Origin of the sequence: Stenotrophomonas sp. WZN-1 (assembly GCF_002192255.1) — a bacterium.
GTDB lineage: Bacteria > Pseudomonadota > Gammaproteobacteria > Xanthomonadales > Xanthomonadaceae > Stenotrophomonas.
Map to the genome: position 1 here is coordinate 170,597 of NZ_CP021768.1, position 57,100 is coordinate 227,696.

The 57,100-nt window shown below is 67.2% G+C and carries 49 protein-coding genes and 1 riboswitch (2 of these 50 cut by a window edge); of the genes, 25 read left to right on the plus strand and 24 right to left on the minus strand.

All coding sequences use genetic code 11. The features are described from left to right. Both CCR98_RS00760 and CCR98_RS00765 read left to right on the plus strand, forming a co-directional pair. Positions 1–5,143, plus strand: the 3' portion of a protein-coding gene (locus CCR98_RS00760) for a putative Ig domain-containing protein (RefSeq protein WP_232463070.1). It extends 431 nt beyond the left edge of the window; only the last 5,143 of its 5,574 coding nucleotides appear in the window; its start codon lies beyond the left edge, outside the window; its stop codon occupies positions 5,141–5,143. A gap of 133 nt (positions 5,144–5,276) precedes the next feature. Next, the gene (locus tag CCR98_RS00765; RefSeq protein ID WP_087921139.1) at positions 5,277–5,942 is read left to right on the plus strand and encodes an Ivy family c-type lysozyme inhibitor; all 666 of its coding nucleotides are present in this window, start codon (positions 5,277–5,279) and stop codon (positions 5,940–5,942) included. Between the two features lie 13 nt (positions 5,943–5,955). Here CCR98_RS00765 and CCR98_RS00770 read toward each other — a convergent pair whose 3' ends face one another. From CCR98_RS00770 to CCR98_RS00795, 6 genes are all read right to left on the minus strand, one after another. Further along, on the minus strand, positions 5,956–6,330 hold the full coding sequence (locus CCR98_RS00770) for a hypothetical protein (RefSeq protein WP_087921140.1): 375 nt from the start codon (positions 6,328–6,330) through the stop codon (positions 5,956–5,958). Between the two features lie 505 nt (positions 6,331–6,835). Then, positions 6,836–8,218 carry a HipA domain-containing protein gene (locus CCR98_RS00775; RefSeq protein ID WP_087921141.1) on the minus strand — a complete coding sequence of 461 codons (1,383 nt, stop codon included), beginning with the start codon at positions 8,216–8,218 and terminating at the stop codon, positions 6,836–6,838. Next, positions 8,215–8,478: a helix-turn-helix domain-containing protein gene (locus CCR98_RS00780; protein WP_087921142.1), complete on the minus strand. Its 264-nt coding sequence runs from the start codon at positions 8,476–8,478 to the stop codon at positions 8,215–8,217. The genes CCR98_RS00775 and CCR98_RS00780 overlap by 4 nt, the downstream gene beginning before the upstream one ends. A 407-nt stretch (positions 8,479–8,885) precedes the next feature. Further along, on the minus strand, positions 8,886–9,572 hold the full coding sequence (locus tag CCR98_RS00785; protein ID WP_087921143.1) for a hypothetical protein: 687 nt from the start codon (positions 9,570–9,572) through the stop codon (positions 8,886–8,888). A gap of 166 nt (positions 9,573–9,738) precedes the next feature. Next, complete coding sequence (locus CCR98_RS00790) at positions 9,739–10,011, minus strand: hypothetical protein (RefSeq protein WP_010487149.1); 273 nt, start codon at positions 10,009–10,011, stop codon at positions 9,739–9,741. A gap of 211 nt (positions 10,012–10,222) precedes the next feature. Further along, the gene (locus CCR98_RS00795; RefSeq protein WP_232463072.1) at positions 10,223–11,227 is read right to left on the minus strand and encodes a DUF2268 domain-containing putative Zn-dependent protease; all 1,005 of its coding nucleotides are present in this window, start codon (positions 11,225–11,227) and stop codon (positions 10,223–10,225) included. Between the two features lie 161 nt (positions 11,228–11,388). Between CCR98_RS00795 and CCR98_RS00800 the strand changes: the two genes are divergently transcribed. The 5 genes from CCR98_RS00800 to CCR98_RS00820 all read left to right on the plus strand — a co-directional run bounded on the left by CCR98_RS00800 (position 11,389) and on the right by CCR98_RS00820 (position 14,889). Next, positions 11,389–11,964: an Ax21 family protein gene (locus CCR98_RS00800; protein ID WP_087921144.1), complete on the plus strand. Its 576-nt coding sequence runs from the start codon at positions 11,389–11,391 to the stop codon at positions 11,962–11,964. A 123-nt stretch (positions 11,965–12,087) separates the two neighbouring features. Then, complete coding sequence (locus CCR98_RS00805; protein ID WP_087921145.1) at positions 12,088–12,855, plus strand: DUF6597 domain-containing transcriptional factor; 768 nt, start codon at positions 12,088–12,090, stop codon at positions 12,853–12,855. Positions 12,856–12,923: 68 nt separating this feature from the next. Next, on the plus strand, positions 12,924–13,292 hold the full coding sequence (locus CCR98_RS00810) for a VOC family protein (protein ID WP_087921146.1): 369 nt from the start codon (positions 12,924–12,926) through the stop codon (positions 13,290–13,292). 123 nt (positions 13,293–13,415) lie between these two features. After that, positions 13,416–14,390, plus strand: a complete 975-nt coding sequence (locus CCR98_RS00815; RefSeq protein WP_087921147.1) for a Dyp-type peroxidase — start codon at positions 13,416–13,418, stop codon at positions 14,388–14,390. Positions 14,391–14,469: 79 nt separating this feature from the next. Continuing rightward, positions 14,470–14,889, plus strand: a complete 420-nt coding sequence (locus tag CCR98_RS00820) for a hypothetical protein (protein ID WP_087921148.1) — start codon at positions 14,470–14,472, stop codon at positions 14,887–14,889. Between the two features lie 106 nt (positions 14,890–14,995). Here the strand turns inward: CCR98_RS00820 and pnuC are convergent, their stop codons facing one another. The 7 genes from pnuC to CCR98_RS00855 all read right to left on the minus strand — a co-directional run bounded on the left by pnuC (position 14,996) and on the right by CCR98_RS00855 (position 23,772). Further along, on the minus strand, positions 14,996–15,565 hold the full coding sequence (pnuC, locus tag CCR98_RS00825) for a nicotinamide riboside transporter PnuC (RefSeq protein WP_087924115.1): 570 nt from the start codon (positions 15,563–15,565) through the stop codon (positions 14,996–14,998). Between the two features lie 8 nt (positions 15,566–15,573). After that, positions 15,574–17,763: a TonB-dependent siderophore receptor gene (locus CCR98_RS00830; protein WP_087921149.1), complete on the minus strand. Its 2,190-nt coding sequence runs from the start codon at positions 17,761–17,763 to the stop codon at positions 15,574–15,576. 70 nt (positions 17,764–17,833) lie between these two features. Then, positions 17,834–17,929: riboswitch (TPP riboswitch) on the minus strand. Between the two features lie 43 nt (positions 17,930–17,972). Further along, positions 17,973–19,097 (minus strand): phosphotransferase, encoded by a 1,125-nt coding sequence (locus CCR98_RS00835; protein ID WP_087921150.1) that lies wholly within the window; start codon positions 19,095–19,097, stop codon positions 17,973–17,975. A 128-nt stretch (positions 19,098–19,225) separates the two neighbouring features. Further along, positions 19,226–19,633 (minus strand): glycine zipper 2TM domain-containing protein, encoded by a 408-nt coding sequence (locus CCR98_RS00840; RefSeq protein ID WP_087921151.1) that lies wholly within the window; start codon positions 19,631–19,633, stop codon positions 19,226–19,228. A 247-nt stretch (positions 19,634–19,880) separates the two neighbouring features. Further along, on the minus strand, positions 19,881–21,875 hold the full coding sequence (locus tag CCR98_RS00845; RefSeq protein ID WP_087924116.1) for an XVIPCD domain-containing protein: 1,995 nt from the start codon (positions 21,873–21,875) through the stop codon (positions 19,881–19,883). A 112-nt stretch (positions 21,876–21,987) separates the two neighbouring features. Further along, the gene (locus CCR98_RS00850) at positions 21,988–22,758 is read right to left on the minus strand and encodes a hypothetical protein (protein ID WP_087921152.1); all 771 of its coding nucleotides are present in this window, start codon (positions 22,756–22,758) and stop codon (positions 21,988–21,990) included. Between the two features lie 375 nt (positions 22,759–23,133). Next, positions 23,134–23,772, minus strand: a complete 639-nt coding sequence (locus CCR98_RS00855; RefSeq protein WP_014035550.1) for a response regulator transcription factor — start codon at positions 23,770–23,772, stop codon at positions 23,134–23,136. Positions 23,773–23,847: 75 nt separating this feature from the next. Here CCR98_RS00855 and CCR98_RS00860 point away from each other — a divergent pair, with 75 nt between their 5' ends. Next, complete coding sequence (locus CCR98_RS00860; protein ID WP_087921153.1) at positions 23,848–27,447, plus strand: transporter substrate-binding domain-containing protein; 3,600 nt, start codon at positions 23,848–23,850, stop codon at positions 27,445–27,447. On the opposite strand, the gene CCR98_RS00865 is transcribed toward CCR98_RS00860, so the two are convergent. Together CCR98_RS00865 and CCR98_RS00870 are read right to left on the minus strand one after the other, a co-directional pair. Then, complete coding sequence (locus CCR98_RS00865; RefSeq protein WP_087921154.1) at positions 27,441–27,842, minus strand: c-type cytochrome; 402 nt, start codon at positions 27,840–27,842, stop codon at positions 27,441–27,443. The two genes, CCR98_RS00860 and CCR98_RS00865, sit on opposite strands and share 7 nt — an antisense overlap. A gap of 65 nt (positions 27,843–27,907) precedes the next feature. Beyond that, a complete protein-coding gene (locus tag CCR98_RS00870) occupies positions 27,908–29,584 on the minus strand; it encodes an electron transfer flavoprotein-ubiquinone oxidoreductase (RefSeq protein ID WP_087921155.1) in 1,677 nt (558 codons plus the stop codon). Positions 29,585–29,841: 257 nt separating this feature from the next. On the opposite strand from CCR98_RS00870, the gene CCR98_RS00875 reads away from it, so the two are divergent. Next, positions 29,842–31,005, plus strand: a complete 1,164-nt coding sequence (locus CCR98_RS00875; protein ID WP_087921156.1) for an acyl-CoA dehydrogenase family protein — start codon at positions 29,842–29,844, stop codon at positions 31,003–31,005. Between the two features lie 916 nt (positions 31,006–31,921). Here CCR98_RS00875 and CCR98_RS00880 read toward each other — a convergent pair. Continuing rightward, entirely contained in the window at positions 31,922–32,401 is a 480-nt protein-coding gene (locus tag CCR98_RS00880; RefSeq protein ID WP_005407625.1) for a tRNA (cytidine(34)-2'-O)-methyltransferase, read from the minus strand. A 69-nt stretch (positions 32,402–32,470) separates the two neighbouring features. Further along, positions 32,471–32,947: a hypothetical protein gene (locus CCR98_RS00885; protein WP_087921157.1), complete on the minus strand. Its 477-nt coding sequence runs from the start codon at positions 32,945–32,947 to the stop codon at positions 32,471–32,473. Positions 32,948–33,362: 415 nt separating this feature from the next. Here CCR98_RS00885 and CCR98_RS00890 point away from each other — a divergent pair, with 415 nt between their 5' ends. The 4 genes from CCR98_RS00890 to CCR98_RS00905 all read left to right on the plus strand — a co-directional run bounded on the left by CCR98_RS00890 (position 33,363) and on the right by CCR98_RS00905 (position 38,854). Further along, entirely contained in the window at positions 33,363–36,212 is a 2,850-nt protein-coding gene (locus CCR98_RS00890) for a pitrilysin family protein (protein ID WP_087921158.1), read from the plus strand. 196 nt (positions 36,213–36,408) lie between these two features. Further along, positions 36,409–36,726: a DUF4156 domain-containing protein gene (locus CCR98_RS00895; RefSeq protein ID WP_087921159.1), complete on the plus strand. Its 318-nt coding sequence runs from the start codon at positions 36,409–36,411 to the stop codon at positions 36,724–36,726. Positions 36,727–36,829: 103 nt separating this feature from the next. Next, complete coding sequence (locus tag CCR98_RS00900; RefSeq protein ID WP_014035559.1) at positions 36,830–37,846, plus strand: 3-oxoacyl-ACP synthase III; 1,017 nt, start codon at positions 36,830–36,832, stop codon at positions 37,844–37,846. A gap of 117 nt (positions 37,847–37,963) precedes the next feature. After that, entirely contained in the window at positions 37,964–38,854 is an 891-nt protein-coding gene (locus CCR98_RS00905; protein WP_033835519.1) for an alpha/beta fold hydrolase, read from the plus strand. Between the two features lie 114 nt (positions 38,855–38,968). Here the strand turns inward: CCR98_RS00905 and CCR98_RS00910 are convergent, their stop codons facing one another. Beyond that, positions 38,969–39,394, minus strand: a complete 426-nt coding sequence (locus CCR98_RS00910; RefSeq protein WP_087921160.1) for a YkgJ family cysteine cluster protein — start codon at positions 39,392–39,394, stop codon at positions 38,969–38,971. A 104-nt stretch (positions 39,395–39,498) separates the two neighbouring features. Here CCR98_RS00910 and oleC point away from each other — a divergent pair, with 104 nt between their 5' ends. The 3 genes from oleC to CCR98_RS00925 all read left to right on the plus strand — a co-directional run bounded on the left by oleC (position 39,499) and on the right by CCR98_RS00925 (position 42,383). Further along, entirely contained in the window at positions 39,499–41,157 is a 1,659-nt protein-coding gene (gene oleC, locus CCR98_RS00915) for an olefin beta-lactone synthetase (RefSeq protein WP_087921161.1), read from the plus strand. Further along, positions 41,154–42,146 carry a 2-alkyl-3-oxoalkanoate reductase gene (gene oleD / locus CCR98_RS00920; RefSeq protein WP_087921162.1) on the plus strand — a complete coding sequence of 331 codons (993 nt, stop codon included), beginning with the start codon at positions 41,154–41,156 and terminating at the stop codon, positions 42,144–42,146. Before oleC ends, oleD begins: the two co-directional genes overlap by 4 nt. Positions 42,147–42,227: 81 nt before the next feature. Next, on the plus strand, positions 42,228–42,383 hold the full coding sequence (locus CCR98_RS00925; RefSeq protein WP_005407633.1) for a DUF1328 domain-containing protein: 156 nt from the start codon (positions 42,228–42,230) through the stop codon (positions 42,381–42,383). Positions 42,384–42,507: 124 nt separating this feature from the next. On the opposite strand, the gene ddlA is transcribed toward CCR98_RS00925, so the two are convergent. Further along, positions 42,508–43,602, minus strand: a complete 1,095-nt coding sequence (gene ddlA / locus CCR98_RS00930; RefSeq protein ID WP_087921163.1) for a D-alanine--D-alanine ligase — start codon at positions 43,600–43,602, stop codon at positions 42,508–42,510. Positions 43,603–43,979: 377 nt separating this feature from the next. Between ddlA and CCR98_RS00935 the strand changes: the two genes are divergently transcribed. From CCR98_RS00935 to CCR98_RS00950, 4 genes are all read left to right on the plus strand, one after another. Then, entirely contained in the window at positions 43,980–44,615 is a 636-nt protein-coding gene (locus CCR98_RS00935; protein WP_087921164.1) for an SCP2 sterol-binding domain-containing protein, read from the plus strand. Further along, the gene (ubiB, locus tag CCR98_RS00940; RefSeq protein WP_087921165.1) at positions 44,612–46,267 is read left to right on the plus strand and encodes a ubiquinone biosynthesis regulatory protein kinase UbiB; all 1,656 of its coding nucleotides are present in this window, start codon (positions 44,612–44,614) and stop codon (positions 46,265–46,267) included. The genes CCR98_RS00935 and ubiB overlap by 4 nt, the downstream gene beginning before the upstream one ends. Positions 46,268–46,272: 5 nt before the next feature. Continuing rightward, entirely contained in the window at positions 46,273–46,851 is a 579-nt protein-coding gene (locus CCR98_RS00945; RefSeq protein ID WP_087921166.1) for an O-methyltransferase, read from the plus strand. Positions 46,852–46,958: 107 nt separating this feature from the next. Further along, positions 46,959–47,696, plus strand: a complete 738-nt coding sequence (locus CCR98_RS00950) for a pseudouridine synthase (protein WP_087921167.1) — start codon at positions 46,959–46,961, stop codon at positions 47,694–47,696. A 98-nt stretch (positions 47,697–47,794) separates the two neighbouring features. On the opposite strand, the gene CCR98_RS00955 is transcribed toward CCR98_RS00950, so the two are convergent. Beyond that, entirely contained in the window at positions 47,795–48,343 is a 549-nt protein-coding gene (locus tag CCR98_RS00955; RefSeq protein WP_170871738.1) for a DUF2059 domain-containing protein, read from the minus strand. A 113-nt stretch (positions 48,344–48,456) separates the two neighbouring features. Here CCR98_RS00955 and arfB point away from each other — a divergent pair, with 113 nt between their 5' ends. The 3 genes from arfB to dcp all read left to right on the plus strand — a co-directional run bounded on the left by arfB (position 48,457) and on the right by dcp (position 51,763). Next, complete coding sequence (gene arfB, locus CCR98_RS00960) at positions 48,457–48,888, plus strand: alternative ribosome rescue aminoacyl-tRNA hydrolase ArfB (RefSeq protein ID WP_005420755.1); 432 nt, start codon at positions 48,457–48,459, stop codon at positions 48,886–48,888. A gap of 4 nt (positions 48,889–48,892) precedes the next feature. Further along, entirely contained in the window at positions 48,893–49,495 is a 603-nt protein-coding gene (locus CCR98_RS00965; protein WP_032130468.1) for a lysophospholipid acyltransferase family protein, read from the plus strand. Positions 49,496–49,606: 111 nt separating this feature from the next. Continuing rightward, positions 49,607–51,763: a peptidyl-dipeptidase Dcp gene (gene dcp / locus CCR98_RS00970; RefSeq protein WP_087921168.1), complete on the plus strand. Its 2,157-nt coding sequence runs from the start codon at positions 49,607–49,609 to the stop codon at positions 51,761–51,763. Between the two features lie 78 nt (positions 51,764–51,841). Here dcp and CCR98_RS00975 read toward each other — a convergent pair whose 3' ends face one another. Both CCR98_RS00975 and CCR98_RS00980 read right to left on the minus strand, forming a co-directional pair. Beyond that, positions 51,842–52,288, minus strand: coding sequence for a 3-dehydroquinate dehydratase (locus tag CCR98_RS00975; protein ID WP_004153636.1), 447 nt, complete (start codon positions 52,286–52,288; stop codon positions 51,842–51,844). A gap of 3 nt (positions 52,289–52,291) precedes the next feature. Next, the gene (locus tag CCR98_RS00980) at positions 52,292–52,693 is read right to left on the minus strand and encodes a hypothetical protein (RefSeq protein WP_019661885.1); all 402 of its coding nucleotides are present in this window, start codon (positions 52,691–52,693) and stop codon (positions 52,292–52,294) included. A 250-nt stretch (positions 52,694–52,943) separates the two neighbouring features. On the opposite strand from CCR98_RS00980, the gene lepB reads away from it, so the two are divergent. Continuing rightward, positions 52,944–53,570, plus strand: coding sequence for a signal peptidase I (gene lepB, locus CCR98_RS00985; RefSeq protein WP_087921169.1), 627 nt, complete (start codon positions 52,944–52,946; stop codon positions 53,568–53,570). Between the two features lie 124 nt (positions 53,571–53,694). Next, positions 53,695–54,951, plus strand: a complete 1,257-nt coding sequence (locus tag CCR98_RS00990; RefSeq protein WP_087921170.1) for an MFS transporter — start codon at positions 53,695–53,697, stop codon at positions 54,949–54,951. An 83-nt stretch (positions 54,952–55,034) separates the two neighbouring features. Here CCR98_RS00990 and CCR98_RS00995 read toward each other — a convergent pair whose 3' ends face one another. Both CCR98_RS00995 and CCR98_RS01000 read right to left on the minus strand, forming a co-directional pair. Further along, positions 55,035–55,943, minus strand: coding sequence for a LysR family transcriptional regulator (locus CCR98_RS00995; protein ID WP_087921171.1), 909 nt, complete (start codon positions 55,941–55,943; stop codon positions 55,035–55,037). A 441-nt stretch (positions 55,944–56,384) separates the two neighbouring features. Continuing rightward, on the minus strand, positions 56,385–57,100 hold the 3' portion of the coding sequence (locus CCR98_RS01000) for a LysR family transcriptional regulator (protein WP_012509737.1). It continues 253 nt past the right edge of the window; 716 of the gene's 969 nt are visible here — the last part of the coding sequence; its start codon lies beyond the right edge, outside the window; it ends in the stop codon at positions 56,385–56,387.

The following is a 57,100-nucleotide window of genomic DNA, read 5'->3' on the forward strand; positions in this document are numbered from 1 at the left end:
GGTGGGCGTGCCATACGCCAGCACCAGCTTCAGTGCCAGCGGCGGTACCGCGCCCTACACATTCACGGTCCCGCCCGGCACGTTGCCCAGCGGCTTGACGCTGGTGGGCGGTGTCCTGTCGGGCACGCCGACCATGGAGGGTACGTTCTCGTTCTCGATCACCGCGACTGACAGTGCTGTTACGCCGCTCACCCGCGTCGCCAGCTATTCGATCACCATTGCGGCACCGACCATCAGCGTGACCAACACGCCGCCTGCTGCGGTCATCAATACGCCGTATTCCTTTACCCTTGCCGCCAGCGGTGGCAACGGGCCATACACCTACACGCTGGATGGAGGCACGACGCTGCCCACCGGCCTGGCGCTGGCCAGCAATGGCACGATCAGTGGTACGCCCACCGTGCTGGGCAACAAGAACTTCACCGTGCGCGTCACCGACAGCAGCACGCCCTCGCCCTTCTTCTCGGCCGCCAACCTGTCGATCAACGTGCAGAACGTGGTGCCGCCGGTCGCCAATCCGGTCAGTGCGACGGTTGCCTACGGCAGTGCCAGCAACCCGATCACCTTGAGCATCACCGGTGGCATCCCGGCATCGGTTGCGGTCGGTACGCAGGCCGCGCATGGCACTGCAATCGCCTCGGGAACGTCGATCACCTATACCCCCACGGCCGGCTACGCGGGGCCAGACAGCTTCACCTACACCGCCACCAATGCCGGTGGTACGTCGGCGCCGGCGACCGTGACGCTCACCGTCTCGCCGCCAACCGTCACCTACACCCCCACCAGCCCTCTTGCAGGCACCGTCGGCGCGGCGTACAGCCAGTCGCTGGCCGGCGCCAGCGGCGGCGCCACGCCATACAGCTATGTGCTCGCTTCCGGCAGCCTGCCGCCCGGCCTCAGCCTTGCCAGCAACGGCAGCCTGGCAGGTACGCCGACCGCCAATGGCAGCTTCAGCTTCAGCGTACGCGCCACCGACAGCAGCACCGGCACCGGACCGTTCAGCGCCACCAGCGGCACGCTGACACTGAACATCGCCGCCCCGGCGCTCACCTATGCGCCAGGCAACCCGACTGCTGCAACAGTCGGTGCCGCGTACAGCGGCTCGTTGGCCAGCGCAGGCGGAGGCACCGGGCCCTACACCTATTCGATTGCCTCGGGCAGTCTGCCGGTCGGCATCACCCTGGCCAGCAACGGCACCCTGGCAGGCACGCCGACCGCAGGCGGTACCTTCAACTTCACGGTGACCGCCACCGACAGCAGCGGAGGCACCGGACCCTTCAGTGCGACCAGCCCTGCGCTGGCGCTGACGGTGAACGCGCCGACGATCTCGATCGCGCCGATCACGCTGACCAACCCGACCGTGGGCTCGGCCTATTCGCAGACCGTAACCGCATCCGGCGGCACCAGCGGCTACAGTTACGCGGTGACCGCCGGTGCGCTGCCGCCTGGTCTGAGCCTGTCGAGCGGTGGTGCGATCACCGGCACGCCCACCAGCGGTGGCAGCTTCAACTTCACCCTGACCGCCACGGATAGCAGTGCGGGCACCGGGCCGTACACCGGCAGTCGTGCCTATACGCTCATCGTCAATGCGCCAACGTTGACGCTGTCACCGGCGTCGGGTGCCACGTTCAATGCAACGGCGGGTACTGCGCTGAGCGGCATGGGCTTCACCGCCGCCAACGGCACGGCGCCCTACAGCTATGCGATCACCTCGGGTGCCTTGCCGCCCGGCGTCAGCCTGGCGTCGAGCGGTGGCCTGTCAGGTACGCCGACCGCAGCCGGCAGCTTCAACTTCAGCGTGACGGCCACCGATGCGTCCAGCGGTACCGGTGCTCCGTTCTCCGTCACCGGCGGCTACACAATGGTGGTGGTTGCCCCGACCATCACGCTGGCACCGGCAACCCTGCCGGCAATGTCAGTGGGAACGGCCTTCAACCAGACCCTGGTTGCCAGCGGAGGCCAGCCGGCCTTCAGCTACGCCATCGTCGCAGGCGCGTTGCCCGCAGGCCTGTTGTTGAACACGGCCAGCGGGGTGATCAGTGGTACACCCACCCAGGCTGGCGCCTACAACGTCACCGTCAGGGCGACCGACAACGGTGGGTTCAGCGGCAACCAGCCTTACTCGGGTACCGTCGGTGGCGCGGTGGTGGTACTGCCGGCGGCGAGCCTGAGCAATGCCACTGCCGGCACTGCCTACAGCTACACGTTCTCCGCCAGTGGTGGCACGCCCGGCTACAACTACGTGCTGCAGACCGGTCTACTGCCCACGGGTGTCTCGCTGAGCAGCGCCGGCGTGCTGTCCGGCACGCCAACCCAGGCTGGCAACTTCACCTTCACCGTGCGGGCGACTGACAGTAGTACCGGTACCGGCGCACCGTTCAGCGCAAGCCAGTCCTATGCGCTGACCGTGAACGCGCCGACGATCTCGCTGACGCCGTCGACGCTGCCGGCCGCGACCGGCGGCACGGCTTACTCGCAGACGATCACTGCCAGCGGGGGCACCGGCAGCCATACCTTCAGCCTGTCTGCGGGCGCGTTGCCACCCGGTGTCGGCCTGACCAGCGGCGGCATCCTGTCGGGCACACCGACCACCGCAGGCAGCTACGCCTTCACGATCACGGCCACCGACAGCCTTGGCTTCACCGGCAGCCAGGCCTACAGCTTCACGGTCAATGCGCCGGCGATCACGCTCACGCCGGCCACGCTGCCTGCCGCAACCGGCAGCACCGCCTACAACCAGACACTGACGGCCAGCGGCGGCAACGGCGGCTACACCTTCAGCCTGAGCACCGGGGCGCTGCCACCGGGCATCGGGTTGAGCAGCGCCGGTGTGATCAGTGGCACGCCGACCACCACCGGCAGCTATACCTTCACCGTGCAGGCGACCGATGGCTTCGGCTTCAGCGGCAGTCAGGCCTACACGATGGCGGTGAATGCGCCGGCGATCGTCTTCGTCCAGACCACGCTGCCTGGCGGGCAGGTGGCGACCGCCTACAGCCAGACGCTGAGCGCCGGCGGCGGAAGTGGCAGCTTCACCTACAGCCTGAGCGCAGGCGCGTTGCCACCCGGCATCGCGTTGAGCAGTGCCGGTGCGCTCAGTGGCACGCCCACGACGGCGGGCAGCTACAGCTTCACCGTCACCGCGACCGATACCTTCGGCTTCACCGGAAGCCAGGCATTCACAGTGGGCATCAACCAGCCGGTGCCGGTGGTGGTCAATGATGCGGCCAGTACGCCGGCCAATGCGGCGGTGACCGTCAACGTCACCGCCAACGACACCGGGCCGATCACCAGCATCGCGATCGCACAGGCACCCACGCATGGCACGGCGGTGGCCAGCGGGTTGGACGTGGTGTACACCCCGGCCACCAGCTTCTTCGGCAGCGACAGCTTCACCTACACCGCCACCGGCCCGGGCGGTACTTCAACGGCAGCCACGGTGAGCATTACGGTCACCCCGCTGGCAGTACCGGTGGCCGCCGCGCACAGCGCCACGGTCCTGGCCGGACAGTCGGTCACCGTGCAGGCTGAAGCCGGGGCGCTCAATGGTCCATTCACCGCGGTCAGCATCACCCGCGCGCCCTCCTCGGGTACGGCCGTGGTGCAGGGCAACGGTATTGTCTATAGCGCCGATGCCGATGCCTCTGGCGTGGTCGATTTCGACTACACGCTCAGCAACCCGTTCGGTGCATCGGCACCGGCACGGATCAGCGTGAACGTCAATCCGCGCCCGGTGGCACCGGCACTGACCGCCTCGGCGATTGCCGGCACCGTGGTCAACGTGGACCTGACCACGACCGCACGCGGCGGACCGTTCACCGCCGCCAACGTGGTTTCGGTCTCGCCTGCCGAAGCGGGTACCGCCATCGTCTCCGCAAGCGGCACCGGCTACACGCTGGCCTTCACCGCAGCGGCGACGTTCGGGGGGGCGGTGCGCATCACCTATACGCTGAGCAATGCCTTCGCCACCTCGGCACCCGGCACGGTGGATGTGATGGTCAAGCCGCGTAGCGATCCTTCGCGCGATGCCGAAGTGCTGGGCGTGCTCGACGCACAGGTGGAAGGTGCGCGGCGCATGGCAATCGGCCAGATCGGCAACTTCCAGCGGCGCCTGGAAAGCCTGCGGGCCGGCGGCGGTCGCAGTGGCTTCAGCAACGGCATTACCTTCAGTTCGGCCAGCAGCCAGCGCCGTGCGCAGCCGACCGAACTGCTGCAGAAGGGCATCGGCGCCAGCGGCGAGGCGCTGTCGATGATTGAGGAACCGGCGCTGCAGGGTGATGCCGCGCCTGCGGCCACCTCGGCCGACGGCGTCGCGTTCTGGACCGGCGGTGCGGTGAACTTCGGCACGCTGAAGCCCGGTGCAGGCAGCAACGGCATCGACTTCACCACCTCCGGCGTCAGCCTGGGTGCGGACCGTCAGCTGGGTCCGTCGTTGAGCCTGGGTGCGGGCATCGGCTATGGCCATGACGCGTCGGATATCGGCCGCAATGGCAGCCGCAGCACGGTGGATGGCTACAGCATCGCCGGCTATGCCAGCTTCCATCCGGAAGGTGGGTTCTATGTGGATGGCCTGCTTGGCTATCAGTGGCTGAGTTTTGATGCGCGCCGCTTCATCACCGACAACGGCAATACCGCCTACGGCAGTCGCGACGGCACGCAGTGGTTCGCCTCGTTCTCCACCGGCTTCCAGCACCGCCTGGACAACCTGCTGCTGATACCTTACGGGCGCCTGGACCTGGCCCGCGCAACGCTGGATGGCTATCGCGAACGCGGTGATGCGGTGTACGCGCTCGACTATGAGAAGCAGACGGTGAACACCAGCACCGCCACCGCAGGTGTGCTGGCGCAATGGGCGGTGAAGCGCGACTACGGCATGTGGACGCCGCAGCTGCGCGCCGAGTTCGGCCATGACATGCAGGGCTCCAGCGAGGCCTTCATGCGCTATGCCGACCTGATGTCCGGCCCGGTCTATCGGGCCACCTTGGGCCGGCAGTCGCGCAACCACACGCTGCTGGGCGCGGGTATCGGCCTGCAGACGCTGAAGGGCTGGTCGCTGCGCGCCGAATACCAGAGCCAGTTCGACAGCAGCAGCCGCGACAACCAGGGCATCCAGATCAGCGTGCAGAAAACCCTGCCGCCGTGACGGTGCCCGCGGTGGCGACCGTCGTGCCGCCACCGCGCGCTGCAGCGCAACCCGGTACCCGTACAATCGCAGTCCCGCCAGGTGTGCTGACCGCACCTGGCGTGGACCTCGATTGGATGGAACAGGACAGGGAATGAAGATTCGCATCACAGGGATGGCACTGACGGTCGCATTGCTGGCCGCCTGCGGGCAGGCACCGACACCGGCCGCAGCACCGGCGGCACCGGCACCGACCACGGAAGCACCGGCCGCCACGGCCACGGAGGCCGGGAAGGAACCGTCCATCGAAGACGGCGTGGACCCCTCGGTGTGGGACAACGAAGGCGAACCGGAAGACCCGAGCGCCGGCGGCGAACTCACCTGCGCGGACAATCCGCTGGCGACCCACTTCTTCACCCTGGTCGGCGGCAACACCGTGGATGACTGCGGGCGCAAGGACCCGAAGGTGCTGGCCGCGTTCAACGCCCTGATGAAGAACACGGCGGCGGCCGAATCCGCCGACAAAGAGATTCCGTCGTTGCGCGAACGCCTGTTGAGCGGGCCCAGCGGGCCTGGCGAACTGGTGGTGCTGCAGGGCGGGCCGTGGTGGTTCTACACCGCCTGCCAGGCCCACGACTGCCCCGGCACCGCGTTGGCGATGCTGTATTCGCCCGATCAGTCGAAGATGGTCGGCCGCCTTACCGCGCGCTGCCGTGTGTGGTGGCTGGGCGAACCGACGGCGGAACAACGTGCGCAGATCGAACAGCGCCAGCCACTGCAGGATGCCGCGTTGAAGGAAGACAGCGCGCTCTGCGAGTGATGTGGCGCCCGCGTCACCCGTCCGGCCGCATGCGCGCGCTGGCCTGTGCGTTCATGGCCAGGCACGCCATGATCAGCCCTTCCATCACCCGGTCGCCCACGTACTCGGCCTCCGTGCCGTTCTGGCGCACGCGTTCGGCCGCCAGCAGCAGTTCCAGCGTCACGCGCTGGCTTGCCAGCGCGCAGTCCGCATCGGCCAGCGCCATGCAGCGGCCCGGCATCTGGTGACGCTCCGGCCAGGGCTGGCCGTCGGCGGCCGCGCCTTTGCCGATGCGGTGAAGCGTGGCGACGAAAGCATTCGGATCGTTCGCAGGCGCGTGTTCTGGCGGCTCACCGGCATTGGCGGGTGAGTGATGCGGGTGCAGGCGAGGGACGTCCGGAGTGGTCATGGCAGTGCTCCGTGCAGGACAGACGGAAGCCGCCACACAAAGGTGGCGGGCGGAGACGTGGCTCGAAAACCGGGCGCTTGTTGAAACCGGCAGGCACAAGGCCTCCACGCTCCGCCCGCCATAGCCGGCAGACGGATTGCCCGCCGGCGCCACGAGGGGTGACGCCGGCGGGCAAGCGTTGTCAAACAAGCGCACGGGTTTTCGAAGCCCGGCCATCTTTTTTCGATGGCATGTCATCTGTGCGCGTGCTGTTGCGCAGTGCCAATCAGAAGAGTTGCATTCAACGCTTGATCAAAGACGCTTTTGGCATTTTTGCATGCTGTTAAGCCGTCGCAGACGCAGGCGGCGCCAAGCCCTTACGCCGTCGAGGAATATGCGACAGCAGTCGTGGTTGGCGCCGTTGGACGCCGCACCGGCAATGGGCAAAACCGACACGATCGCATCGGCCGGTAGGCAGCGGGGGCGGAAGGCCAGGATCAGCAGCAGCAATGGCCGCAGTTCCGCATCATGCAGGTGAAAGCTGCCTCACCATGTCGGCGATGATCACGTGGATCAGTGTTCTCATGAAATGCACCTCGCCTTCCAGCGTTGGGCCGATGTCGGAACGGATCAACCATTGCTGGTTTTCCTGCAGCACTTCCGCGTAAAGCGACTGGGCTTCGCTCGCGATGCGGTCGATCTGATGGCGTAGCTGCCGGGTGGCAGCCGGCCTTCCCAGGCCCAGGGCTTCACCGGCGGAAACCAGATGCTCGAAACGAAGGTCGTGGAAGCGCGCGACACCGAGAATGGGCCACGACAGTTCCGAGCGTTCTGGCCAACGTGCGCCCTCGTCGGCATACGCGCGGGTCTCGTAACATGCGGTGGACAGCAGGTCGTAGTGGGGGGCCAATTCGATGCCTTTGTTGTCGACCAGGAAGCTCAGGTTCTTCAGGTGCGCATCGTTGTTGCCGGTGAGTACATTGAAGATCAACCAGTCGAACAGGCGGACGCGCGTCTTGAGCTTGCTTCTGCATTGCTCGACGATCACCTTCAGGGTGTCGATGCTGCCGAGCGTGTACTTGAACTGACGGTCGAGATTGAGCAGCTGGCAGGCGTCGATCGCGTGCCGGCGATGAATGGCGTCGGCGGTGATTTCGCGATCAAAGCGCTCGATGATGAAGACCGGCTCCGGTACGTAGCGGCGCTCGATCTTCGGCACCTGCAGCCCCATGCGCTGTGCAAGGCACATCACGAACCATTCGTTGGCCACGCTGTGCGGGTAACTGCTGCTGGTGCTGTCAGGCTTGAGGATGTGGGTCGAGGGCTCGGCGCCCAGAGGCTGGTAGAGTTCCTCCCCCACCTCGATGATGGCCAGCTTGTGCTGGGCACCTGCCAGTGACATGCGCTTGGCGGCACCGGCAGCAAGCGATGTACGTGGCAGCCCCTGGATACGCCTGGAGAGTTCCGTGTCGGTCAGCGGTTCACTGCCGCCGGGGAGCAGGTGCGTCCCGGGCGGCAGCAGCGTCAACGAGCCTGCCGATTCCGCGCCGTAGGCGGTCAGCAAGGCGAACGCATCGGCGCCATCCACCCTGGCATCGGTTGCCATCAGCGTGCGTTGTTGCTCTTCCGGCAGCAGATTGTCGAAATACCACTGCACCGGGCGCTGGCTGGAGCCGTCGGCGATGGCGGCCTCCTGCAGTGGCAATGCGGGTGCCAGCGGAAACCGATGTGGGTTGCCGAGCCACTCCGGCGCATAGGTGAAGCGCCACAGGTTTGCTGCCTCGGTCAGGCGGCCCACTGGCGCTTCATCGATGCTGACCTGCAGTTCGCGTGGTGGAAGCGGATAGTGCAGTCCAGGCAGGACGGTCGTTGTAATGACGTCCTTGAGGTCGATACGGGGGGCGCTCATGGCGCCTTCCCGTTGGCACGTTTGGCCAGCAGGGCCATCGCTTCGTCCGGCACGTCGATTTCGACATGCAGCCCCAGCTCGTCAAGCACGGTGAACAGCTTGCCCCATTGCACCGTGGTACCGCCGCGTTCGACCTTGGCCAGGAAATTCTCGCTGACCCCGATGCCTTCGGCGGTTGCATCCTGGCGCAGCCGCTGATGCTTGCGGGCGGCTCTCACCAATGGTCCCAAGGCCTCAGCCTTCTCAAGCCTGATCTTCAATGGGAGCTCCCCAGCAGAGCCTGACGCTCCGGATTCGACACATCGTCTATATCATACAATCCTCACTGCAGTGAGGATTTCTCGCGCTGGACTCGATATCCACGAGAATCCTTGAGTTCTTGAGGATTTTTATAGAAAAGAGCCGCATGCCATGAAATCCTCATCATCATAAGGATTTCTCTTTAATGATAGCCGGCTCGCTAGAAATCCTCATGAATACAAGGATTTTCGGCATGGAGTGCGATGCCCTTTCCGTCCATGGGCAGCGCCATGACGACGGGATTTCCGCGATGCGTGGGTCCAGGTGGGCCCGCCAGGAGCGTGCCCGGGAACCTCCGCCTGGAGCGCATGTTCAGGCTTGGTCGCATGCCGGCCACTACCAACCAGGGCCGCACGCAAAGCGCCCGCTACTTGCTCGCGCGCCGCGCGCCTTTCTCGTCTTCGTCCTTTGCATCGCCCCGGCTCTGCGCGAACTCCGGGAACGTCTTCGCGATCGAATCCTTGTCCGGAAGGATGTAGAACACACCGCCCTTCTCGAACGTGGGCTGCACGATCTGCTCGTAGAACGCGGGCGTGACGTTGATGCAGCCGTGCGTAACGCGGTTGTCGTCCGGCGAAGGTGATGCCAGCCGTTCGGCGCGCTTCTCTTTCGGGGTGCCTGGCGGAAGTGGGTGCATCGAGACGGCGGAATCGTAGTCCACCCACAACACGCGCCCGGCATCGTCGGAGGGGCCGTAGCCACCAATGAAGCGGCCGGCAGGCGTGGTGCGGTCGTGGCCAGGAATCGCACTCAGTGCGAGCTTGGCGACGCCCGGTGCGGAGTGATCGCCGATGGCCGAACCAAACAGCGCCGGTGCCGCGCCGCGCAGCTTGCCGTCGCCGCCGAAGACCAGAACCTGCGCCGCTGCCTTGTCCATGACCGCAAACGGATAGCCCTGGTTGTCCTTGCTGGCAACGACCCAGCCGGCCAGCGCGATCACTGTTTCGGACACGCTCTGGTCGGGCGGAAGTTCATCAACGGCGGCCGCCGGTGGTGCAGGTGCGTCCTTGTCCCTGGCGTTGGCTACGCCGCTGCAAGCAACGGCCAGTGCCATGGCCAGTGCGGCATGGAGGGCGCGGCGTGCAGGGGAGGAGGAGGTACGAATGGGACGGCTCCTTGCAATGCAATTTTGGGTGGAAGGATGCCAGTGGCCGGCGAAGGCCACTGGGTCCCGATACACCCGATACAGAGGTGGATCAATTCAAACGGTGAGGGAGCGATTACCCGCGCGGCTTGCGGCCGGCAGGTGCCCTTTCAAGCTGCTGCACGCGACCTTCGATCTGGTCCAGACGCTGGTTGGCCTGCTGTGCCGACTGGTTGGCCGACTCCGCGCTCTGCGCAGCACCCTGCACCTTTACATCGAGCTGATCGAGACGCGAGTTGATCGTTGCAAACTCGTTCTTGTAAGAGGCGCAGGCGCCAAGGCTGACGGTGGCGATAAGTGCTACCGCAAGTGCGCGGGCCGTCTTCATGTGTTGCGGGTTCAGGTTCATTGCATTCCCTCCTTCGTCTGGGGAAGCTGGAATATAGCGGCGTTTGTTCCCGCAGCTACCAAGCGCTTTCAGCTGGAATTTGAATACGTGGATGCACTGTGAAGCCCGCTTCTGACCCAGGCTTAACAAGCGGGATCAGGCGAGCTGAACTGCGTCGGCGGAACGCCTTGCGCCTGTTCAACATCGCCAATTCATCAGTATGAAGCCGCTGTCACGGCACTTGCGTATCCGCGCCATTTCCAGCGGTGCAGGCGGGCTTCCATCCACTCGCCTCAAACACGGTCGCGGCGGTGTCGGGGCGTACATCCAGCAGCGTGGCGATGGCCCTGGTCCGGTCTGGCGCGCGGGAAACATAGTCGCGGGCGATGCGGTAGCCGATCCAGTAACCGAGGTCGCCGCGCCGTGCCTCATCGCCGGGACCGTTGTACAGCCACTTCGAAAGATCAGTGCCTGTGCTGTCCTGTACGAACGCGCGCTCCAGCGCACATTCGCGGCCTTGCGTCCAACGACGCAGATGCGCGTTGGCCGGTTGCCCCGAGATCAGTTCGCCCACGTACTCGGCGCCGCCTTCAAGCAGCGTCTGATAGAGCAGGGTGGGCTGCGCAACATCGACGCTCGCACCGGGCTGTTGCACATGCACGTACTCATGGGCGATCAGGTGCACGAAACGATCGCCGACGTCGTGCTGCATCCAGTCGGCGTTGCACAGTGCTTCCAGTCCGATCACCACACCGTCGAGCGTGGTGACACCGCCACTGTTGCCCCGCCCGACCAGTACGGTGACCGGAGGAAAACGTGCAGAAGGGAGCAGCGTGCCCAACCGATCAAGTGCATTGGCAACCCGCGTGCGGACCGCCGGCAATGCCGCTGCACAGGTGCGCGCCTTGGCGAACAACGCCGGCTTGTCCTGGATGGTCCTGGCCAAACGCTCCATCGAACCGATGCGGCTATCGGCGAAGCTGCGCAATGCTTCCGTGCCGGTGTCCAGGTAGCCGCGCTGCAGATCTTCGGCACTCGGTTTTCCTCCACTGGCATCCAGCACGTTGAAGAAACGCGCGACATCGTCTGTCTGTACCACGATGCGTGCAGAAGGTTGGGCGCGCTCGGCCGCGTTGGCGGGCAGCAGCATCATCGGCAGGACGACGAGCAGCAGCACCCGCACTGCGCGGCGCGCTTGGGGCGGAAACAGCAGTGATGCGACGGGCACGTGCGGCATATGGAGTTCCCTGAACGCCAGCCTTATTTATACACCAGTCAGTTCAATATTCAGGGTTGATTAGACCCCCTAACGGATAATTCACACCTGTCGACCGCCTCTTCTCTCCCCCCCTTCCGGGAGGCGGCCGACGAAACCAAAATAATTAAAGGTGTGTCCCGATGAACAAGAATTCGCTGCTCGCCCTGAGTCTTCTGGCTGCTCTGCCGTTCGCTGCATCGGCAACCGACGGCCTGTCGTACAACTACGTTGAAGGCGGCTACGTGAACACCGATGCCAAGGGCGGCGACGCCGATGGCTGGAAGGTGAAGGGTTCCGTGGCGGTGCACCCGAACTTCCACATCTTCGGCGACTACAGCGCGCAGGAGACCGACAAGTTCAAGAATGACGTCGACCAGTGGCGCATCGGTGCCGGCTACAACTACGGCATCGCACCGAACACCGACCTGGTGGCCCGCGTCGCGTACCAGAAGTTCGACATGAAGCATGGCCTGGACTTCAACGGCTACTCGACCGAAGTCGGCGTGCGCACCGCGTTCAACCCGTACGTGGAAGGCTACGTGATGGCCGGCTACGAGGACTACACCAAGAAGCACGGCATCAACCCGGACGGCGAGTTCTACGGCCGCGTCGGCGCCACCGCCAAGTTCAACCAGAACTGGGGCCTGAGTGGCGAAGTGAAGCTGGCCAAGGCCGGCGACCGCGAGTGGTTCGTGGGCCCGCGCTTCACCTGGTAACAAACGCCTGTCGTTAGTGCGTGTTGTGCTGGCGTGTGACTCTCTCTCTCTCCCACACGCCAACCGAAGCCCGGCCTCGCGCCGGGCTTCACTTTTATGGGCCGCGTGGCGCGACAATGCGGCATGGGCGACCCTTGCTCTCTCGCAGGTACCGGCACGACCTACCAGGAGCATCTGGCACCCGCCCCGCTGCGTGGCCGCTTCGGCCAGCTGTGGCAGAGCCAGCTCCCTGACGATGCTGACGGGCACATCACCGTGCTGCCCGATGGCTGCGTGGACATCCTTTGGCGCGATGGTGCGCTGTTTGTCGTCGGCCCTGACCGGGTAGCCGCACATCCGGTGCTGGCAGCGGGCGCGCAGGTGCTGGGGGCGCGCTTCCGGCCCGGGCAGGCGGTGGCCGCGCTGGGCCTGCCATTGGCTGAGATCATCGGCCAGGCGGTGCCGTTGGCTGATCTGAAGGGACGATGGGCGGCAGAGGCTGCGGCCTCCATCGGCGACACCGCGCCTGCGCAGCGCCTGCAGCGGATGGCGCACTGCCTGCAGCCGCACCTCGGGGACGCGGCGCTCGACAGCCGGTCACAGCGGGCGCACGTCCTGTTCCAGGCGCTTGCCAGGGGGCATGCCACGCTGGATGAGCTCGCGGCACGCCTGAGCCTGAGTCCACGCAGCCTGCGGCGCTTCAGCCAGGTGCAGTTCGGCTACGGGGCCAAGACGCTGGAGCGGATCCTGCGCCTGCAACGCTTCCTGCGCCGCAGCCGCGCGCTGCCGCAGCACTCGTTGGCGATGCTGGCCGCCGAGGCTGGCTATGCCGACCAGGCCCATCTCAGCCGCGAAGCACGTGAACTGGGTGGCATGACCGCACGCGAACTGCGCCGGGAGTGGGGCCAATGATGGCCGTTTCGTTCAAGACCGCGGTGCCGCGCTGACCGAAGCTGGGGTTCCATCCACGGAGCCACCCCATGAGCCATGCCGCCACCCACGATGCCGAACGCTGCATCGACAACATCGAATTCAACGTCGCCGACATCGCCCGCAGCAAACGCTTCTACGGCGAGGTGTTTGGCTGGAACTTCACCGACTATGGCCCGGCCTACACCGAGTTCGACGATGGCCGCCTGAAGGGTGGCTTCGTGGCCGACGCACCGGTGCGCGCGCACGGCGGTCCGCTGGTGATCCTGTACTGCGCGGACCTGGCCGGTGCACAGCAGCGCGTGGTTGCCGCCGGTGGCGAGGTGGTGCGGGCGGTGTTCGCCTTCCCCGGCGGCCGCCGCTTCCACTTCCGTGATCTGGATGGCTATGAGCTGGCGGTCTGGAGTGACGTGGATTGAGGTCTTCCGGCCTTTGTCGGTGGACGGAACGAGAACCGCTCCGTCCCCGGTCAGGCGGTTCCGCTATGATCGCCGGCACATCGCCGTCGGCGATGCACCCGTCTGAAGCCAGCAGGAACTGCCGTGAATTCCCAGCCCGCACCGATCACCGCCCTCAACCACACGCTCGACAACGAGCCGCAGCAGATCACTGCGCCGCTCACCCATTCGGCGGCGTTCCTGGTGCTGAAGGTGAAGGATGACGAGGCGTCGATCGCCAAGGCGCGCGAGGTGCTGGCCAGCACTGATGATCTGATCAAGAACACCGCCATCCGCGAGATCGAGCGCACTTTCACCTGCAACGTGGCCATCGGCCACCGCGTGTGGCAGCCGCTGGTGGGCACGACGCCGCCGCGCGAGCTGACGCCGTTCCGCGAGATCAAGGGCGCCACCCATACCGCCGTGTCCACGCCGGGCGACGTGCTTTACCACATCCGCGCGCGCACCATGGACCTGATCGTGGCGTTCGAGCGCAACCTGCTGATGGCGTTCGGCGATGCGGTGGAAACGGTCGATGACGTGGCCGGCTTCCGCTACTTCGATGGCCGCGATCTGCTCGACTTCGTTGATGGCACTGCCAACCCGGAAGGGCTGTCGCTGCCGGAAGCCACCATCGTGGGCGATGAAGATCCCGAACATGCCGGTGGCAGCTATGTGGTGGTGCAGAAGTACCTGCACAACCTCGATGCCTGGCGCGCGCAGAAGACCGAGGCGCAGGAAGCAATCATCGGCCGCACCAAGCACGACAACATCGAGCTGGACGATGCACCGGCCGAGGCGCAGAAATCGCACAAGACGCTGTGCACCATCGAGGATGCCGACGGCGAGCACGAGATCCTGCGTGACAACATGCCGTTTGCCAACCCGGGCCGTGGCGAATACGGCACCTACTTCATCGGCTACACCCGCCGCCTGTGGGTGATCGAGAAGATGCTCGAGCGCATGTTCATCGGCAATCCTGCGCCGCTGCACGACCGCATCCTCGACTTCTCCACCGCTACCACCGGCGTGACCTTCTTCGCGCCCTCGCGCAAGGTGCTGGCTGACTTGGGCGAGTGATCGCGCCGTGCCGACCGCCATTTGCCTGTCATCTACTGCGCCGACCATCAGCCGTTGGATGAGAGCGCAGGGGCGGGCGATGGCGATGGCAAGGAACATAACCGGCGCACGCCGCTGGTGGCGGCCTCTGGCCGCAGTGTTCGGCGCATTGGCACTGGGGAGTGCCGCAGTGTCCGCACAGGAAGCCCCTGCGCATTGGATGGCCTATGCCGCCGCCGTGGGCGGCCAGCTGCAGCAGCGCCTGCAACAGGAGCAGGACCCGCACGCGCAGCGTGTACTGGAATGGCTGCAGGCACACCCCGACGCACCGACGCCGCTGCCGGTGAGCGTATGGATCGCGGCGGATGGCCGCATTTCGAAACTGGAATTCGACAGCCTGGGCGATGCCCAGGTCGACGCCGACCTGCGCGCGACGCTGCAGGCCGCGCCGTTGCAGGCGGCACCGCCGCCCGACATGCGCCAACCGCTGCGGCTGGGCCTGGTACTGGAGCCGAAGTAGATCCACGCCATGCGTGGATGTGTTGGGTAGATGCCGACCTTGGTCGGCAGGCGCGCCAACCAAGGTTGGCGACTACCGGTGGCCCCCAGCCACGCATGGCGTGGCTCTACTGCGTTGCCACCTGCGGCTCGCGTGCGGCTGCGCTCCATGCGCGCAGGCCGAACACGGCCAGGCCGAGGAAGAATACGTACAGCGCGGCGGTCACGTGCAGCGACTTGAACAGGTACGCACCCACGTACACCACGTCCACCGCGATCCACACCCACCAGCAGGCCACGTGGCGGCGTGCCTGCCACCACTGGCCGACCAGGCTCAGCGCGGTCAGCATGGCGTCCAGCCAGGGCAGTGCGGCATCGGTGAAGGTGTGCATGGCCGCGCCCAGCGCCACGCCACCGCACAGGCCGATGGCCAGGTCGCGCAGCAGCTTGCCGCGTGCCAGTGGCACGATGCGGACGCTGCCTTCGTCGGCGGCGTGCTGCCGCCAGTTGAGCCAGCCATAGACCAGGAAGCCACCGAAGGCGACCTGCAGCAGGGTGTCCGAGTACAGCTTGGCCTCGGCGAAGACCAGCCCGTACAGCGTCACCGACAGCAGGCCCACCGGCCACGCCACCAGCCGGCGCCGGGCCATCAGCCAGACGCCAAGGATGCTGCACAGCGCGGCGGCCCACTCGAGCATCACGTCGCTCACAGCGCGAACGTCACCGACAGGCGAGCCTGTCGCGGTGCGCCGGGGAACAGGTAGTAGTCACCGCCGCTGCTGCCGGTATCGCGCCAGTAGAAGCGGTTGAACAGGTTGTCCACCGACAGGTTCCAGGTCACCGCACGTTCGTGCAGGCGATGCTGGAAGCGCAGGCCGGCATCGAACACCGAGTAGTCAGGTGCGCGCACACCACCATCGGCGCGGGCCACGTTGGCGCCGGCATAACGCCAGCCACCGGTCACATCCAGGCCCTGCACGAATGGCAGCGCGTAGGCCACGTGCACGCTTGCGCGCACCTTCGGCACGTTCACCAGCTGATGGCCCTCATAGGCCGGCGTACCGGTGTCGCGCGCGTGTGCCTGCAGCACGCTGGCGCTGGCTACGATCTGCAGCGCGTCGGTCAGCTGGCCGTTGGCGGTCAGCTCCAGGCCGGTGTGGGTCTGCGTGCCTTCCTCGACGAAGCTGTAGCCGACGTCGCTGCTGTCTGGCTTGGCGTACTGGTACGGCTGCGAGATGCGGAACACGGCCGCGCCCAGTGTCAGCGCCTCGACCGGTACGTACTTCACGCCCACTTCCAGCTGCCGCGACTGCACCGACGGCAGGAAGGTGTCGGCGTTGCTGGTCCAGAACGGCGCTTCCTGGCCCAGCGAGATGCCGCGCACATAGCTGGCATAGGCGTTGAGCTGGTCGGTAGCCTTCCACACCACGGCGGTCTGCGGCAGGAAGCGCGACAGGCGGCTGTGCCGCTGCGGGGTGCCACGCTTGTCGTAGGCACGCTCGTCCAGGCGCACGAAGCGGCCGCCGGCCAGCCACTGCCAGTCATCACCGAAGCTCATCCGGTCCAGCGCGAAGAACGCGGTCTGGCGGCTGTCCAGGCGTCGTGCGGAGGGGCCTGGCATCTTCGGCGACGGCTCGAACACCGGCACCTGGGGGTCGTGGATGTTGCTGGTGCCGACGTACTCGTTGACGCTCGGGCGCTTGTCCACCGTGCGGCGGAAGTAGTCGGCGCCGAGCGTCAGCTGATGGCCGACGCCGCCGGTCTCGAAGCGGCCGCGCAGCTCGGCTCGGGCCTGCTGGTTGCGGCGGGTATCGTCCGGGCTGCGGTAGTCGTAGACATCGTAGTCGCCGTTGGGCGCGAAGTAGTTGCCCGGCACGCTGCCATCGGCGCACTGCACGGCGTAGTAGCAGCCGTAGGCGAAGGCGACGTTGTCATCGATCACCGAGCGGCTATGGCCGACCGAGACACGCGACTGCCAGGCGTCATTGAAATCGTAGGTGTGCAGGGCAGTGATGTTGGTGCTGGCAATGTCGACCGGACGCTGCCAGGGCTGGTAGCCGAGCAGGAATTCGCGATCCACGCCGTGCGGCAGGTCACGCGCGCCCAGCAGCTGGTAGCCGGACACCGAGCGCTGCGAACTGGTCTGGTAGTTGGCGTCCACTTCCAGCTTGCCGCGCTCGCCGATCAGCCAGTCGGCGGCCAGCGAGTAGAAGTTGCGGCGGCCATCGGCGTGCTCGACATAGGAATTGCTGGAGTCCCATGCGGCATTCAGGCGCAGGCCGAAACGCGGGGTGATCCAGTGGCCGACATCGACGGCGACGTAGCGCGAGCCTTCCGAATCGGTGCCGAGCGTGGCGGTGCGCACTTCCGCCGGGCGCTTGCCGATGTAGTTGATGATGCCGCCGGGCGCCATCACACCTGCGGCGAGGCCGGCTTCACCCTTGAGGATCTCCACCGACTGCACGTTCTCCAGCGCCAGGCGTTGCTCGCCGGCGATGGACAGGCCGTTGAAGCGGTAGCCGGTGGCGGCGTCCAGCGCGAAGCCACGGATGGCGATGTTCTGGTAGTAGCCCACCGGCGCATACGCATCACCCAGCGAGGCATCGTTGCTGGCCAGCTCGGATAGCGAACGTACCTGGCGGCGGTCGAGATAGTCGCGCTCGAGCACGTTCACCGAAGCCGGCGTGTCCTTCCACGAACCGCCGCCGAAGGCGTTCACGCGTGAAGTATCGGCCTTCGGTTTGCCGGCCTGCACGCGCACTGCCGCCAGTTCGGTGGGCGAGCGCTCGGCGCCGGTGGCAGCCGCATCGGGGGACGCCTCGGCCTCGCTGGCGTGGAGCGGCAGCGCGGCGCAGAGGGCGAGGGAGAGCAGAGTGGGGCGCAGGCAGCGGTTCATTCGGTTCGTCTTCGGACAACAAGGGAGACGAAGCGACGGCGCGCAGGTGTACCGGCCCATGACGGGGGTGTGGCTGCGGCTCAAAGCTCCCTACGCCGGTGCAAACCGGATCAGGTTCCAAGGGACTCTCTCAGCCTGGCAGATCCAGGCACCCCCGCTTCAGGTGACCATTTCACTACAAATGGTACGGATTTGCGAGCCGGTGCCCTTCAGGCTGCCGCGTGCAGAGCCTGCAGCAGAGCCTTTCCGGGCGTGCTGTGGAACCACGCCGGATGGCCCAGCATGAAGGGCTGCCAGGCCACGTCGGCATTCGCGGTCGAGCCGGTGACACCTTCGAAGTACTCCACTTCGGACAGTGCGAAGTCGAAATGGACCATGGGCAGCAGGTCGGCCAGCAGGTGCACGCGTGCCGCTGACAGCGGCAGCACCTGGCGGTAGCCATCGAGCAACGCCAGCGCGATATCGATGCGCACCGCCTCCATGCCGCGCTCCAGTTCCAGCCACGCCACCGCGTTGCGCTCGATCGCGGTGGCGAGGTCGAACAGTGCGCTGGTGGGCGAGGCCAGGCCGAAATCCAGCACGGTGCTGACCTGTCCGTTGCGCCACAGCAGGTTGGAGACATGCCAGTCGTTGTGCGCCCATAGGCGCGGTTCGTCGCGCAGGCGCGCGGCCAGGCCGGCATGCCATGGCAGCACGTCGCGCTGCAGCTGCGTTTCCCAGGGAATGTGCGCGAGATAGCGGGCCAGCCCGGGGCGCTCGCGCAGCTCCGCCTTGATCGCCGCGATCGGATCATCGGCGCGGATCAGATCGTCGCGCGCGACCAGCAGGTGGGTGCTGCGCTGTGGCGCGTGGTAACTGGCGGCGGCACGATGCAACTGGGCCAGCATGCGGCCGGCTTCGCGGGCCTGGGCGACATCGGTCAGCAACGACCACGACACCGCGTCGCGGTATAGGTCCTCGCCGACGCCGACCGCATGCAGCTCGAAGGTCCATTCGCCCTGTTCGAGCGCCGTACGGCCATCGGCGGCTGCCAGCACCTGCACCACCGGCACGCCGGCGGCGGCGAGATGGGCGATGAAGTGGTGTTCTTCTTCCAGGCAGGCCGCGCTGCGCACACTATGGTGGTGGCGCTTGATGAACACCGCGTCGCGCGTGCCGTCGACAATGGCGGCGGCCGACAGCGGCCGCGGGCTGTGCCAGCGCGGTTGGCTGCCGCTGTCCAGCTGCGGGTAGCGCTGGCGCAGCCACGCGATGTCCGCCGCGCTGATCGGTGGCCAGTCGGCAGCAACCTCGTCGTTGTTGAGGCCCTGCACGCGGTGGGAAGAAGATGTCATGCCGCAGCCCGAGAGGGGAAAGTCACATCCAAGGCTGCGCATTCAACGCCATGCGCACGGCCAACGCAAACGGGCGGGTCATCGACCCGCCCGTCTGCGCATCGGCATGGGCAACGCCGCCGTGCCGCTTACCAGCCGCGATGGCGGCCGCGGTCGTTGTAGTAGCGGTTGTCGTAGTAGCGCTCACGCTGCCAGCGGCGGTCGTCGCCACGATCGTAGTAGCCACTGCGGTAGTAGCCACGATCATGGCGGCGGTCATAGCGGTTGTCGTAATAGCGATTGTCGTAATAGCGACGGTCGCGGCGGTCGGACGTGGTCAGGTTGCCGATCGCGCCGCCAGCCACGGCACCGCCGACGGTGGCCGCAGGATCACCGTTGGAGAGCAGGTTGCCGGCCACGCCACCGACCACGGCGCCGACCAGGGTGCGCTTGTCCTTCCTCGACATCGCGCTGGCATCGCTGACCACGGCGACACCGGCCACCAGTGCCAGGGCCATCGCCAGACCACGGAAGCTGAGTGCGGAAGTACTGAGCATGTTCGGTTCTCCTGTGAGGTGCATGCCACGCTGGGCAGGGAGGGCGCGGAGCGCCCCGGCTGCCGTGGAGACCACGCTGGCGTTCCAACATTGCCGGAACATTGCCTGGCCTACCGGGCGGCTTGCGCATTCATCTAGCGGCAGGCGGCATGAAGCAAGGCTGAAAGCGGCCTCGGCCGCTCAGCTGGCAGAAAGGGAAAAGGCCACGCGGACGTGGCCCTCCCTTCTCTCCCAAGGCGCCTCGGGCTTAGACGCCCATCGCCTTCTGGGCCTGCCGCGCCTGCTCCTGCTGGGCGTCCTGCGGCTGATGCAGCACGTTCGGCGCGCCCTGCACGGCACCGCTGCTGAGCGCCAGGCTCTGTTCGCTGGCTGCACGGGTCTCCACTGCCACGCGGCTGGCGGCGGGGTCGCCGATGGTGCCCTGCACGGCGAACAGGCGCTCACCGTTCGGGCTGGGCACCACCGAGTCGATGCGCTGCAGGCCGGCGGCATGCGCCTCCCTGGTCAGCGCCGCTGCGGCGCTTTCCAGCGCGTGGCGGTCCTTGAAGGTGCCCGCCGGCATCCGCTCCAGGCCTTCGGTGGCCTGCACGTACATCGGATTGCGCGGGTGTCGCTCGTCGTTCAGCAGCGGGCGCTCGCGGGCCTCCTTGATCGCATCCAGCGTCTTCGCACCGACGATGCCGTCGGCGACCAGCCCGTTGTCCTTCTGCAGCTGGCGCACCGCCGCTTCGGTATTGCGGCCGAAGCGGCCGTCCTCGGCCAGCGGCTTGCCGTCGGCCCCGGCATAGCCGAGGTGGCCCAGCTGCTCCTGCACCTTGCGCACGCCCTCGCTGTGCGCGCCCGGCTTGTACAGCTCGGCGTGCGGGGTGGCGGCGGCCTTGGGCTCGGCGGCAGGTTTGCCCTGGGTCTGCTCGTGCGATTGGGTGCGGTTTTCCAGCAGGTCGCGCGCCTTGGACAACGGGTCCGACGCGAACAGCTTCCAGTTCGGGTGGTCCTTCACCTGCTTGAGGTAGTCCTCGACCGGCATGGTGTGCACGCCCTTGCTGCCGGTGGACTGGCTGATCAGCAGCTTGTCGGTGTTCGGGTCGCGCACCACCATCACGATGTGGTCGATGCCATTCCAGTGCTCGTGGCGGGTCCTGGCCGTATCCAGGCCGATGACCATGCCTTCCTTCAGCGCACCGGGCTTGAGGATGGCGTCGCGCTCGAGCAGTACGCCGGACTGTTCGACGGCCTTGTGCACGATGCCACCGGAACCGAGGTTGCCCAGATCGATGCGGTCGGCCTTGCTGAAGACAGCGTGCCCGGCCTTCTGGTTGATCTCGTCCATGGTCCGGTTCTGCAGGGTGCCGACCCAGCCGGAGCAATCGATGTAGCCCTGGTCCACGTTCTTGCCGGTCTTGCCCGGCACGTACAGCGCGTGGCCCGGGATGTTGATGGCGTACTTCACATCGTCGTACTTCACGCCGGCGTCGTAGGCGGCGTGCAGTTCGATGCCCGGCTTCGGCGTGGCGGCAGCCGTTGCCGTTGCGGTTGCGGCCAGCGTAGCTGCGGCGGCGCCCACTGCAGCGGTCTGTGCCGGGGTGGCCGAAGCCTGGCCCGGTGCCGGTGCCACCGCCTGCGGTTCGATGTGCTTTTCCGGGATGCTGATCGCTGCGTACTTGTGGATGTAGTAGCTGGAGAAGGTCCGCGCCAGGTCGCCGTCGTTCATGCCACGCATTTCGGCCAGGGTGTGGCCGGTCAGGGCCTTGGCATCGGAGCCGATCTGGTTGAGCACGTTGCGGCGCATGTTGATCTCTTCGCCATGGCCGTTGCGGACCACGCCGAAGGTGCCGGTGGCGATCGCGGTCTGCACCGAGCCATAGCCGGCGCTGCCCTGCTGGTGGGCCAGGTACAGGTCCAGGCCGGTCGGCGTGTCGCCGCCGGACAGGTACGGGTGGCCGGTGCGCTCATTGCGGCGCGCCATCGAGCCCAGGTTGTCCTGGTACATCTGCGCGGCGGCTTCGGTGTTGCGGGTCGGGTCGAACTCGTGGCCGGTCAGGTGGTACTGGCGGGCCGAGCCGGGCACGAACTGGAACAGGCCCTTGGCCCCGGTCGAGGTGTTGTGGGCGCGCTCGTTGAAGGTGCCGCCGGTCTCGATGTGCGCGAAGCGCATGAAGTCATCGACCGGAATGCCCTTCTGCCGGGCGACCTGCTCGACGATGTCCAGGACTTCCTTTTTGCTGTAGTCATGCTGTGCCATGACGTTTTCCTCGGGGTTGATGGAGCGGCCGATGCCGCGAATCGCCAACCGGACTCATCCGTGAGTCAAGAACATGTCGGTCAACAGGTAACCCGCCTGCGGCGGATGGAAATCAGGGCGCGATGTACTGCTGGGCCTTGCTGTCGAAGCGGTAGTGCACCGTGTCACCGGCGCCCAGCGCGCGGGTCCTGCCCGGGGCTTCGATGGTGGTGCCCTTGAAGGACACGGTCAGCTGCGGCAGGCCGTTGCCGTCGGCCACGAAGGCCAGTTCGCCATCGCTGTCGGTGCACGGCATCACGTCGCCGTCGTCGCAGGCCGCGCTGTTGTCTTCACCGGTGCGCACCGAGCCGACGTAGCGCCATACCTTGCTGTCCAGGTCGTCCTCGCTGCGCTTGGGGTTGAACAGCAGCAGCGCGTAGCCGCTGCTGCTGATGCCGCGGTCGAAGCTGCTGGTCGGCACTGCCAGCAGCAGGCGGCCGTCAGCGGTGCGGTGCTCGATCGGCTTGCGCCGGGTATCGACGTCGTCGGCCTTGTCGTAGGCACCGAGCGCACCGATGGTCCATTCCTGGCCACGGAACTTCCACGGCTTCTTCGCGTCGCTGCCGGCCAGCACAAAGGTGGCTTCGGCCAGGTTGGCGCGGTCGTCGGGGCCGGCCGGCTGCTGCTCGCCAGGCTTGCCGTAGTGCTCGCGGGTGTCCCAGGAAAAACCGGTGTAGTAGGTGGTGCCGTCCAGGGTGAAGCTGTGGCCGAACCAGAAGGTCGCCACGCTGCCGTTCTGGACCTCATAGGAGGTCGCACCGTCGCCATCCACCTGGTAGATGAAATACATCACGGTCGGCGCGTCGGGCGGGGTGACGGCGGCATCGGGAGAGGGGTTCTGCATCGGGGCAACATCCTGTCGGGGCGCTTTGGCAGCCTGCATAGGCGCAGGCTGGGAGGACGAGGGGGCCGGATCGGCGGCGCTGCAGGCGGCAGCGGAAAGAGAGACGAGCAGGCACGCCGCGAATGCGCGCAGGGGCCGCAACGGCAGGGTCCAACGTAGCTCGGGGGGGGACTGCATGCGCCTCTCCATGGTCAGCGTTGCCGGGCCAGACGGCCGGCAGGAAGCCGCACCCCATCCACCAGGGACGGGAGCGAGGACATGAGCCGGTCGATTCCTTCGACCTCGCATTGAGAACTCATGCCCGTCCATCTTGGCACAGATCCGCAAGCCGTCAAAGAGGGCCGCGGCGGTCGGGGTGGTTATGTGAGGTGCGTCTCAGATCTTGCCGTCACGCAGGTAGTCGAACAATTCGGCGTCGCCCTTCAGCCCCAGCTTGAGCATGGCGTCGCCCTTCTGCCGGCTGATGGTGCTGACGCTCTTGTGCAGCTGCAGCGAGATCTCCTTAACCGTCATGCCGGTGCCGAGCAGTCGCAGCACCTCCACTTCGCGTGGTGACAACGGCTTGCCGTCGCCCTCGCGCATGCGCCAGCTGCCGGCCGCGTCCACCCGCTCGCGCAGGCTGCGGCTGATGTAGGGCTGGCCGCGGTAGACCGACTGGATGGCCTGCGGCAGCTCGTCCATCGACGAACTCTTGTCGACCAGACCGAGCACGCCACTGTCGAGCACCATGCGCAGGATCGCCAGGTTGCTGGAGACGCTGAGCATCAGTACCGGCAGGTCGGGATGGCGGCGGCGGATCATGCCGATCATGGCGAAGCCATCGGCCTGTGGACTGCCCGGCATGGAGTAGTCGGTGACCAGCAGGTCACAGGGCTGGTTGGCGAGCAGGGTCATCAGTGCCTGCGCGCTGTCGGCCTCGCCGACCACGCGGCCCACGCCGCTCGACTCGATGACGGCGCGGGTACCGATACGGACCACGGGGTGATCGTCTGCGATGATGATGCGCAAGCTCATGCTCTAGTATGGCCATCGGGCACGCCGGACCGCGACCATCGCGGTCCCTGGCAGGATTCTAGGAGATTGACGCAGATGCGTAGGTGGGCTGTTCGCGGGCTGCTCCTGCTTCTGGCGGTGCTGGTCCTGCCCGTGGCCCAGGCACAGCCGGCCCCTGGCCTGCTGCCGCTCAGCCCGTTGCAGCGCGAATACCTGGTGGCGCATCCGACCATCGTTGTCGGGCAGTATGACAGCGGCTGGCCCCCCTTCGAGTCCCTTCGTGACGGCCAGCAGGTCGGGCTGGGACCGGACTACCTGTCGCAACTTGCTCGCCAGCTCGGCGTGAAGATTGAGGCGCGCCGCTATCCGGACTGGACTTCCGTGCTGGATGCGGCATGCCGTGGCGAGATCGACGTGGTGATGAATGTCGGTCTCAGTGCCGACCGCACCCGTTGCATGGTCTATACCGCTGCCTACAGCGAGGCGCCGCTGGCCCTGGTTGGCCGGCCGGACGACCTGCGTGCCTCCGACATGCCCGACCTGGAGGGGCTGCGGGTGGTGATCGAGCAGGATTTCCTGACCGGTCCACAGGTGCGTGCCCGTTTCCCGCGTGCTCGCCAGCTTGTCGCAAACGACACGTTGACGGCATTGCAGATGGTCAGAGACGACAAGGCTGACGTCTACATCGGCAATGCCTTCGTCGCCACCGAGCTGATCGCCAGCCGGCGCCTGCAAGGCGTGGCGCTGCTGCGGCCGAGCGACCTCCCACCCGAACGGCTGCATTTCGGTATTCCCAACGGCAAGCAACCCCTGGCCGAAGCCCTGGACCTGGCGCTGGCCGCGACCAGCCAGGCCCAGCGCGATGCGCTGGCACAACGCTGGTTGCCACCTCCGCATTGGTCGGCATCGGCGCAGCTGGCGTTGAGCCAGGCCGAGAAGCGCGTGCTGGAGCAGCCGTTGAAGATCGGTTTTGCTCCGAATGCCGCGCCACTGTCGTTCACCGGCGAGGATGGCCGGCCCAGTGGCCTGGCCAGCGAGTACCTGCAGCGCCTGATGCAGGCCGGCGCCAACCTGCAGGTCGAGAACAGCCACGACTGGTACGAGGTGCGTGAAAAGGCACGCCGCGGTGAACTGCAGGCGGTGATGGGCATGCCTGTCGATTCGCGCTACCTGGGCCCGGACTGGGTGTTCAGCCAGCCCTTCATCAGCGTGCCGAACGTGATTGTGGTCAGGAGCGATGGCGAGTCGCTCCTGGGCCTGGCGGATCTGCAGGACCGGCGGGTGCTGCTGTCCGACCCGGAGCGCGTGCGCACCTATGTGCTGCAGCAGGCACCGCAGGCCCGGATCATCGCTGCGCGCAGCGCCGAGCAGGCCCTGCAGCGCCTGCTTGACGGCGAGGCCGACGCCTATGTCGGCAACCTTGCCGTGGTCGATCATCTGCTGCGCAGCCGTTTCCCGGGGCGGCTGCAGGTGGCAGCCCCGGCCGGTTTCAACGACCAGCTGGTGCTGGCGGTGGAGCGCCGGCATGCGGCGCTGGCCACCACCTTCGATCGCCTGCTGCTGCAGATGACCCCGCGCAAGCGCGAAGCGCTGCGCAGCGCCTGGCTGGCGGTGGAGTACCGCAACGGCGCCGACTGGAACAAGGTGCTGCGGTGGGGCATACCGGTACTGCTGGTGCTGCTGACCGCATTGCTGGTGCATGGCGTCGGCCATTGGCGGCTGCGCCGCGAGGTGGCAGGACGTCGCCAGCTGGAGCAGCGCCTGGCAGAGGTGACTGACAACCTGCCCGCAGTGGTCTATCAGGCGCGTCGCGACGCCGATGGCACGCTCAGCTTCCCGTTCATCGCCGGCGACCTGCCTGCGTTGTTCGGTATCACCCGACAGCAGGCCGAGCAGGACGCCAGGGTGTTGCTGGAACGCATCGAGGAAGAGGACCGCGCGCACATCCTGCACTCCATCGAGCAGGCTGCGCGCCAGTTCGCCCCATTGATCCTGGAGTTCCGCCTGCGCAGCGATAGGGAGGGCGCGCGCTGGGTGCGCAGCCAGGCCCACCCCTATGCCGCCGAAGAGGGCGCGGTGATCTGGAGCGGATACTGGGTGGACGTGAGCGAAGCGCGGATGCAGGCCGATGCCCTGGCGGCGGCGAAGGCGGACGCCGAGCAGGCCGCCGAGGCCAAATCGCGCTTCCTGGCCACGATGAGCCATGAGATCCGCACGCCGATGAGTGGCGTGCTGGGCATGCTGGAGGTGCTGGCGCACTCCCCGCTGGACAGCGAACAGCAGCGCATCCTCGGCGTGATCGAGGATTCGGCGCAGATGCTGCGGCAGATCCTCGATGACATCCTCGATTACTCGCGGCTGGAAGCAGGGGCGTTGCGCCTGGAACCGGTGCCGCAACCGCTGCGGCCCCTGCTGGAAAGCGTGTGCCGCCTGCTGTCGGCCCAGGCCAGCGCGCGTGGCCTGGCGCTGCACGTGCAGATCGACCCACAGCTGGCGCCTGCCCACGAAGTGGATGGCGTGCGGCTGCGCCAGATCGTGTTCAACCTGCTCAGCAATGCCATCAAGTTCACTGCTCAGGGCGAGGTGCGCCTGCAGCTGGAGGTGCTGGGACCGACCAGCGAAGACGGCGTGCAACCGCTGTGCCTGAGCGTCACCGACACCGGCATCGGCATCGCGCCGGAACAACTGCAGCACCTGTTCGCGCCCTTTACGCAGGCCGGTGCCTACATCCAGCGTGACCACGGCGGGACCGGCCTGGGCCTGAGCATCTGCCAGCGACTGGTGCAGATGATGCAGGGCGAACTCACCCTGGACAGCACGCTGGGCGAAGGAACCCGTGCCGAAGTGCGGGTATCGCTGGTGGAGGCCGGCAGCGAGGACGCGGCGGCGCTGCTGGCTGAGCAGGACCGGACCGCGCTGCTGCCCGCCGCGCTGCGCCAGGCACGGGTGCTGGTGATCGAGGATCACCCGACCAACCAGGCGATGATGGCGTGGCGGCTGCAGCAGCTGGGCGTGCCCCATGTGCTGCTGGGCGATGGCCAGCAGGCGCTGGACCGCTTGTCGACGGAGTCCTTTGATCTGGTCATTACCGATTGCCGCATGCCGGTACTCGACGGGTTCGGCTTCACCCGCCTGCTGCGCGAGCGCGAGGGCCGCACCGGCCAGCCGCGGCTGACGGTGCTGGCGCTGACCGCCAGCGTGCTGGACGACGATGCGCGCCGCTGCCGCGAGGCCGGCATGGACGAGGTACTGGCCAAGCCGCTGTCGCTGGCCACGCTGCGTACCGCGCTGCTGCGCTGGCTGCCGCAGGCCCAGGGCCAGTCGTTCGAAGTGCCGGTGACGGAGGTTGCCGCCGACAACGGTGAAGCATTGCCTGATCTGGCCACCCTGCAGCAGCGCTTCGGCTCGCGCGCGGTGGCCGAGCAGCTGCGCGACAGCCTGTTGCAGGCCAGCGAGGGCGACCTGGCGGCCGTGCAGCGCGCCGTGCAGGCCGGCGACCGCGAGGCGGCGGCGCTGCACCTGCACCGGCAGGCGGGCGGCCTGGGTGCGGTCGGGGCGACGGCACTGGCCGGGCAGGCCAATGCCCTGGTCGAGCGCCTGCAGGATGCGGCGGAGGCCGATCCGGCGCCGTTGTTCTCCGCCGTAACGGCGTTCGTGGCGCGGCTGCAGCAACAGCTGCAGCGCCTGGCTCACTGAGCCGACTGCTGCTGCAGGTAGGCGATCACCAGGGCGCGGCGTTCTGCGCTGGGGAAGGCGTTGTACATGCGCGTGCCGGGCACCAGGTGGGTGGGTGACTGCAGGAAGGTGTCCAACGTCTGCGCGCTCCAGGTGATGTTGGCGCGGTGCATGCCGTCGGAGTAGCCATAGTCGGGCAGGCTGCCGGCGCGGCGACCGATCACGCCGTGCAGGTTGGGCCCGAAGCGGTGGATGCCACCGGGCTGCACGGTGTGGCAGCCGGCACACAGCTCGAACGCGCGCTGCATGGCCTGTTGCTGCGCCTGTTCGGGCGAGGCAGGCACCGCGGGCGGGCGCTGGCAGGCCGTGGCAAGCAGGGCCACGGCAACGGCGATGAGCAGGCAGGAGGCACGCATGGGCGGGCAGGATAGCGGTGCGGTGCAGCGGCCGGGCTGCGACACGCGGTCGCAGCCCGGGGCGGTCACATGCCGGAGTAGTTCGGGCCGCCGCCGCCCTGCGGGGTCACCCAGACGATGTTCTGGGTCGGGTCCTTGATGTCGCAGGTCTTGCAGTGCACGCAGTTCTGCGCGTTGATCTGCAGGCGCGCGTTGTCGGCTTCACCGACGAACTCGTACACACCGGCCGGGCAATAGCGGGCTTCCGGGCCTGCGTACTCGGCCAGGTTCACCTTCACCGGAATGCTGGGGTCCTTCAGCGTCAGGTGGCTGGGCTGGTTCTCGTCGTGGTTGGTGCTGCTCAGGAACACCGAGCTGAGGCGGTCGAAGGTCAGCACGCCATCCGGCTTCGGGTAGGCGATGCGGGTGTGCTTGGCCGCCGGTTCCAGGCAGGCATGGTCCGGCTGCGTGCGGTGCAGGGTCCACGGTGGGTTGCGCACGCCCAGCTTCGGCAGCAGCCACTGCTCCACGCCAGTCATCAGCGTGGCCACGGTCTGGCCCTTCTTGAACCACTGCTTGAAGTTCTTGGCCTGCTGCAGTTCGGTGAACAGCCAGCTGGCTTCGAACGCCTTCGGGTAGGCGCTCAGTTCGTCGTGCTGGCGGTCGGCAGCCAGTGCATCGAACGCAGCGTCGGCACACAACATGCCGGTCTTGATCGCGGCGTGGCTGCCCTTGATGCGGCTGGCGTTGAGATAGCCGGCCTCGCAGCCGACCAGCGCGCCACCGGGGAACACCGTCTTCGGCAGCGACAGCAGGCCACCGGCGGTGATCGCGCGCGCGCCGTAGCCGATGCGGGTGCCGCCTTCCAGGTGCTTGCGGATGGACGGGTGGGTCTTGAAGCGCTGGAACTCTTCGAACGGGCTCAGCCACGGGTTCCTGTAGTCCAGGCCGACCACGTAGCCGATGGCGACCTTGCCGCCGTCGGCGTGGTACAGGAACGCGCCGCCGTAGGTGTCGCTGTCCAGCGGCCAGCCGGCGGCGTGCACCACCAGGCCCGGCTCATGCCTGGCCGGGTCGATCTGCCACAGTTCCTTGATGCCGATACCGTAGGCCTGCGGGTCCTTGCCTTCATCGAGCTTGTAGCGGGCGATCAGCTGGCGGCCCAGATGGCCGCGCGCGCCTTCGGCGAAGATCGTGTATTTCGCTTGCAGCGCCATGCCGCGCTCGAATGCCGGGCCGATGCTGCCGTCCTTCTCGATGCCCATGTCGCCGGTGGCCACGCCGATCACTTCGCCGTTGTCGCCGTACAGCACCTCGGCGGCCGCAAAGCCGGGGAAGATCGCCACTTCCACCGCCTCGGCCTGCTGCGCCAGCCAGCGGGTCACTTCACCCAGGCTGATGATGTAGTTGCCTTCGTTGTGGAAGCACTCCGGCAGCAGCGCGTTGGGCGTGCTGCGCGCGCCGGTTTCGCTGAGGAACAGGAATTCGTCGCGGGTGACCTTCTGCTTCAGCGGTGCGCCGCGCTCGGCCCAGTCCGGGAACAGCTCGGTCAGCGCACGCGGATCCATCACCGCACCGGACAGCACGTGCGCGCCAGGCTCGGAGCCTTTTTCCAGCACGCACACCGACAGTTCGCGGCCGGCTTCGATCGCGCGCTGGCGCAGGCGGATCGCGGTGGCCAGGCCGGCGGGGCCGGCGCCGACGATCACCACGTCGAACTCCATTACTTCACGCGGGGGCAGGGCGTTGGCTTCAGCGCTCATCGATTGCATGACTCGTGGGTAGGGCCGGCATCGGGGCCACCGGCGGTGCCTGGGAATCGCGCGTGCAGCCACGAGCGAAACGGTTGTTTGAATGTGTCAGGGTACCGGGCCGCGCGTGATCGAGCTAGATCGCCGATGTTCACACCCGGATTGCTGCATTGCAGCGTAGGGCCATCGCGCTGGTGGGTGCCGACCTTGGTCGGCACGCTCTGCCCGGATGACCGACAATGGCCGGGTCCTGACTGCGCGTGAGTGCCATGGCTTTGCATCCGTACGATCTGTTCGATGTCCGTTCCCTGCTCAACGAGGAAGAGCGCGCGGTGCAGGAGAGCGTCGCCCGCTTCACCAACGAGCGCGTGCTGCCGATCATCGGCGATGCCTTCGACCAGGCCCGCTTCCCTTCAGAGCTGGTGCCGGAGATCGCCGCGCTGGGCCTGCTCGGTGCGACCCTGCCGGCCGAGTACGGCGGCGGCGACCTCGGTGCGGTCAGCTATGGCCTGATCTGCCAGGAGCTGGAGCGCGGCGACTCCGGCCTGCGCAGCTTCGTTTCGGTGCAGAGCTCGCTGTGCATGTACCCGATCTATGCCTACGGCAGCGAGGAACAGCGCCGGCAGTGGCTGCCGGCGATGGCGCGCGGCGAACTGATCGGCTGCTTCGGGCTGACCGAGGCGCACGGCGGTTCCGATCCGGCCAGCATGAAGACCCGCGCGGTGCGCGACGGCAGCGACTGGCGCATCAGCGGCAGCAAGATGTGGATCACCAGCGGCCCGGTGGCCGACCTGGCCATCGTCTGGGCGCAGACCGAGGACGGCATCCAGGGCTTCGTGCTGGAAAAGGGCATGGCCGGCTTCACCACGCAGGAGATCAAGCACAAGATGAGCCTGCGTGCGTCGCTGACCGGCGCGCTGTTCTTCGATGACGTGCGCGTGCCCGACAGCCACCGCCTGCCGAACGTGAAGGGCCTGAAGGGGCCGCTGGGTTGCCTGACCCAGGCCCGCTACGGCATCAGTTGGGGCCCGATCGGTGCCGCGATTGCCTGCCTGGATGAAGCGCTGGGCTATGCCAAGGAGCGCGTGCTGTTCGGCCGCCCGCTGGCTGCCACGCAGAGCGCGCAGATCAAGCTGGCCGAGATGGCCCGCCGCATCACCACCGCGCAGCTGTTGGCGCTGCAGCTGGGCCGCCTGAAGGAAGCCGGCCAGTTGCAGCCGCAGCAGGTCAGCCTGGCCAAGTGGAACAACTGCCGCATGGCCATCGACATCGCCCGCGAGTGTCGCGATCTGCTGGGCGGCGCTGGCATCACTACCGAGCACGTGGCGATCCGGCATGCGCTGAATCTGGAATCGGTGATCACCTATGAAGGCACCGAGACCGTGCACCAGCTGGTGATCGGCCGCGAACTGACCGGCATCAACGCGTTCTGAAGCCTGGTTCTGGTGGGTGCCAACCTTGGTTGGCACTCTCCTTCAGCGACCGACCCGGCATCGGTGCGGACCAAGGTCCGCACCCACCAGGAGTGGTTCACAGCCATCAGAGGTTCTCGGTGGCCGCCTGGACCTGCCCTTGGTGGGTGCCAACCTTGGTTGGCACATTCCTTCAGCGCGCGACCGGGCATCGGTGCGGACCAAGGTCCGCACCTACCAGGAGTGGTTCACAGCCATCAGAGGTTCTCGGTGGCCGCCTGGACCTGCCCTTGGTGGGTGCCAACCTTGGTTGGCACATTCCTTCAGCGACCGACCCGGCATCGGTGCGGACCAAGGTCCGCACCCACCAGGAGTGGTTCACAGCCATCAGAGGTTCTCGGTGGCCGCCTGGACCTGCCCTTGGTGGGTGCCAACCTTGGTTGGCACATTCCTTCAGCGCGCGACCGGGCATCGGTGCGGACCAAGGTCCGCACCCCCAGGAGTGGTTCACAGCCGTCAGAGGTTCTCGGTGGCCGCCTGGACCTGCCCTTGGTGGGTGCCAACCTTGGTTGGCACATTCCTTCAGCGCGCGACCGGGCATCGGTGCGGACCAAGGTCCGCACCTACCAGGAGTGGTTCACAGCCATCAGAGGTTCTCGGTGGCCGCCTGGACCTGCCCTTGGTGGGCGCCCACCTTGGTTGGCACTCTCCTTCAGCGACCGACCGGGCATCGGTGCGGACCAAGGTCCGCACCCACCAGGAGTGGTTCACAGCCATCAGAGGTTCTCGGTGGCCGCCTGGACCTGCCCTTGGTGGGTGCCAACCTTGGTTGGCACTCTCCTTCAGCGACCGACCGGGCATCGGTGCGGACCAAGGTCCGCACCCACCAGAAGCAGGTCATACCCACCAGCAGCGGTTCACACCCACCTGAGGTGGTTTACGCGCCGCCGGCAAACCCGTGCTGCCGCCACGCTTCGTACATCACCACGGCCACGGTGTTGGACAGATTGAGGCTGCGGTTGTCCGGGCGCATCGGCAGGCGCAGGCGGCGCCCATCCGGCAATGCATCGAGCACGTCCTGCGGCAGGCCGCGGCTTTCCGGGCCGAACAGGAAGGCATCGCCATCTTCAAAGGCCACGCTGTCGTAGCGCACGCTGGCCCGGGTACTGAGTGCGAACAAGCGCTTTGGTGCGATCCGCGCCAGCGCGGTGTCCAGGTCTGGGTGGACCTGCAGGCGCGAGTACTCGTGGTAGTCCAGCCCGGCGCGCTTGAGCTGCTTGTCTTCCAGTGCGAAGCCGAGCGGCTCGACAAGGTGCAGCTGCGCGCCGGTGTTGGCGCAGAGCCGGATCACATTGCCCGTGTTGGGCGGGATTTCCGGTTGGAACAGGATCACGTGGAACTGGGGCGCGGCATTCATCGGCGCAGTGTACCTGCGACGACCGCCGCCTTTACGGCGCACGCCCTGCGCTGGGCAGGGCGGCACCGGTTACGGGCGCAGCAGGACCTGGGCGGTTTCGGTGGCCAGGGCCTGCAGGTCCGCAGCGCTCGGGCGCACCTGCAGGGCCGGCAGGTTGGTGATCACTTGGTTGGCGACGCTGGTGGCAGCGGCAGCCAGGGTGGCGGCGTAGCGCTGGGCTTCCAGCTCGGCGGCCAGGGCGACGCGCTGTTCCAGGCTCGGGCGCACTTCCACCGAGGCCAGGGTGGTGATCGGCATCGCGGCGGCGACCGGGGCGGCGACGTAGCCGTTGCGCTCGGCCAGCTGGTCGGCGCTCGGACGCACTTCCACGGTGGCCAGGGTCGGGATGCCGCTGGCCTGTTCCCAGGCCTGCTGGGCCAGCTGGTCGGCGGCCGGGCGGACCTGCACGGTGGACAGGGTCGGGATGGATTCGGAGGCCTGCACCGACGAAACAACCGCGGTGCCGGCGATCAGGGCGATGGCGATGGCAATGGTCTTGGCGTTCATGACGGGGCCTGTTTAGTGTTGGTGATCAGTGGTGTGGTAGTAAGGTAGTACACCAATTCTGGGCTTGCAAGGAAAATTTTCGGTTTCCTGCATTTGTTCAGTCTTCAGTCAGCTTTTGTCTGAAGCCCTTCCTGGCGCAGGAAGTACCAAGCAATCCCCGTGCCAACTTTTAATTGTTGATTTATAAGGGTTTTATGTTCACCGAAAAGTGTCCGGTGGGCGGACACCTGTCCATTCGATGTGCCGCGGACACTGTCCGGACGTCTTCAGCCGGCGCATGTGACGGATCAGGACCGCCCACGGAGCTGGGCTGGATGGTCATCCAGGCAAACACCCCCAGTGACTGGCGACCGATTCCTGCCGTTGCCTGCGCAGGCTAGGATCGGGGTTCACCTATGTGACCAAGGATCCGGATATGTCTCTCGCCCTTCGCCCGCGCGCTGCACTGCTGGCCGTCGCACTCAGCACCGCCCTGGGCACGCTTGCGCCTACCTCCGCGCTTGCCGCCAAGCCGGCGGCACCGGCCAAGGTCGATATCCCGTATGAGCAGTTCACCCTGCCCAACGGCCTGCGCGTGATCGTGCATACCGATCGCAAGGCGCCGATCGTCGCGGTCAACGTCTGGTACCACGTGGGCAGCAAGGACGAACCGGCCGGCCGTACCGGCTTTGCCCATCTGTTCGAGCACCTGATGTTCCAGGGCAGCGAAAACCACGACGGCGAATTCTTCGAACCGTTCAAGCAGGTCGGTGCCACCAACCAGAACGGCACCACCAATACCGACCGCACCAACTACTTCGAGAACGTGCCCACCACCGCGCTGGACATGGCGCTGTGGATGGAGTCGGACCGCATGGGCCATCTGGTCGGCGCGATCGACCAGGCGGCGCTGGACGAGCAGCGTGGCGTGGTGCAGAACGAGAAGCGCCAGGGCGAGAACCAGCCCTATGGCCAGGCCTGGGACCAGCTCAACAAGGCGCTGTATCCAGTTGGCCACCCGTACCACCACGGCGTGATCGGCTCGATGAACGATCTCAACGCGGCGTCGCTGGATGACGTGAAGACCTGGTTCCGCACCTGGTACGGCCCGAACAATGCGGTGCTGGTGCTGGCCGGTGACATCGACGTCGCCACCGCCAAGGAAAAGGTCGGCAAGTACTTCGGCAGCATTCCGGCCGGCCCGACCATGGCGCAGCCGGCCGTGAACGTGGCCAAGCGCAGCGCCGACACCCGCGAGACGATGACCGACAAGGTGCCGCAGGCGCGCATCTACCGCGCCTGGAACGTGCCGCAGGTCGGCACCACCGAGGTCGACCAGCTGCAGCTGTTCGCGCAGGTGCTGGGCGGCGCCAAGTCATCGCGCCTGAGCCAGCGCCTGCAGCACCAGGACAAGCTGGTGGACAGCATCGCGTCGGGCCTGTCGACCTCGCAGCTGGGTTCGAACTTCGTGATCATGGCGACGGTGAAGCAGGGTCAGGACCCGGCCAAGGTCGAGAAGATCATCGACGAGGAACTGGACCGGCTGATCAAGCAGGGCCCGACCGCGGCCGAGCTGGAGCGCGCCAAGACCGGCGCCCGCGCCGGCTTCATCCGTGGCATCGAGCGCATCGGTGGCTTCGGCGGCAAGGCCGATGCGCTGGCCGAGTGCGCGGTGTTCACCGGCGACCCGGGCTGCTTCCGCACCTCGCTGGCCAACATCGAGAAGGCCAGTGCCGCCGATCTGAGCCGCCTGGGCGCACAGTGGCTGGACAAGGGTAGCCACACCCTGGTGATCGCACCGGGTGAACGCGTGGCGCTGAAGGAAGACCCGAGCCAGGCGCCGAAGCCGTTCACCGTGCCGGCGGTGGACCCCAAGTACAGCACCCTGCCGGAGCAGGTCGACCGCAAGGCCGGCGTGCCGCAGACCCGCGAGTTCCCGCAGCTGAAGTTCCCGGCGCTGCAGCGCGCCACGCTGAAGAACGGCACCCAGGTGATCCTGGCCGAGCGCCACGAGATTCCGGTGGTGCAGTTCAGCTACCAGTTCCCGGGCGGCTTCAGCGCCGACCAGGGCCGCAAGCCGGGCACCGCCAACTTCACCATGAGCCTGATGACCGAAGGCGCAGGCAAGCTCGGCTCGCTGGCCTTCGCCGATGCCGCTGATGCACTGGGCGCCAGCCTGGATGCCTCGGCCGGCCTGGATTCGATGAGCGTGGACCTGTCGGCACTGAAGGAAAACCTGGCACCGTCGCTGGCGCTGTACCGCGACCTGCTGCGCGAGCCGCGCTTCGAGCAGGGCGAGATCGACCGGGTCAAGGCGAGCTGGATCGCCGGCATCCAGCAGGAGAAGGTCAACCCGGGTGCGGTGGCAATGCGCGTGCTGCCGCCGCTGCTGTACGGCAAGGGCCACCCGTATGCGATTCCGTTCACCGGCAGCGGCGACGAGGCGGCGATCAGCGGCCTGACCCGTGAGGACCTGGTCGACTTCCACCACGACTGGCTGCGCCCGCAGAACGGCACCCTGATCGTGGTCGGTGACACCACGCTGGCCGAGATCGTGCCGCTGCTGGACAAGCAGCTGGGCGACTGGAAGGCGACCGGCGACGCGCCGCAGGTGAAGGCAGCCACCGATGTCGTGCTGCCGAAGGGCCCGCGCGTGTTCCTGATCGACCAGCCGGGCGCGGTGCAGGCCAACCTGTTCGCCGGCCAGGTGGTGGCGCCGTCCAGTGCCACCAGCTCGACCCGCTTTGACATCGCCAACGGCGTGATCGGCGGTGACTTCACCTCGCGCCTGAACATGAACCTGCGCGAGGACAAGCACTGGTCGTATGGTGCACGCAGCAGCGCGATCAACTCGGTGGGCCAGCGCCCGTGGATAGCCAGCGCACCGGTGCAGATCGACAAGACCGGGCCCGCGATGGCGGAAATGCGCAAGGAGATTGCCGCGTTCGCCGATGGCAGCAAGCCGGCCACCGCCGCCGAGGTCAACCGCATCCGCAACATCCAGACCCTCAGCCTGCCCGGTGCCTACGAGACCGCCAGTGCGGTGGCGTCGACCATCGGTTCGATCGTGCAGTTCAAGCGTCCGGATGACTACGTGCTGCGTCGCAAGGCCGAGATCGAGGCGATGACCCCGGCGCAGGTGCAGCAGGCGGCCGCCGAAATCAAGCCGCAGGCGCTGACCTGGGTGGTGGTGGGTGACCTCAAGCAGACCGAAGCGGCCGTGCGCGCGCTGAACCTGGGCGAAGTGACGGTGATCGACGCCGAAGGCAATCCGGTCAAGAAGTAAGGTGATGTGCCTGCCCGCCCCGGCGAGCAGGCCGCCTGTGGTAGCGCCGGGCCATGCCCGGCGGTTTTTCGGCGGCCAGCGATGCCGCGCTGCGCGCTCGCCGGGCATGGCCCGGCGCTACCGCAGGTGGGGCCCGGCTACCCTCGATTCAGGCTGTTCAGGCAGAATCCCCCACATACCCTTCCAGGATCTGCCCATGCGCGTTCTGCTGCTTTCCTCCCTGCTGCTCACCGTCACTGCCTGTACCTGGGTGCCGATCGAACCGGCCGGCAAGGCGACCCGCGTGCTGCCGGCAGGCCCGGTTCCGGCCGGCTGCATCACCAAGGGCGAGGTGGTGGTCACCGTGAAGAGCAAGGTCGGTTTCTACAACCGCAACCCGCTGCGCGTGCAGGAAGAGCTGGAAACCCTGGCCCGCAACGAGGCCCCGAGCGCCGGCGCCAACGCCGTACAGGCCGCCGCCGCTCCCGCCGATGGCAGCCAGCGCTTCGCCGCTTTCCAGTGCCCGCCGCGCTGAACGCTTCACCATACGGCCAAGCCTGAATTCGTAAAGATGCGGTGAAGGCCCCGGGGGTTATAGAATAGCGCCCCCTTTTGCCTGAGCCTTGGCGCTAACCTCGATGCTCTTCAAGAATGTCTCGATCGCCGGCCTGGCACACGTTGATGCGCCGCATACGCTGACGACCAAGGAAATCAACGAGCGGCTGCAGCCGACGTTGGATCGCCTCGGTATCCGCACCGACGTGCTCGGCGATATCGCCGGCATCCATGCCCGCCGCCTGTGGGACAACGGTGTACTGGCGTCCGATGCCGCCACCATGGCCGGCCGCAAGGCGCTGGAAGACGCAGGCATCGATGCGACGCAGGTCGGCCTGCTGGTCAATACCTCGGTCAGCCGCGACTACCTGGAGCCGTCCACGGCCTCGATCGTGTCGGGCAACCTCGGCGTCAGCGACGAGTGCATGACCTTCGACGTCGCCAATGCCTGCCTGGCCTTCATCAACGGCATGGATATCGCGGCGCGCATGATCGAGCGCGGCGACATCGACTACGCGCTGGTGGTGGATGGCGAGACCGCCAACCTGGTGTACGAGAAGACCCTGGAGCGCATGACCGCCCCGGACGTCACCGCTGACGACTTCCGCAACGAGCTGGCCGCCCTGACCACCGGTTCGGGCGCCGCCGCGATGGTGATGGCGCGCTCGGAACTGGTGCCGGATGCGCCGCGCTACAAGGGTGGCGTGACCCGCTCGGCCACCGAGTGGAACCAGCTGTGCCTGGGCAACCTGGACCGCATGGTCACCGATACCCGGCTGCTGCTGATCGAAGGCATCAAGCTGGCCCAGAAGACCTTCACAGCCGCCAAGATCGCCTTGGGCTGGGCCGTGGAAGAGCTGGACCAGTTCGTGATCCACCAGGTCAGCCAGCCGCACACCGCTGCGTTCATCAAGAACTTCGGCATCGACCCGAAGAAGGTCATGACCATCTTCGGCGAGCACGGCAACATCGGCCCGGCCTCGGTGCCGATCGTGCTTAGCAAGCTCAAGCAGCTGGGCAAGCTGAAGAAGGGCGATCGCATCGCGCTGCTCGGCATCGGCTCGGGCCTGAACTGCTCGATGGCTGAAGTGGTCTGGTAAAAAAGTCACCGCTGACCTGCTGTGTGATTGCCTGGCCAATCGCTCGCGGCGGACAGCGATGATTTTTCCAAGTGTCCAAGGGCCGGTTCTACCGGCCCTTTCTACAGGTGCGATCCGATGTCCCAGCTTCCCGGTTACCCCGCCCACCCGCAGCGCTTCGAAGTGCGCCCGGGCCTGTCGATGAACTATCTCGACGAAGGCCCGCGCGACGGCGAAGTGGTGGTGATGGTGCACGGCAACCCGTCGTGGAGCTATTACTGGCGCACGTTGGTGGCCGGCCTGTCGGACACGTACCGCTGCATCGTGCCGGACCACATCGGCATGGGCCTGTCGGACAAGCCCGATGACAGCCGCTACGAGTACACGCTGCAGTCGCGCGTGGACGATCTCGACGCGCTGCTGAAGCACCTGGGCATCACCGGTCCGGTGACCCTGGCCGTGCACGACTGGGGCGGCATGATCGGCTTCGGCTGGGCGCTGTCGCACCACGACCAGGTGAAGCGCCTGGTGGTGCTCAACACCGCCGCGTTCCCGATGCCGGCGGCGAAGAAAATGCCGTGGCAGATCGCGCTGGGCCGCCACTGGAAGATCGGCGAGTGGATCATCCGCACCTTCAACGCGTTCTCGTCCGGCGCCTCGTGGCTGGGCGTGGAGCGGAAGATGCCGGCCGACGTGCGCCGCGCCTACGTGTCGCCGTACAACAGCTACGCCAACCGCATCAGCACCATCCGTTTCATGCAGGACATCCCGCTGTCGCCGGCCGACAAGGCGTGGTCGCTGCTGGAGCGTGCCGGCAAGGCGCTGCCGTCGTTCGCCGACCGCCCCGCCTTCCTCGGCTGGGGCCTGCGCGACTTCGTGTTCGACCACCACTTCCTGAAGGGTTTCCAGGCCGCGCTGCCGCAGGCCCAGGTGCATGCCTTCGAGGACGCCGGGCATTACGTGCTGGAAGACAAGCACGAAGTGCTTGTGCCGGAAATCCGCGCGTTCCTGGACAAGAACCCGATCTGAGGGGCGTGCCGACCAACGGTCGGCACCCACAGGGGGAAGGAATGGGTGGGTGCCGACCGTTGGTCGGCACGCCGGAAGGTTCATGAGGTTGCCGGCCAGCGGCCGGCACTACCCCTACGCCGCGACCGGCGCCTGCGGCGACGGACTGTTGCCGTTGTCGTCCGGATGATCGTCGTCATTGTCTGCGTCTTCGCGCCAGCGCCAGTCGGCCAGGGTCAGCGGGTCCAGGCCATAGGCGATGCGCGCCTTGTCGCACTGCGGGCTGGCCTTGCCGTACTCCCACGATGCATCCACCTCACGGCACACGCTGGGCCGGTTGGGGTGGATGGTGCAACGTGAGTACACACCGATCTGCGCATCCAGCGCCACGCAGCGCACCGGCTTGGAATGGGTGCCGCGCATGCACAGGCGGTGCGGGTCCAGCACCTCGGTCAGCTGGTGCGGCACGCCGCCGGGGGTGACCTCGTCTGATTCCATCCAATGGAAGGCCACGCGGTACTGGGTGCAGCAGGCGCCGCAGGTCATGCAGGGATGTTGCATGGGCAAGCCGCCTCGGGCGGCAGTCGGAATCGGGAACGAGGGTGCGGATTTTCCACGAAGTGGGCCGCCGCGCAAGAAATTCCGTAAGCGGCGACAATGAACGGATGAACCGACCCTGCAATATTGCCGCGCGCCTGCCTGAACTGGCGCGTGAACGCCCTGACCAGATCGCCATCCGCTGCCCGGGCCGCCGTGGCGCCGGCAACGGCATGGCCGCCTACGACGTAACCCTGGATTACCGCCAGCTGGACGCCCGCAGCGACGCCATGGCCGCCGGCCTGGCCGGCTACGGGATTGGCCGCGGGGTGCGCACGGTGGTGATGGTGCGCCCGTCGCCGGAGTTCTTCCTGTTGATGTTTGCCCTGTTCAAGCTGGGCGCGGTGCCGGTGCTGGTCGATCCGGGCATCGACAAACGCGCACTGAAGCAGTGCCTGGACGAGGCGCAGCCGGAGGCCTTCATCGGCATCCCTCTGGCGCATGTGGCGCGGTTGGTGCTGCGCTGGGCGCCCTCGGCGACCCGCCTGGTCACCGTCGGCCGCCGCCTCGGCTGGGGCGGGACCAGCCTGGCTGCGCTGGAGCGCGCCGGCGCCAACGGTGGGCCGATGCTGGCCGCCACGGATGGCGAGGACATGGCCGCGATCCTGTTCACCAGCGGCTCCACCGGCGTGCCCAAGGGCGTGGTCTACCGCCACCGCCACTTCGTCGGCCAGATCCAGCTGCTGGGCAGCGCCTTCGGCATGGAAGCGGGCGGGGTGGACCTGCCGACCTTCCCGCCGTTTGCCTTGTTCGACCCGGCGCTGGGCCTGACCTCGGTGATCCCGGACATGGACCCGACGCGGCCGGCGCAGGCCGACCCGGCACGCCTGCACGATGCCATCCAGCGCTTCGGCGTGACCCAGCTGTTCGGCTCGCCCGCATTGATGCGGGTGCTGGCCCGGCACGGCCGGCCGCTGCCGACGGTGACCCGGGTGACCTCGGCCGGTGCGCCGGTGCCGCCGGACGTGGTCGCCACCATCCGCAGCCTGCTGCCCGCCGATGCGCAGTTCTGGACCCCATACGGCGCAACCGAGTGCCTGCCGGTGGCGGTGGTGGAGGGACGCGAGCTGGAGCGTACCCGCGCGGCCACCGAGGCCGGCGCCGGCACCTGCGTGGGCAACGTGGTGGAGCCGAACGAGGTGCGCATCATCGCCATCGATGACGCACCGTTGGCCGACTGGTCGCAGGCCCGTGTGCTGGCTACCGGCGAGGTGGGCGAGATCACCGTGGCCGGGCCGACCGCTACCGACAGTTACTTCAACCGCCCGCAGGCCACCGCCGCCGCGAAGATCCGCGAGACGCTGGCCGATGGCAGCGCCCGCATCGTCCATCGCATGGGTGACGTGGGTTACTTCGATGCGCAGGGCCGCCTGTGGTTCTGCGGTCGCAAGACCCATCGCGTGGAAACCGCACAGGGGCCGCTGTACACCGAACAGGTCGAGCCGGTGTTCAACACCGTGCCCGGCGTGGCGCGCACGGCACTGGTTGGCGTTGGTCCGGCGGGTGCGCAGGTGCCGGTGCTGTGCGTGGAACTGCAGCGGGGCCAGAGCGACAGCCCGGCGTTGCGCGAGGCGCTGCGCGCCCAGGCCACCCTGCGATTGCCCGAGGCGAACCTGCAGCACGTACTGATGCATCCCGCGTTCCCCGTCGATATCCGTCACAACGCCAAGATCGGCCGCGAGAAGCTCGCCGTCTGGGCCAGCGCCGAACTGGAGAAGCGCGCATGAAGATCCTGGTCACCGGTGGTGGTGGTTTCCTTGGCCAGGCGCTGTGCCGCGGGCTGGTCGAACGTGGCCACCAGGTGCTGGCGTTCAACCGCAGCCACTACCCGGAACTGCAGGCGATGGGGGTGGGCCAGATCCGCGGCGATCTGGCCGATGCGCAGGCGGTGCTGCATGCGGTGGCCGGCGTCGATGCGGTGTTCCACAACGGCGCCAAGGCCGGCGCCTGGGGCAGCTATGACAGCTACCACCAGGCCAACGTGGTCGGCACCGACAACGTCATCGCCGCCTGCCGCGCGCACGGCATCAACCGCCTGGTCTACACCTCAACGCCCAGCGTGACCCACCGCGCCACGCATCCGGTGGAAGGCCTGGGGGCTGACGAGGTGCCATACGGCGAGGACTTCCAGGCACCTTATGCGGCGACCAAGGCAATCGCCGAACAGCGCGTGCTGGCCGCCAACGATGCGTCGCTGGCGACGGTGGCACTGCGCCCGCGCCTGATCTGGGGCCCGGGTGACCAGCAACTGGTGCCGCGCCTGGCAGAACGTGCGCGGCAGGGCCGCCTGCGGCTGGTCGGCGACGGCAACAACAAGGTCGACACCACCTATATCGACAACGCCGCGCTGGCGCATTTCCTCGCTTTCGAAGCGTTGGCACCGGGCGCTGCGTGTGCGGGGAAGGCCTACTTCATCTCCAACGGCGAGCCGCTGCCGATGCGCGAGCTGGTCAACAAGTTGCTGGCCGCGGTTGGCGCGCCGACGGTGGACAAGGCGATCAGCTTCAAGACCGCCTATCGCATCGGCGCGGCCTGCGAACGTCTGTGGCCGCTGCTGCGCCTGCGCGGCGAGCCGCCGTTGACCCGCTTCCTGGCCGAGCAGCTGTGCACGCCGCACTGGTACAGCATGGAACCGGCCCGCCGTGATTTCGGCTATGTGCCGCAGGTCAGCATCGAAGAAGGGCTGCGCAGGCTGAAGGCTTCATCTGCTGCATAGATCGCCATCACTGGTTGCACACCGCGGGAACGGGAGGATGGACCCACGCCATCCAAGGCTCGACCACCCGCGAGGAGCGCCATGCTGCACTACGCCATCATCTTCTTTGTCATCGCCATCATCGCCGCCGTTCTGGGTTTTTCCGGCATCGCCGGCGCCGCAACGAACATCGCCTGGATCCTGTTCGTGGTGTTCCTGATCCTTGCGGTGATCTCGATGTTCCGAAAGCGCGGCTAGACGACCGCAGGGTAGTGCCGGCCGCTGGCCGGCACTGTTCTTTCCGGCGGGTGCCGACCGTTGGTCGGCACGCCCCTTTTGTAGCGTCGAGCGTGGCTCGACTCTGCAGAGACAGCGAGCGCCGCTACACGGCGCTGTGCAATCCACGATCGGCTGCATGGCGTTCCTGCGCCAGCTCGATCAGGCGCGTGATCAGCGTGGTGTAATCCACGCCGCTGGCACCCCACAACTTCGGATACATGCTGATGCGGGTGAAGCCGGGCAGCGTGTTGACCTCGTTGATGACGATGTCGCCGCCCGCGGTGAGGAACACGTCCACGCGTGCCATGCCCGCACACTCCAGCGCCTGGTAGGCTTGCAGCGCGACCTGCTGGATGCACGCCTGGGTTGCAGCATCGATTTCCGCAGGTACGACCACTTCGGCGCCTGCTTCGTTGATGTACTTGGTGTCGTAGGCGTAGAACTCGTCGTGTACCACCACCTCGCCGCACAGGCTGGCCTGCGGATGTTCGTTGCCCAGCACCGCGCACTCGATCTCGCGGCCGACCACCGCCGATTCCACCAGCACCTTGTGGTCATAGCGCAGCGCCAGTTCGAGTGCCTCGGTGAAAGCCGCCGCATCCTTGACCTTGCTCACGCCCACCGACGAACCCTGGTTTGCCGGCTTCACGAACAGCGGCAGGCCGAGCTGCGCGATCACCGCATCGACATCGACCGCCGCCGCCTGGTGGCGACGAATGCACAGCCACGGCGCCACCCGCAGCCCGGCGTCGCGCAGCAGGCGCTTGGTCACGTCCTTGTCCATCGCCACCGCCGAGCCCAGCACCGACGAACCGACGAAGGGCAGGTTGGCCATGCGCAGCAGGCCCTGCAGCGCACCGTCCTCGCCCAGTGGCCCGTGCACGATGGGCAGCACCACGTCGATCTGTCCCAGTGCACTGGCCGCGTCGGAGGGCTGCAGCTGTGCCTGCTCGGCACCCGGGCGCACCGCCAGCGACTGGCCCGAGCGATGCAGCGCGATGCGCGACGGATCATCGGCATTGATCAGGAAGGTGTCCGGCTGGCTCAGATGCCACTGGCCCTGCTTGTCGATGCCGACCAGCACCGGCTCGAAGCGCTCGCGATCAAGCGCATCGAGGATGTTCTTCGCCGACTGCAGTGAAACCTCGTGTTCGGAGGACTTGCCCCCGAAGATGATGCCGACCCGGGTCCGTGCCATGGTGCTGCGATGTCCTGTGCGTTGCGTGGCCTCATAGCATGAACCTTCATCGGCCGTCCGCGTGAGGCACAGATGAACCAGAAATCCATCCACGCATCGCGTGGATCTACCGTGTCGACAAAGGTCGACACCCACCAACAGCAGCAGGAACCTGTCGAAGGTGGGGTGGGTCCGGTTGCGGGGGGGGGCCGCGGCATGGATGCCGCGGCCAAGCCCCCACGGATGGGTTTACGGCGTCCCCCGCGACCGGACCCACCCCGCCATCCCACGGAATGCATGCTGTTGGTGTTGAAGTTGCCGGCCAGCGGCCGGCACTACCGCGGGTGCCGGGCGGCAGCCCGGCCCAAGCCCCCCACCCGCGCAGGTAGAATGCGCACATGGCTCTCTCCCTGCTCAAGTCCCTCAAGCCGGTCGCTGGCCGCGCCCTGCAGATCGCCCTGAACCGCGCGCTGGCGCTGGATCCGGATACCCGCCATGCACTGGGCAGCCTCGATGGCCGGCACATCGACCTGACCCTGGAAGCACCGTCACTGGCGATGCGCATCAGCGTCGACGGCGACCAGCTGCGGGTCGGCCCGGTGGATGCGCAGGAAGCCGACCTGGCCGTGCGCAGCAGCCTGGCCGGCGTGCTGGCGCAACTGCCGCTGCTGGCCAACGCTCGGCGTGGCGACAACAACGGCAAGGGCCGCGTGCGGGTGGCCGGCGACGCCGAACTGGCGCGCCGCCTGCAGCAGTTGGCCAAGGGCTTCGACCCGGACTGGCAGCAGCCGTTCGTCAGCGTGTTCGGCGACGTGCTGGGCGTGCAGGTGGCCAACACCCTGCGCGGCGCCCTGCAGCACGCGCGCCAGGGCGCGATCGACCTGGCCCACAGCGCCGCCGAATTCATCACCGAGGAATCGCGCGACGTGGTGCCGCGCGCCGAACTGGATGCCTTCCACGATGACGTGGACGTGCTGCGCGATGACGTCGAACGTCTCGGCGCGCGCGTGCAGCGCCTGCGGGGTGCCGCATGAAGGCCGTGCTGCGGGCCAGCCGCATCGGCCGGGTGATCCTGCGTTACCGCCTCGACGACCTGCTGCAGGGCACGCCGGCCGAGCGCTGGCTGCGCCTGGCCAAACCGTTCGTGCCGCGTGCTTCGGCCGACATCGCCGTACAGTCGCGCGGTGCGCGCCTGCGCCTGGCGCTGCAGGATCTCGGCCCGATCTTCGTCAAGTTCGGCCAGATCCTGTCCACCCGCCGCGACCTGGTGCCGCCGGACGTGGCCAATGAACTGACCCTGCTGCAGGACCGGGTCAAGCCGTTCGACGGCGATACCGCGCGCCGCATCGTCGAGGAAGCACTTGGCCTGCCGGTCAGCGAGGCGTTCGCCAGCTTCGACACCGAACCGCTGGCCTCGGCCTCGATCGCGCAGGTGCATGCGGCCACGCTGGCCGATGGCCGCCAGGTGGTGGTCAAGGTGCTGCGCCCGGGCATCGAGAAGCAGATCGACGCCGACATCGCGTTGCTCAACTCGCTGGCCGCCCTGGTCGAGCGTACCCACCCGCGTGCCGACAAGATCCGCCCACGCGAAGTGGTGGCCGAAGTCGAGAACACCCTGGCCGCCGAGCTGGACCTGCAGCGCGAAGGCGCCAATGCCAGTGTGCTGCGCCGCTTCTGGGAAAACAGCGACGACCTGTACGTGCCGGAAGTGATCTGGAGCCATACCGCCGAGCGCGCGCTGACCCTGGAGCGCGTGTGGGGCATTCCGTCCGACGACATCGCCGCGCTGGACAAGGCGGGCATCGACCGCAAGGCACTGGCCGCCAAGGGCGTGCGGGTGTTCTACACGCAGGTGTTCCGCGACAACTTCTTCCATGCCGACGCGCACGCCGGCAACATCTGGGTCGACACCGATCCGTCGCGCCGTGCCAATCCGCGTTTCATCGCGCTGGACTTCGGCATCATGGGCCAGCTCTCGCAGGAAGATCAGTACTACCTGGCCGAGAACTTCATGGCGATCTTCAACCGCGATTACCGCCGCATCGCCGAACTGCATGTACAGGCGCGCTGGATGCCGGACAACGTGCGCATCGATGACCTGGAAGCGGCCGTGCGCTCGGTGTGCGAGCCGTACTTCACCCGTCCGCTGTCGCAGATCTCGCTGGCCGAAGTGCTGATGAAGCTGTTCCGCGTGGCGCAGCGCTACCAGCTGACCCTGCAGCCGCAGTTGATCCTGCTGCAGAAGACCCTGCTGAACATCGAAGGCGTCGGCCGCCAGCTCGATCCGCAGATCGACATCTGGGCGGTGGCCAAGCCGGTGCTGGCGAAGATCCTGCGCGAGCGCTACAGCCCGCGCCGGGTGGTACGCGAGATCGGCAAGCGCCTGCCGGAAATCATGACCCATGCGCCGGATATGCCGCGCCTGGTGCACGCCTGGCTGACCCAGCAGGTGGAAGGCCGGCATGAACTGGCGATGCGCTCGCGTGATCTGGTCGCACTCGATACCAGCGTGCAGCGCCTGCAGAAGCACGCGGTGGGTGCGATCACTGGTGTCGGCCTGCTGGCCATCGCCGCACTGATGTATGTTCTGCAGCCGCCGGGCTGGTACTGGGGCGACGTGCCGATGTGGAGCTGGGTTTCCGGTGCCGTCGGCGCGCTGGCGCTAGCGCGCGCGTGGTGGAAGTAAACCCCATGCTGAAGGCGCTGAAGGACGAGCTGGCGCGGTTCGGCGCCGAAAACGACGCGCGTGAATCCGAGCGTGGCCGCCGCATGCTCAACATCACGCCGGACACCGGTGAATTCCTGTCGGTGCTGGTGCGTTTCGGGCAGGCGCGGCGCGTGCTGGAGATCGGCACGTCCAATGGCTACTCCACGCTGTGGCTGGCCGAAGCGGCCGCCGCCGCCGACGGCCATGTGACCACGCTGGAATACGCCGAGGACAAGGTGGCGATGGCGCGTGCCACGTTCGCGCGCAGCGGGCTCGCCGGGCACATCACGCTGGTGCACGGCGATGCCGGGCAGTGGTTGGAGCAGGCCGCCGATGCCAGCATCGATCTGCTGTTCCTCGATTCGGACCGCGAACAATACGCCGGCTGGTGGCCGCAGCTGCGTCGCGTGCTGCGCCCCGGTGGCCTGCTGGTGGTGGACAACGCCACTTCGCATGCAGGACAGATGGAGCCGCTGCGTGCGCTGCTGGACGCTGATCCGGACTTCAGCACCAGCCTGGTGCCGGTGGGTAACGGCGAGCTTCTGGCCGTGCGCAACGCCTGACTGCGCTACAGGTAGGTGCCAACCTTGGTTGGCACGCTGTTGCCGGTCGCACAGCGCAGCCGAGCATGGCCTCGGCTCTACAGAAGGCAGGCCCTTATAATCCCGCGGTGAGCACCGAACCCGATACCCTCGCCGCGGTCGAGACCGACACCGCGCCCCTGCAGCTGCTGCACCTGGACGAGCGCCTGGCCGTGGTCAACAAGCCGGCCGGGCTGATGGTCCACGACAGCAAGCTGGCCCGTGGCGAGGATGATTTCCTGGCCGACCGCCTGCGCGAGCAGCTGGGGCGGCCGATCTTCCTGGTGCACCGCCTGGACCGCGCCACCAGTGGCTGCCTGCTGCTGGCCTTCGACCGCGAGACCGCCAGTGCGCTGGGCAAGGCGTTGATGGGCGGTGAAGTGGCCAAGGACTACCTGACGGTCTGCCGTGGCTGGCCGGCCGAGTCATCCTGGCGGGTGAACCATGATCTGGATGGTGGGCCGGGCAAGCCGGTGAAGAAGCCGGCGATCACCGATTTCCAGCGGCTGGCCACCGGCGAGCTGTCGGTGCCGGTCGGTGAATTCACCAGCTCACGCTACGCATTGCTGCGCTGCCAGCCGCAGACCGGGCGCTTCCGGCAGATCCGCCGGCACCTCAAGCATCTCTCGCACCACATGATCGGCGACACCAGCCACGGTGATGGGCGCCACAACCGCATCTTCCGCATGCAGGGCGTGCACCGCATGCTGCTGCACGCCGAGCGCCTGCGCTTTCCGCATCCGGAGGGCGGCAACGTGGATGTCAGTGCGCCGCTGGATCGCGAATTCCAGAAGGCGCTGGACCTGTTCGGCTGGCAGGTGGACTGAAGGTGGCGCCGGGCTGTGCCCGGCGGCGGCCTGATTCCCGTTGCGCTGGCATTGCCGGCCAGCGGCCGGCACTACCTCACTTCGCGGCCGGCACTACCTCACTTCTTTTCCGGCTCGTTGACGATCGCTTCCAGGTCTTTCTGCAGGTCCGCGAACAGCGGCTGCATGCGTGCCTGGATCGCCACCACCACGTTCTGCATCAGTGCCGGGGTCTTGTCCAGCAGGCTCTGGCCGGCCGGGCTCTCGTAGAACTCGGCCATCGCCAGTACGTCTTCCTTGCTGAAGGTCTTCTTGTACAGGTCCACGTACATCGGCCGCAGCTGCTGCCACGACATGGCCTGGCGCAGGGTCTGGCTGGTCCGGGCCTGGATCCGCTTCAGCTGTTCCTGCTGCTGGGCATTGAGCTGGCGCTGCGCGGCCACCTGCTGGAACTGCTGCTGCTGCATGGCTTCGATCTGCGGCACCATGGTGTCGATCATGCTCTGCGCACGCGAGGCCGACAGCAGGCGGTTGATGTCGCCGTCGGTCGGCGGGGCGGCCAGGGCCGGAACGCTGGCCACGGCCAGCGCCAGCAGCAGGGCGGCGCGGCGCAGCAGGGACGGCAGGGCGGGTGCGAAGCGGGTCATGCGGGGCTTCCTGCGGTACATGGGACGGCCAGCATACCCGCAGCCAAGGCGAAGGCGGCGTGTTCGGTACCTGATCGGCGGCATACGGGGCGCGATGCCGCACTCCGCCGCGTGCCTGCCGCTACAATGCGCGGATGGGCAGTGGACCGGTCACCATCAGCGCGCAGCTTGAAATCCCCGACGGCGAGATCGTCGAGCGGTTCGTGCGTGCCAGTGGCGCCGGTGGCCAGAACGTCAACAAGGTCTCCACCGCGGTGGAACTGCGTTTCGACGTGGCCAACTCGCCCTCGTTGCCCGAACCGTTGCGCGCGCGCCTGCTGGCGCGGCGTGACCGGCGCATGACCGGCGAAGGCGTGCTGGTCATCGACGCGCAACGTTTCCGCACCCAGGATCGCAATCGCGAGGATGCGCGCGAGCGGCTGGCGGCCTTCATCCAGGCCGGGCTGAGCGTGCCCAAACCGCGCAAGGCCACCAAGCCGACCCTCGGGTCGAAACTGCGTCGTCTGGACGCCAAACGCGGGCGCGCGCAGATCAAGCGCGGGCGCTCATCACGTGACTGGGAGTGATTGCTTGAACAACCCGACTTCGTTGCTGCCGGCCGTGCCGCCGCAGATGCCGCAGGTCAAACCCAACGCCTTCCTGCGCTGGCTGGCGCGCTGCACCCTGCGCATGGGCGGCTGGAAGGTGACCGGCACTCTGCCTGACATCCCCCGGCTGGTCTTCATCATCGCGCCGCACTCGTCCAACTGGGATGGCCTGTGGGGCATGGCGGCCAAGATCGCGCTGGGCATGAAGGTGAAGGTGCTGGGCAAGGCCTCGCTGTTCTGGTGGCCGCTGGGCCCGCTGCTGCACAAGCTGGGCGTGATCCCGCTGGATCGCAGCTCGCCGCAGGGCACAGTCGGCCAGGCGGTGGACCTGCTGCGCAACAACGAGAAGATGTGGTTCGCCATCACGCCCGAGGGCACCCGCAAGGCGGTGAAGGACTGGAAGGCCGGCTTCCTGAAGATCGCACGGATGGCCGACGTGCCGATCCTGGCCGCGTATTTCCACTATCCGGAAAAGACCATCGGCATCGGCCCGCTGTTCACGCCGACCGGCGACGACGCGGCCGACATGGCCGCCATCCGCGAGTTCTACCGGCCGTGGATCGGCAAGACCCGCGGCACGGTCTGAGCCGGCCGCAGGCCGCCGAATAGACGCCACGTCCGGCACATGCCGGGCGAGCGCGACAGGAGTAGGGTGGAGGGCTGGTATCCCGTACCGTCTGCCCAAGGAGTGTTTTACATGTCGCGTACCGTAGTCCTGGCCGCCGCCATCAGCTTGGCGCTGGCGGCCTGTTCCGGCAAGGAGTCCACCCCCGTGTCCGATGCCCAGAAAGCCCCGGCCCAGCAGCCGGCCGAAGCCTCCACCAATCCGCTGCTGAGTGCGAGCACGCTGCCGTTCCAGGCACCGCAGTTCGACAAGATCAAGGACAGCGACTACCTGCCGGCGTTCGAAGAAGGCATGCGCCAGCACCTGGCCGACGTGCGCAAGATCGCCGACAGCAGCGAGCCGGCGACCTTCGACAACACCATCGTGGCGATGGAGCGCAGCGGCGAGACGCTGAACCGCGTATCGCGCATCTTCTTCGGCCTGGTCCAGGCCGATACCAACGATGCGCGCCAGAAGATCCAGGAAGAGGTGGCGCCGAAACTGGCCGCGCACCAGGACGAGATCAACCTCGACCCGAAGCTGTTCGCGCGCGTGAAGTCGCTGTACGACCAGCGTGACACGCTGGAGCTGGATCCGGTGCAGAAGCGCCTGGTCGAGCATTACTACGACGGCCTGGTGCGCGCCGGTGCGCAGCTGTCCGACGCCGACAAGGCGACCCTGCGCAAGCTCAACGTGGAAGAGACCACCCTCTCCACCCAGTTCCATACCCGCTTGGTGGCCGCCACCGCTGCTGCTGCCGTCGTCGTCGACGACAAGGCCAAGCTGGCCGGCCTGGACGAGGACGCGATCAACAACGCTGCGGCGGCTGCCAAGGAGCGCAAGCTGGATGGCAAGTTCCTGCTGCCGCTGCAGAACACCACCCAGCAGCCGGTACTCGGCTCGCTGAGCGACCGCGACCAGCGTGCCGCCGTGCTGAAGGCCTCGGAAACCCGCGCCGAGCGCGGCGATGCCAACGACACCCGGCAGACTGTGCAGCGACTGGCCCAGCTGCGTGCGCAGAAGGCCAAGCTGCTCGGCTTCGACACCTTTGCCGATTACCAGCTGGGCGACCAGATGGCCAAGACCCCGGCCGCCGCGCTCAAGCTGCTGACCGACACCGTGCCGGCCGCCACCGCCAAGGCCCGCGCCGAAGCCGGCGAGATCCAGAAGGTGATCGACGCGCAGAAGGGTGGGTTCCAGGTTGCCGCTTCGGACTGGGACTTCTACGCCGAGCAGGTGCGCAAGGCCAAGTACGATCTGGACGAGTCGCAGGTCAAGCCGTACTTCGAACTGGACAACGTGCTGCAGAACGGCGTCTTCTACGCCGCCACCCAGCTGTACGGCATCACCTTCAAGCCGCGCACCGACATTCCGACCTACAACCCGGACATGAAGGTGTACGAAGTGTTCGACAAGGACGGCACCTCGCTGGCCCTGTTCTACACCGACTACTTCAAGCGTGACAGCAAGTCCGGCGGCGCCTGGATGGACGTGTTTGTTGAACAGGATGGCCTGACCGGTGCCAAGCCGGTGGTCTACAACGTCTGCAACTTCACCAAGCCGGCCGCCGGCCAGCCTGCGCTGATCAGCTTCGACGACGTCACCACCATGTTCCATGAGTTCGGCCACGCACTGCATGGCATGTTCTCGAACGTGAAGTACCCGTCGATTGCCGGCACCGCCACCTCGCGCGACTTCGTCGAGTTCCCCTCGCAGTTCAACGAGCACTGGGCGCTGGACCCGAAGGTCTTCGCCAACTACGCCAAGCACTACAAGACCGGCGAGGCGATGCCGCAGGAACTGGTCGACAAGATCCTCAAGGCACGCAGCTTCAACCAGGGCTACGCAACTACCGAGTACCTGTCGGCCGCGCTGCTCGACCTGGCCTGGCACACCCAGAAGGCCGATGCGCCGTTGCAGGATGTCGGCGCCTTTGAAGCCAGCGCGCTGAAGAAGTTCAAGGTCGACCTGCCGCAGGTGCCGCCGCGCTACCGCACCACCTATTTCGACCACATCTGGGGTGGCGGTTACTCGGCCGGTTACTACGCCTACTTCTGGGCCGAAGTGCTGGACCATGACGCCTACCAGTGGTTCACCGAGCACGGTGGCCTGACGGCGGCCAACGGCCAGGAATTCCGCGACAAGATCCTCTCGCGCGGCAACAGCGTGGAGCTGTCGACCCTGTACCGCGACTTCCGCGGCAAGGATCCGTCGGTGGAACCGCTGCTGAAGTTCCGCGGGCTGAAATAAGAAAGCGAGAACGGCGGGGGCAACCCCGCCGTTTTTCGTTGTGTAGCGTCGAGCATGGCTCGACGCTACACACGCGGTTTACGTGCCCACATGCACCCGGTTCGCCTGCTCGGCCAGGCCCAGGTGGTCCAGCGCGATATCCAGCGCCAGCACATAGCTCTGCGCGCCATACCCGGCGGCGATGCCCAGCCGCTGGCCGACGCCGGCCGGCAGGCACGGCTCGGCCACCGCGCCGTCGTCATGCACTTCCACGTAGGCGTTGTGCAGGTACGGCAGCAGGCGCTGCAGGCGCAGGCTGTTGGCACACGCGCCCGGGTCAAGCAGAGTCACCTCGCCGCGGCTGTGGTCGGCCACGCGCAGGGCGTCCAGCAGTTCCTGCTCCGAACCACAGGCACGGATCGCCACGCTGGTGCCGGCGTCGATCGCACGATGCACCAGCGACTTCAGCACCGGCGCCGGCAGGGGCATTGCCGTGCGGATCAGCGCACCGGCCGCTTCCGGGCCACGGATGATGAAGATCGACATGGCTCAGCCCTCCTGTGCCAGGCGGCGGCCGACAATGGCCAGCGACAACGGGTAACCGGCCTGCTGGCTGCGCTGGTCGACCACCACGGCGGCGGGGCCGTGCTGCAGGCGCAGGCGTGCATCCAGGCCGGGTTCGCTGGGAGCCTGAAGCTCGATGTACTGCGCCGGCAGCCGTTCCAGCGCCGCCTGCAGCGCGCCACCTTCGGCCTGCCATTGCGCCTCGTCGGCGGCGCCGACATCCAGCAGTACCCAGTCGGCCGAGCGCGCCTGCGGCTGGCACAGGCACTGGCGCACCTCGGACAGGCTGGCACAGTCGCTGCACAGCACGCGATGGCCGGCCAGCTGCGCCGGCAACTGCGGGCGCGGCGCCGACGAAGATGCGTGGCGGATCACCAGGAGGGTCATACAACACCTTGCGGAATGCGCCCTGTGGCGCGGTGGGCACACGATGCGCGTGCTGCACGTAAAGGTGCGATGCCCGCAGCCGGGCCGGGGCGTAAAACCTGCGTAACCCGTGCATCGGTAGCGCCGGGCCATGCCCGGCGGCGTGATGAAACGGCCGCGCTGTGCGCTCGCCGGGCGTGGCCCGGCGCTACCGGGAACCTCCTGCGTCCGGATGTGGTCTGATAGCGCTACTACTTATTCGGAGCCTGTCATGGATGCTGCTGCCCGTCCTCCCTTTTCCGAACGCGCGCTGGCCTGGCTGAAGAAGGAAGCGTTGCCGCTGCTGGTGATGCTCGGCCTGCTCGCCGCTGCCCGCGATACCCTGGCCAACCACTATGTGGTGCCCAGCGGCTCGATGCAGCCGACCCTGCAGCCCGGCGACCGGGTGGTGGTGGACATGCGTGCCTATGGCCTGCGCCTGCCGTTCACCGGCAAGGAACTGCTATCGACCGGCGTTCCGCAGCGCGGTGAAGTGGCGGTATTCGATTCACCGGCCGACGGCACCCGCCTGATCAAGCGCGTGGCGGCGGTGGCCGGTGACCATGTGCAGATGCGCGAGGGCCATCTGAGCATCAACGGCCAGCCGCTGCAGATCGCCGACCTGCAGGACGTGGAAGCCTTCGGCGAGCGCCGTGCCCGCCTCGACCTGGACATGGGCGGCGGTCCGGACATCGCCGATCTGGTGGTGCCGGCCGGCAAGGTGCTGGTGCTGGGTGACCACCGCGGCAACAGCTTCGATGGCCGCTTCTTCGGTTTCGTCGACGCCGACAAGCTCTACGGCCGCGCGGTCGCGGTCTATTACCGCCGTGGCGACGGTTTCGAGTGGCAGCGCCTGTAAGCTGAATTGATACTTCTTGTGTATCAATCCTGACCTATCAGGTTATGGATCGACTGGATCGGCGGGCCTAGTCTGAGGGCCGTTCCCTCCCATGCCCGGCCGTCCCCACCGGCCCATCGATCCCATGACTGGCGAAACCGCGGCGGCCGTCGAACGCCGCCCCCACACTGTTGATTCCAGCGCCGAGACACGCATCCAGCAGGGCACGCCGGCCTTCCGCCGCACCGCGCTGGCGCTGTTCCTGGCCGGCTTCTCCACCTTCGGCCTGCTGTACACCGTGCAGCCGCTGCTGCCCGAGTTCAGCCGTCACTTCGGCGTGTCCGCCGCCGGCAGCGCGATGTCGTTGTCGCTGACCACTGGCACGCTGGCGGTGGCGATGCTGCTGGCCGGCCTGCTGTCCGATGCGGTCGGCCGTCGCCCGTTGATGATCGCTGCGCTGCTGGCCTCGGCCATGCTGTCGCTGAGCACCGCGCTGGTGGATGACTGGACCACGCTGCTGGTGCTGCGCACCCTGCTTGGCCTGGCGCTGAGCGGCGTGCCGGCGGTGGCGATGACCTACCTGGTCGAGGAAATGGACAGCCGCGCGCTGGGCCTGGCGATGGGCCTGTACATCGGCGGCAATGCCATCGGTGGCATGAGCGGGCGCCTGCTGGCCGGCATCATCGCCGACCATTGGGGCTGGCGCTGGGGCATCGGCGTGGTCTCGATCATCGCCATCGCCAGTACCGTGCTGTTGTGGCTGCAGCTGCCACCGTCGCGGCATTTCCATGCACGTCGCGGCGGCCTGCGCCAGTTGCCGTCGCGCTGGCGCACGCTGTTCGCCGACCCGGGCCTGCCGTGGCTGTTCGCCACCTCGTTCGTGCTGATGGGCGTGTTCGTCACCCTCTACAACTACCTGGGCTACCACCTGCTGGCGCCGCCGTACCACCTCAGCCAGACCGTGGTCGGCCTGATCTTCAGCGTCTACCTGGTGGGCACCTTCAGCTCGGCGTGGATGGGCCAGCAGGCCACGCGCTACGGCCGCGGCCGCATCCTGTCGATCTCGTTCGCGTTGATCGGCGCCGGCATCGCGTTGCTGGCGACGCCATGGCTGAGCACGATGGCACTGGGCATCGCGCTGGTGACCTTCGGCTTCTTCGGCGGCCACTCGGTGGCCAGCAGCTGGGTCGGCAGCCGCGCCGGTGCGATGCGCGCCGAAGCCTCGGCGCTGTACCTGTTCGCCTATTACCTGGGTTCGAGCGTGCTCGGTGGTGTGGGCGGCCTGGCTTACGCGGCCTGGGATTGGCTGGGTGTGTGCCTGTTCGCCGCCGTGCTGACCCTGATCGGCGGTGGCATTGTCTGGGCGCTGCAGCAGCGCGCCCCGCAGCCGGTGACGGCGTGATCCTGCTCTGGTAGATGCCGACCTTGGTCGGCGCTGTGGCCGTGGGCCAACCAAGGTTGGCCACTACCGGGTGGACTGCACGCTCACCCTTCGGCGAACGCCTCACGCAGCAGCCCGGCGAAATTGCGGATCAACGGCGTCACACCCTCGCGGTGCCACGCCAGCTGCACCTCCGAATGCGCACCGGCATCGGCCAGCGCGACGAAGCGCGCGCCCTCCACGCGGATGTGATCGCAGGACGACGGCAGGATCGCCGCACCCAGGCCGGCGGCGGCCAGACTGATCAGGGTCGAGGCCTCACCGGCCTCCTGCACGATGCGCGGGGTGAAGCCCGCCGCCGCGCACAATGCGATCATGTGGTCATGGATGCCCGCACCGGCGCTGCGGCGAAATGCCACGAACGGCTCCTGCGCAAAATCGCGCAGCGACAGCGCACCCTGCGCCGGGAGTCTGTGCAGGGCAGGGTGGTCGGCGTGCACGATCAGCGCCAGTGGATCGACGAACAGGCTGTGCGCCACCAGCTCCGGTGGCAGCGCACGCTTGCGGATGATGCCCACGTCCAGTGAACCGTCGAGCAGCGCATCGATCTGCTGCAGGGTGTTCATCTCGCTCAGCTGCAGGCGCACCTGCGGATAGCGTTGGCGGTACTGCAGGATCGAGCGCGGAATCTGCGGCGACAGTGGCGTCGCGCGGGTCAGCCCGATGCGTAGCTCACCCTGCTCACCGCGCTGCGCGCGCTGGACTTCGTCCACCGCCGTTTCCACCTGCTGCACGATGGCCCGTGCACGTTCCTGCAGCAGCTCACCGGCAGGCGTCAGCTGCACGCGACGATGGCTGCGCACGAACAGGCGCGCACCGATCAGGTCTTCCAGCTGGCGGATCTGCTGGCTGAGTGGTGGCTGCGACATGCCCAGCCGCTCCGCCGCCTTGCCGAAGTGCAGCGTATCGGCGACGGCAAGGAAGTAACGCAGATGGCGGAGTTCGATGGACATGGGTGCAGTCTATTCATCGCCGGCGGGAAATGGGGTCAGAGCCCGTTGCGCAGCAACGGGCTCTGACCCCGCCAGATCGCGGCCAACTGTCGAAGGCGGGGTGGGTCCGGTTGCGGGGGCGTGAGCCGCATGGGCCCGAGGCATGCCTCGGGCGGGTTGGGCAAGACGCCCAACCCCGGTCTTGCCGTGTGCGCAGGACAGCGCACACGAGCAAGCGGCGACCGAGCTTACATGGGTGAGGGCGCTTTGCTTGCGAAGCACCGCTTCGCAAGCGCCCGAACGCACAGCCGCCAGCGGTTGGGCCGGGCCCCGGAGGGGGACTTGCAGCGTCCCCCCGCAACCGGATCCCCCCCGCCATCCCACGGAATGCCCGCTTTTGACGTTGACGTTGACGTTGCTTCGGCTTCGGCAGGTGCAGGGCGCAGCCCTGCCGAACACCCCTCACCGCTCGGAATGCCCGCTCTGGTCGTAATCGCGCGGACTGAACAACTCCGGCTGGATCAGCTCGATGAACGCCCGCGCCTGCGCCGACAGCGCCTTGCCCCGCCGCACGATCACCCCATAACTGCGTTCCGGGAACCAGCGCTTCATCGACCGCGCCGCCAACCGCTCGCGATCGGCCTCGTTCAGGCACAGCGCCGGCACGATGGAAATGCCCATGCCCATCGCCACGTACTGCTTGATCACCTCCCAGCCGCCCACCTCCAGCGCCACGGTGTAGGCGATGCGGTGGCGCTGGAACACCTGGTCGACCAGGCGGTAGGTGATCTGCCGCTTCGGCGGCAACACCAGTGGATAGCGTGCGATGTCGGCCAGTTCCAGCTCGCCACCGCTGGCCAGCGGATGGTCGTGCGGCGCGATCAGCACCTGCTCGAAGCGGTAGGCCGGGGCGTAGCTGAGGTCGGCTGGCACATCGGTCATCGAACCGATCGCCAGGTCGGCGGCGTCCTCGCGCAGCAGGTCGGTGCCGTCGGCGCTGATTGCGTTGTGCAGGGTCAGGCGCACGTCCGGGTGGTGCAGGCGGAAGCGTTCGACGATCTTCGGCAGCAGGTACAGGATGGTCGAGCTGTTGGCGGCGATGTTCAGCTCGCCCGCATCCAGGCCGCGCACCTTGTCGCGGAAACGCGCCTCCAGCCCATCCAGGTTCTCCACCAGCG

Bases quoted from the DNA above. Each gene is read 5' to 3' on its own strand.
- CCR98_RS00980 (WP_019661885.1), bottom strand. From the start codon at position 52,693: ATGACCCTCCTGGTGATCCGCCACGCATCTTCGTCGGCGCCGCGCCCG.
- CCR98_RS00990 (WP_087921170.1), top strand. From the start codon at position 53,695: ATGACTGGCGAAACCGCGGCGGCCGTCGAACGCCGCCCCCACACTGTT.
- CCR98_RS00880 (WP_005407625.1), bottom strand. From the start codon at position 32,401: ATGAATGCCGCGCCCCAGTTCCACGTGATCCTGTTCCAACCGGAAATC.
- CCR98_RS00860 (WP_087921153.1), top strand. From the start codon at position 23,848: ATGCGTAGGTGGGCTGTTCGCGGGCTGCTCCTGCTTCTGGCGGTGCTG.
- CCR98_RS00835 (WP_087921150.1), bottom strand. From the start codon at position 19,097: ATGACATCTTCTTCCCACCGCGTGCAGGGCCTCAACAACGACGAGGTT.
- CCR98_RS00795 (WP_232463072.1), bottom strand. From the start codon at position 11,227: ATGCCGCACGTGCCCGTCGCATCACTGCTGTTTCCGCCCCAAGCGCGC.
- CCR98_RS00875 (WP_087921156.1), top strand. From the start codon at position 29,842: ATGGCTTTGCATCCGTACGATCTGTTCGATGTCCGTTCCCTGCTCAAC.
- CCR98_RS00810 (WP_087921146.1), top strand. From the start codon at position 12,924: ATGAGCCATGCCGCCACCCACGATGCCGAACGCTGCATCGACAACATC.
- CCR98_RS00820 (WP_087921148.1), top strand. From the start codon at position 14,470: ATGGCGATGGCAAGGAACATAACCGGCGCACGCCGCTGGTGGCGGCCT.
- CCR98_RS00870 (WP_087921155.1), bottom strand. From the start codon at position 29,584: ATGAGCGCTGAAGCCAACGCCCTGCCCCCGCGTGAAGTAATGGAGTTC.
- CCR98_RS00805 (WP_087921145.1), top strand. From the start codon at position 12,088: ATGGGCGACCCTTGCTCTCTCGCAGGTACCGGCACGACCTACCAGGAG.
- CCR98_RS00885 (WP_087921157.1), bottom strand. From the start codon at position 32,947: ATGAACGCCAAGACCATTGCCATCGCCATCGCCCTGATCGCCGGCACC.
- CCR98_RS00850 (WP_087921152.1), bottom strand. From the start codon at position 22,758: ATGCAGAACCCCTCTCCCGATGCCGCCGTCACCCCGCCCGACGCGCCG.
- CCR98_RS00775 (WP_087921141.1), bottom strand. From the start codon at position 8,218: ATGAGCGCCCCCCGTATCGACCTCAAGGACGTCATTACAACGACCGTC.
- CCR98_RS00935 (WP_087921164.1), top strand. From the start codon at position 43,980: ATGGCTCTCTCCCTGCTCAAGTCCCTCAAGCCGGTCGCTGGCCGCGCC.
- CCR98_RS00945 (WP_087921166.1), top strand. From the start codon at position 46,273: ATGCTGAAGGCGCTGAAGGACGAGCTGGCGCGGTTCGGCGCCGAAAAC.
- lepB (WP_087921169.1), top strand. From the start codon at position 52,944: ATGGATGCTGCTGCCCGTCCTCCCTTTTCCGAACGCGCGCTGGCCTGG.
- CCR98_RS00900 (WP_014035559.1), top strand. From the start codon at position 36,830: ATGCTCTTCAAGAATGTCTCGATCGCCGGCCTGGCACACGTTGATGCG.
- CCR98_RS00995 (WP_087921171.1), bottom strand. From the start codon at position 55,943: ATGTCCATCGAACTCCGCCATCTGCGTTACTTCCTTGCCGTCGCCGAT.
- CCR98_RS00905 (WP_033835519.1), top strand. From the start codon at position 37,964: ATGTCCCAGCTTCCCGGTTACCCCGCCCACCCGCAGCGCTTCGAAGTG.
- oleC (WP_087921161.1), top strand. From the start codon at position 39,499: ATGAACCGACCCTGCAATATTGCCGCGCGCCTGCCTGAACTGGCGCGT.
- CCR98_RS00955 (WP_170871738.1), bottom strand. From the start codon at position 48,343: ATGTACCGCAGGAAGCCCCGCATGACCCGCTTCGCACCCGCCCTGCCG.
- CCR98_RS00785 (WP_087921143.1), bottom strand. From the start codon at position 9,572: ATGGCACTGGCCGTTGCTTGCAGCGGCGTAGCCAACGCCAGGGACAAG.
- CCR98_RS00865 (WP_087921154.1), bottom strand. From the start codon at position 27,842: ATGCGTGCCTCCTGCCTGCTCATCGCCGTTGCCGTGGCCCTGCTTGCC.
- CCR98_RS00890 (WP_087921158.1), top strand. From the start codon at position 33,363: ATGTCTCTCGCCCTTCGCCCGCGCGCTGCACTGCTGGCCGTCGCACTC.
- CCR98_RS00975 (WP_004153636.1), bottom strand. From the start codon at position 52,288: ATGTCGATCTTCATCATCCGTGGCCCGGAAGCGGCCGGTGCGCTGATC.
- dcp (WP_087921168.1), top strand. From the start codon at position 49,607: ATGTCGCGTACCGTAGTCCTGGCCGCCGCCATCAGCTTGGCGCTGGCG.
- ubiB (WP_087921165.1), top strand. From the start codon at position 44,612: ATGAAGGCCGTGCTGCGGGCCAGCCGCATCGGCCGGGTGATCCTGCGT.
- CCR98_RS00790 (WP_010487149.1), bottom strand. From the start codon at position 10,011: ATGAACCTGAACCCGCAACACATGAAGACGGCCCGCGCACTTGCGGTA.
- ddlA (WP_087921163.1), bottom strand. From the start codon at position 43,602: ATGGCACGGACCCGGGTCGGCATCATCTTCGGGGGCAAGTCCTCCGAA.
- CCR98_RS00770 (WP_087921140.1), bottom strand. From the start codon at position 6,330: ATGACCACTCCGGACGTCCCTCGCCTGCACCCGCATCACTCACCCGCC.
- CCR98_RS00845 (WP_087924116.1), bottom strand. From the start codon at position 21,875: ATGGCACAGCATGACTACAGCAAAAAGGAAGTCCTGGACATCGTCGAG.
- pnuC (WP_087924115.1), bottom strand. From the start codon at position 15,565: ATGCTCGAGTGGGCCGCCGCGCTGTGCAGCATCCTTGGCGTCTGGCTG.
- CCR98_RS00800 (WP_087921144.1), top strand. From the start codon at position 11,389: ATGAACAAGAATTCGCTGCTCGCCCTGAGTCTTCTGGCTGCTCTGCCG.
- CCR98_RS00840 (WP_087921151.1), bottom strand. From the start codon at position 19,633: ATGCTCAGTACTTCCGCACTCAGCTTCCGTGGTCTGGCGATGGCCCTG.
- arfB (WP_005420755.1), top strand. From the start codon at position 48,457: ATGGGCAGTGGACCGGTCACCATCAGCGCGCAGCTTGAAATCCCCGAC.
- CCR98_RS00855 (WP_014035550.1), bottom strand. From the start codon at position 23,772: ATGAGCTTGCGCATCATCATCGCAGACGATCACCCCGTGGTCCGTATC.
- CCR98_RS00895 (WP_087921159.1), top strand. From the start codon at position 36,409: ATGCGCGTTCTGCTGCTTTCCTCCCTGCTGCTCACCGTCACTGCCTGT.
- oleD (WP_087921162.1), top strand. From the start codon at position 41,154: ATGAAGATCCTGGTCACCGGTGGTGGTGGTTTCCTTGGCCAGGCGCTG.
- CCR98_RS00765 (WP_087921139.1), top strand. From the start codon at position 5,277: ATGAAGATTCGCATCACAGGGATGGCACTGACGGTCGCATTGCTGGCC.
- CCR98_RS00910 (WP_087921160.1), bottom strand. From the start codon at position 39,394: ATGCAACATCCCTGCATGACCTGCGGCGCCTGCTGCACCCAGTACCGC.
- CCR98_RS00925 (WP_005407633.1), top strand. From the start codon at position 42,228: ATGCTGCACTACGCCATCATCTTCTTTGTCATCGCCATCATCGCCGCC.
- CCR98_RS00830 (WP_087921149.1), bottom strand. From the start codon at position 17,763: ATGAACCGCTGCCTGCGCCCCACTCTGCTCTCCCTCGCCCTCTGCGCC.